Annotated in this window: 42 protein-coding genes and 1 pseudogene (1 of these 43 running past the window's edge); 23 read left to right on the forward strand and 20 right to left on the reverse strand. The window is 35.8% G+C overall.

Features of this window, described 5'->3' with window-relative positions:
- On the reverse strand, positions 1 to 737 hold the 5' portion of the coding sequence (locus tag SKM54_RS08530) for an NADP(H)-dependent aldo-keto reductase (protein ID WP_321095135.1). It extends 313 nt beyond the left edge of the window; the window shows 737 of its 1,050 coding nt (coding positions 1-737); the start codon lies at positions 735 to 737; its stop codon lies beyond the left edge, outside the window.
- Positions 738 to 912: 175 nt separating this feature from the next.
- Positions 913 to 1,614, reverse strand: coding sequence for a cAMP-activated global transcriptional regulator CRP (gene crp, locus SKM54_RS08535; protein ID WP_154772197.1), 702 nt, complete (start codon positions 1,612 to 1,614; stop codon positions 913 to 915).
- 145 nt (positions 1,615 to 1,759) lie between these two features.
- On the opposite strand from crp, the gene SKM54_RS08540 reads away from it, so the two are divergent.
- Together SKM54_RS08540 and clpB are read left to right on the forward strand one after the other, a co-directional pair.
- Entirely contained in the window at positions 1,760 to 2,182 is a 423-nt protein-coding gene (locus SKM54_RS08540; protein ID WP_321087085.1) for an OsmC family protein, read from the forward strand.
- Positions 2,183 to 2,491: 309 nt separating this feature from the next.
- Entirely contained in the window at positions 2,492 to 5,071 is a 2,580-nt protein-coding gene (clpB, locus tag SKM54_RS08545) for an ATP-dependent chaperone ClpB (RefSeq protein WP_321091117.1), read from the forward strand.
- Positions 5,072 to 5,201: 130 nt separating this feature from the next.
- Here the strand turns inward: clpB and rlmKL are convergent, their stop codons facing one another.
- Positions 5,202 to 7,415 (reverse strand): bifunctional 23S rRNA (guanine(2069)-N(7))-methyltransferase RlmK/23S rRNA (guanine(2445)-N(2))-methyltransferase RlmL, encoded by a 2,214-nt coding sequence (rlmKL, locus tag SKM54_RS08550; RefSeq protein WP_154772194.1) that lies wholly within the window; start codon positions 7,413 to 7,415, stop codon positions 5,202 to 5,204.
- A 251-nt stretch (positions 7,416 to 7,666) separates the two neighbouring features.
- Here rlmKL and SKM54_RS08555 point away from each other — a divergent pair, with 251 nt between their 5' ends.
- On the forward strand, positions 7,667 to 8,023 hold the full coding sequence (locus tag SKM54_RS08555) for a hypothetical protein (RefSeq protein ID WP_154772193.1): 357 nt from the start codon (positions 7,667 to 7,669) through the stop codon (positions 8,021 to 8,023).
- A gap of 159 nt (positions 8,024 to 8,182) precedes the next feature.
- Here the strand turns inward: SKM54_RS08555 and SKM54_RS08560 are convergent, their stop codons facing one another.
- Positions 8,183 to 9,487, reverse strand: coding sequence for a D-alanyl-D-alanine carboxypeptidase PBP6B (locus tag SKM54_RS08560; protein WP_321095137.1), 1,305 nt, complete (start codon positions 9,485 to 9,487; stop codon positions 8,183 to 8,185).
- A gap of 179 nt (positions 9,488 to 9,666) precedes the next feature.
- Here SKM54_RS08560 and SKM54_RS08565 point away from each other — a divergent pair, with 179 nt between their 5' ends.
- Both SKM54_RS08565 and SKM54_RS08570 read left to right on the forward strand, forming a co-directional pair.
- Entirely contained in the window at positions 9,667 to 11,370 is a 1,704-nt protein-coding gene (locus tag SKM54_RS08565) for a M61 family metallopeptidase (RefSeq protein WP_321095138.1), read from the forward strand.
- A 90-nt stretch (positions 11,371 to 11,460) separates the two neighbouring features.
- Complete coding sequence (locus SKM54_RS08570; protein ID WP_321095139.1) at positions 11,461 to 12,144, forward strand: hypothetical protein; 684 nt, start codon at positions 11,461 to 11,463, stop codon at positions 12,142 to 12,144.
- 50 nt (positions 12,145 to 12,194) lie between these two features.
- Here the strand turns inward: SKM54_RS08570 and SKM54_RS08575 are convergent, their stop codons facing one another.
- On the reverse strand, positions 12,195 to 12,986 hold the full coding sequence (locus SKM54_RS08575; protein ID WP_321087093.1) for an rRNA large subunit pseudouridine synthase E: 792 nt from the start codon (positions 12,984 to 12,986) through the stop codon (positions 12,195 to 12,197).
- A gap of 765 nt (positions 12,987 to 13,751) precedes the next feature.
- Here SKM54_RS08575 and SKM54_RS08580 point away from each other — a divergent pair.
- The 4 genes from SKM54_RS08580 to SKM54_RS08595 all read left to right on the forward strand — a co-directional run bounded on the left by SKM54_RS08580 (position 13,752) and on the right by SKM54_RS08595 (position 17,780).
- Positions 13,752 to 14,768, forward strand: coding sequence for an aspartate carbamoyltransferase catalytic subunit (locus tag SKM54_RS08580; protein WP_321095140.1), 1,017 nt, complete (start codon positions 13,752 to 13,754; stop codon positions 14,766 to 14,768).
- Positions 14,769 to 14,777: 9 nt separating this feature from the next.
- Positions 14,778 to 16,013 carry a dihydroorotase gene (locus SKM54_RS08585; protein ID WP_321095141.1) on the forward strand — a complete coding sequence of 412 codons (1,236 nt, stop codon included), beginning with the start codon at positions 14,778 to 14,780 and terminating at the stop codon, positions 16,011 to 16,013.
- 160 nt (positions 16,014 to 16,173) lie between these two features.
- Entirely contained in the window at positions 16,174 to 16,761 is a 588-nt protein-coding gene (locus SKM54_RS08590) for a hypothetical protein (RefSeq protein WP_321095142.1), read from the forward strand.
- A gap of 239 nt (positions 16,762 to 17,000) precedes the next feature.
- Positions 17,001 to 17,780 carry a Rossmann-like and DUF2520 domain-containing protein gene (locus SKM54_RS08595; RefSeq protein ID WP_154772185.1) on the forward strand — a complete coding sequence of 260 codons (780 nt, stop codon included), beginning with the start codon at positions 17,001 to 17,003 and terminating at the stop codon, positions 17,778 to 17,780.
- A 59-nt stretch (positions 17,781 to 17,839) separates the two neighbouring features.
- On the opposite strand, the gene trmB is transcribed toward SKM54_RS08595, so the two are convergent.
- Together trmB and SKM54_RS08605 are read right to left on the reverse strand one after the other, a co-directional pair.
- Positions 17,840 to 18,556 (reverse strand): tRNA (guanosine(46)-N7)-methyltransferase TrmB, encoded by a 717-nt coding sequence (trmB, locus tag SKM54_RS08600; protein ID WP_154772184.1) that lies wholly within the window; start codon positions 18,554 to 18,556, stop codon positions 17,840 to 17,842.
- 138 nt (positions 18,557 to 18,694) lie between these two features.
- Positions 18,695 to 20,134 carry a SulP family inorganic anion transporter gene (locus tag SKM54_RS08605; protein WP_321095143.1) on the reverse strand — a complete coding sequence of 480 codons (1,440 nt, stop codon included), beginning with the start codon at positions 20,132 to 20,134 and terminating at the stop codon, positions 18,695 to 18,697.
- A gap of 218 nt (positions 20,135 to 20,352) precedes the next feature.
- Between SKM54_RS08605 and SKM54_RS08610 the strand changes: the two genes are divergently transcribed.
- The gene (locus SKM54_RS08610; protein ID WP_311917634.1) at positions 20,353 to 20,964 is read left to right on the forward strand and encodes a glutathione binding-like protein; all 612 of its coding nucleotides are present in this window, start codon (positions 20,353 to 20,355) and stop codon (positions 20,962 to 20,964) included.
- A gap of 85 nt (positions 20,965 to 21,049) precedes the next feature.
- Here the strand turns inward: SKM54_RS08610 and SKM54_RS08615 are convergent, their stop codons facing one another.
- The 5 genes from SKM54_RS08615 to SKM54_RS08635 all read right to left on the reverse strand — a co-directional run bounded on the left by SKM54_RS08615 (position 21,050) and on the right by SKM54_RS08635 (position 23,781).
- Positions 21,050 to 21,835 (reverse strand): thiazole synthase, encoded by a 786-nt coding sequence (locus SKM54_RS08615; protein ID WP_321095144.1) that lies wholly within the window; start codon positions 21,833 to 21,835, stop codon positions 21,050 to 21,052.
- A 12-nt stretch (positions 21,836 to 21,847) separates the two neighbouring features.
- Positions 21,848 to 22,045 carry a sulfur carrier protein ThiS gene (thiS, locus tag SKM54_RS08620; RefSeq protein ID WP_171501214.1) on the reverse strand — a complete coding sequence of 66 codons (198 nt, stop codon included), beginning with the start codon at positions 22,043 to 22,045 and terminating at the stop codon, positions 21,848 to 21,850.
- Positions 22,046 to 22,066: 21 nt separating this feature from the next.
- A complete protein-coding gene (locus SKM54_RS08625) occupies positions 22,067 to 22,432 on the reverse strand; it encodes a DUF423 domain-containing protein (RefSeq protein ID WP_321087107.1) in 366 nt (121 codons plus the stop codon).
- A gap of 121 nt (positions 22,433 to 22,553) precedes the next feature.
- Positions 22,554 to 23,423: an RNA polymerase sigma factor RpoH gene (gene rpoH / locus SKM54_RS08630; protein WP_154772179.1), complete on the reverse strand. Its 870-nt coding sequence runs from the start codon at positions 23,421 to 23,423 to the stop codon at positions 22,554 to 22,556.
- 124 nt (positions 23,424 to 23,547) lie between these two features.
- Positions 23,548 to 23,781 (reverse strand): sulfurtransferase TusA family protein, encoded by a 234-nt coding sequence (locus SKM54_RS08635; RefSeq protein ID WP_154772178.1) that lies wholly within the window; start codon positions 23,779 to 23,781, stop codon positions 23,548 to 23,550.
- 380 nt (positions 23,782 to 24,161) lie between these two features.
- On the opposite strand from SKM54_RS08635, the gene SKM54_RS08640 reads away from it, so the two are divergent.
- Both SKM54_RS08640 and rhlB read left to right on the forward strand, forming a co-directional pair.
- Positions 24,162 to 24,377 (forward strand): cold-shock protein, encoded by a 216-nt coding sequence (locus SKM54_RS08640; RefSeq protein ID WP_004280099.1) that lies wholly within the window; start codon positions 24,162 to 24,164, stop codon positions 24,375 to 24,377.
- 98 nt (positions 24,378 to 24,475) lie between these two features.
- Positions 24,476 to 25,627 (forward strand): ATP-dependent RNA helicase RhlB, encoded by a 1,152-nt coding sequence (gene rhlB, locus SKM54_RS08645; protein WP_154772177.1) that lies wholly within the window; start codon positions 24,476 to 24,478, stop codon positions 25,625 to 25,627.
- 94 nt (positions 25,628 to 25,721) lie between these two features.
- Here the strand turns inward: rhlB and SKM54_RS08650 are convergent, their stop codons facing one another.
- On the reverse strand, positions 25,722 to 26,102 hold the full coding sequence (locus SKM54_RS08650) for a hypothetical protein (protein ID WP_321095145.1): 381 nt from the start codon (positions 26,100 to 26,102) through the stop codon (positions 25,722 to 25,724).
- Positions 26,103 to 26,323: 221 nt separating this feature from the next.
- On the opposite strand from SKM54_RS08650, the gene SKM54_RS08655 reads away from it, so the two are divergent.
- The 10 genes from SKM54_RS08655 to SKM54_RS08700 all read left to right on the forward strand — a co-directional run bounded on the left by SKM54_RS08655 (position 26,324) and on the right by SKM54_RS08700 (position 37,134).
- Positions 26,324 to 26,899 carry a nitroreductase family protein gene (locus SKM54_RS08655; protein WP_321089676.1) on the forward strand — a complete coding sequence of 192 codons (576 nt, stop codon included), beginning with the start codon at positions 26,324 to 26,326 and terminating at the stop codon, positions 26,897 to 26,899.
- 21 nt (positions 26,900 to 26,920) lie between these two features.
- Positions 26,921 to 27,991 carry an NAD(P)H-dependent glycerol-3-phosphate dehydrogenase gene (locus SKM54_RS08660; protein ID WP_321095146.1) on the forward strand — a complete coding sequence of 357 codons (1,071 nt, stop codon included), beginning with the start codon at positions 26,921 to 26,923 and terminating at the stop codon, positions 27,989 to 27,991.
- 76 nt (positions 27,992 to 28,067) lie between these two features.
- On the forward strand, positions 28,068 to 28,523 hold the full coding sequence (locus tag SKM54_RS08665; RefSeq protein WP_321089678.1) for a phosphoglycerate mutase family protein: 456 nt from the start codon (positions 28,068 to 28,070) through the stop codon (positions 28,521 to 28,523).
- Between the two features lie 235 nt (positions 28,524 to 28,758).
- The gene (locus SKM54_RS08670; protein WP_321095147.1) at positions 28,759 to 29,760 is read left to right on the forward strand and encodes a quinone-dependent dihydroorotate dehydrogenase; all 1,002 of its coding nucleotides are present in this window, start codon (positions 28,759 to 28,761) and stop codon (positions 29,758 to 29,760) included.
- Position 29,761: 1 nt separating this feature from the next.
- A complete protein-coding gene (locus tag SKM54_RS08675) occupies positions 29,762 to 30,346 on the forward strand; it encodes a CvpA family protein (protein ID WP_321089679.1) in 585 nt (194 codons plus the stop codon).
- Between the two features lie 24 nt (positions 30,347 to 30,370).
- Positions 30,371 to 31,909, forward strand: a complete 1,539-nt coding sequence (gene purF, locus SKM54_RS08680) for an amidophosphoribosyltransferase (RefSeq protein WP_321087120.1) — start codon at positions 30,371 to 30,373, stop codon at positions 31,907 to 31,909.
- A gap of 89 nt (positions 31,910 to 31,998) precedes the next feature.
- A complete protein-coding gene (locus tag SKM54_RS08685) occupies positions 31,999 to 33,888 on the forward strand; it encodes a M48 family metalloprotease (protein WP_321095149.1) in 1,890 nt (629 codons plus the stop codon).
- A gap of 89 nt (positions 33,889 to 33,977) precedes the next feature.
- Positions 33,978 to 34,622 carry a hypothetical protein gene (locus tag SKM54_RS08690; protein WP_321095150.1) on the forward strand — a complete coding sequence of 215 codons (645 nt, stop codon included), beginning with the start codon at positions 33,978 to 33,980 and terminating at the stop codon, positions 34,620 to 34,622.
- Between the two features lie 14 nt (positions 34,623 to 34,636).
- Complete coding sequence (locus SKM54_RS08695; RefSeq protein ID WP_321095152.1) at positions 34,637 to 35,614, forward strand: 2-hydroxyacid dehydrogenase; 978 nt, start codon at positions 34,637 to 34,639, stop codon at positions 35,612 to 35,614.
- Positions 35,615 to 35,688: 74 nt separating this feature from the next.
- Positions 35,689 to 37,134, forward strand: coding sequence for a M48 family metalloprotease (locus SKM54_RS08700; protein WP_407061302.1), 1,446 nt, complete (start codon positions 35,689 to 35,691; stop codon positions 37,132 to 37,134).
- Positions 37,135 to 37,250: 116 nt separating this feature from the next.
- Here SKM54_RS08700 and SKM54_RS08705 read toward each other — a convergent pair whose 3' ends face one another.
- Positions 37,251 to 37,697, reverse strand: coding sequence for a GatB/YqeY domain-containing protein (locus tag SKM54_RS08705; protein ID WP_321095153.1), 447 nt, complete (start codon positions 37,695 to 37,697; stop codon positions 37,251 to 37,253).
- Positions 37,698 to 37,730: 33 nt separating this feature from the next.
- Positions 37,731 to 37,946, reverse strand: a complete 216-nt coding sequence (gene rpsU, locus SKM54_RS08710; protein ID WP_001136722.1) for a 30S ribosomal protein S21 — start codon at positions 37,944 to 37,946, stop codon at positions 37,731 to 37,733.
- A gap of 146 nt (positions 37,947 to 38,092) precedes the next feature.
- On the opposite strand from rpsU, the gene tsaD reads away from it, so the two are divergent.
- Positions 38,093 to 39,109, forward strand: a complete 1,017-nt coding sequence (tsaD, locus tag SKM54_RS08715) for a tRNA (adenosine(37)-N6)-threonylcarbamoyltransferase complex transferase subunit TsaD (RefSeq protein WP_321095154.1) — start codon at positions 38,093 to 38,095, stop codon at positions 39,107 to 39,109.
- Positions 39,110 to 39,161: 52 nt separating this feature from the next.
- Here tsaD and SKM54_RS08720 read toward each other — a convergent pair whose 3' ends face one another.
- The 5 genes and pseudogenes from SKM54_RS08720 to SKM54_RS08740 form a co-directional block, all read right to left on the reverse strand.
- Positions 39,162 to 39,491 (reverse strand): hypothetical protein, encoded by a 330-nt coding sequence (locus SKM54_RS08720; RefSeq protein ID WP_321089683.1) that lies wholly within the window; start codon positions 39,489 to 39,491, stop codon positions 39,162 to 39,164.
- A 247-nt stretch (positions 39,492 to 39,738) separates the two neighbouring features.
- The gene (locus SKM54_RS08725; protein ID WP_154772162.1) at positions 39,739 to 40,056 is read right to left on the reverse strand and encodes a hypothetical protein; all 318 of its coding nucleotides are present in this window, start codon (positions 40,054 to 40,056) and stop codon (positions 39,739 to 39,741) included.
- A 166-nt stretch (positions 40,057 to 40,222) separates the two neighbouring features.
- Positions 40,223 to 42,844: a DNA mismatch repair protein MutS gene (gene mutS, locus SKM54_RS08730; protein WP_321095162.1), complete on the reverse strand. Its 2,622-nt coding sequence runs from the start codon at positions 42,842 to 42,844 to the stop codon at positions 40,223 to 40,225.
- A 90-nt stretch (positions 42,845 to 42,934) separates the two neighbouring features.
- The gene (locus tag SKM54_RS08735; protein WP_321095155.1) at positions 42,935 to 43,570 is read right to left on the reverse strand and encodes a GGDEF domain-containing protein; all 636 of its coding nucleotides are present in this window, start codon (positions 43,568 to 43,570) and stop codon (positions 42,935 to 42,937) included.
- 179 nt (positions 43,571 to 43,749) lie between these two features.
- Positions 43,750 to 44,693, reverse strand: a pseudogene (locus SKM54_RS08740) (IS5 family transposase).
- Between the last annotated feature and the right edge of the window lie 640 nt (positions 44,694 to 45,333).

The raw sequence follows: 45,333 nt of genomic DNA on the forward strand, positions 1-45,333 counted from the left end.
CCTGTTAAATAGCCAAATGCAAGTGGAGAGTAAGCAAGCAAGCCGATACCTTCATATTTTGCAATTTCAGACATACCAATTTCGTAAGTTCTATTTAATAAACTATAAGGGTTTTGCACACTTACAAATTTTTCCAAGCCTAGCTTTTCTGCTAAGTGTAAAAATTTCATTGTTCCCCAAGGTGTTTCATTCGATAAGCCAATGTAACGAATACGGCCTTTTTTAATTTCATCTTGTAATGCGAAAAGTGTTTCTTCTAATGCTGTTACTTCTTTGGTATTTTCAGCTTCTTCATTAGTATAGCCGAGTTTGCCAAAAAAGTTAGTTGGGCGTTCTGGCCAATGCAATTGATAAAGGTCAATATAATCTGTTTGAAGGCGCTTTAAGTTTCCATCTAATGCAGATGAAATATCTGATGCATTAAAGCGCGTTTCGCCATTACGAATATAACGTCCACCTTGTGAAGGACCTGCAATTTTAGAGGCAATAAAAAGCTTGTCTCGTCCACCATTTTGTTGAATCCAATTGCCAATAATTTGTTCTGTTGAACCTTGAGTTTCTGGCTTGGGTGGAACTGGGTACATTTCCGCAGTATCCCAAAAATATAGACCACGGTCTAAAGCATAATCAAGTTGTTGAAATGCTTCTGCTTGAGTATTTTGTTCACCAAAAGTCATGGTGCCTAAACAAATTTCAGGTAAAAGAATACCTGTATTAGCAAGTGGTCGAAATTGCATGTGAAATGGCTCTTAATAAACTTAGATATAGTTTTAAGCTTCTAGGTTAATAGACGCAAGTTATATATTGAAATCATTCATTGTAAAAAGTTTATGAAATATTGATCTGATAAAATTTAGATATAAAAAAAGCAAATCATATGATTTGCTTTTTTAACTTATTTAGATCTGATTCTTATTGTTCCGCATCTGCATAAGCATCTTCAACCGCTTCTAAAGAAGCATCGAAGATTAAAATTGCTTTGCCGTCAGTTTCGATCATGCCTTGTTCTTCTAATGTTTTAAGAACACGACCAACCATTTCACGTGAACAACCGACAATGCGACCAATTTCTTGACGTGTAATGCGGATTTGACGACCATTCGGTAAAATCATCGCCTCAGGCTGAGATGAAAGGTCAATCAAACAACGTGCAATACGACCAGACACATCAATAAATGCTAAGTCAGTTACTTTACGTGTAGTATTTTTTAAGCGACGAACTAATTGAGCAAATACTGCATAGCTTAAGTCAGGATATTGCTTGCTAAGTTCATGGAAGTTTTCGTAAGTCACTTCGGCAATTTCACAAACGTCACGTGTGCGAACTTCTGCAGTACGTTGTGGATTTGATTCGAATAGACCCATTTCCCCAAAAAAGTCCCCAGGATTCAAATACGCAACAACAATTTCACGGTCATCATCTTCACGAAGAATGATTGATACAGAACCTTTAAGAATTAAGTATAAAGATTTAGATTCTGACCCCGAGTCAATAATTGTTGTACGTTTAGGATAACGATTAATATATGCACGTTTTAGTAATGCTTTAACTGAGTCAGGCAATTGACCCGGTGAAAGGGCATCGGTGCTTAGTTGTGAAAAATTTGAAGTCATACTAACAGTTCCGAAAATGGATAAATATTAGATCGCACAAGATCTAGTATGAACGTGCTACACAAGAGCTGAAATTCCGTATCAACCCAAATTATGTTAGTGTACAGGTACACTGTAAATTTATAGCTTTTTTTAGGGACTTGCAATGCAAACAAGCGTTCATTGGTTAGAGAATGTTGCTTTCGAGGCAAAATCGGATAGCGGTCATACAATTTTAATGGATGGTTCACCTGAATATGGTGGTGAAAACCGAGGACCACGTCCCATGGAGCTTATATTAATGGGGCTTGGTGGTTGTGCTTCATTCGATATTGTGACTATTTTGAAGAAATCTCGCCAAGATGTGACCAATGTTGTATGTCAGTTAAAAGCAGATCGTGCAGATACAATCCCGGCTGTATTTACTAAAATTCACTTGCATTTTGTTGTGTCAGGTCGTGCAGTTAAAGAGAAGCAGGTCGCAAAAGCAGTTGAACTTTCGGCTGAAAAATACTGTTCGGCTAGCAAAATGTTATCAGATGGTGGCGTAATTATTAGTCATGATTTCGAGATTATTGAAGTTGAATAATTTAAATTGTAATTTTTTGTAAAGATTTTAAGAGATCGATTTTTAATCGGTCTTTTTTGTTTGAATAAAATCATTTAAATGAGCAAATAAATAGAAGAAAGTAACAAAATAAGTGAATATGATATTAATTTTTAGATTTAACCTTGAAATAAAGCAATAAAACACCCATATTATAACTGCAATATTTGTCTTTAATTTTAAATTAAATATTTGAAAAATATAAATAAAAACATTAAAAAAGATTTGAAATTTTCTAAAGTATCTCCATATAAGGTTTAAGTAAAAAATTTGTTGTGAGGTAAAACAAGAATGCGTTTTGAAAAATTTACAAATCGCCTGCAGCAATCTTTGTCAGATGCTCAATCTTTAGCAATGGGCAAAGATCATACATCTATAGATGGTATTCATATTTTAGCAATGTTATTGGAAGAAGCTTCTAACCTTAGTTTATTGCAACAAGCAGGTGCGAATCTTCCTGAATTGAAAAAGAAATTACAGCAGGCATTAACAGATGCACCAACTTTGTCAAACCCAACAGGTGATCTGCATTTAAGTCCAGATGCTGTGAAAATATTAAATTTAGCAGATAGTTATGCGCAAAAAGCAGGTGATGAGTTTGTTTCGACAGATTGGGTCATGCTTGCACTTGTAGAAGTGAGCTTAACTAAATCGTTATTAACAAGTGTTGGCGTAAATAAAGATAACTTACGCAGTGCAATTGAAAAAATTAGAGGGAATGACAAAGTGATGAGCAACAATCATGAAGATCAACGTGATTCACTCAGCAAGTACACAATCGATTTAACAGAGCGTGCCGCTGCAGGGAAATTAGATCCTGTAATTGGTCGTGATGATGAAATTCGTCGTACTGTTCAAGTATTGTCACGTCGTACCAAAAATAATCCTGTACTGATTGGTGAGCCGGGCGTAGGTAAAACAGCCATTGTTGAAGGTTTGGCACAACGTATTATTAACCGTGAAGTGCCAGAAAGCTTACAAGGTATGCGTGTTTTATCTTTAGATTTAGGTTCATTGCTTGCAGGTGCAAAATTCCGTGGTGAATTTGAAGAGCGACTAAAAGCAGTTTTAAATGATCTTGCGAAACAAGATGGTGAAGTGATTCTCTTTATTGATGAATTACACACGCTTGTAGGTGCAGGTAAGAGCGAAGGCGCAATGGATGCAGGAAACATGCTTAAACCTGCATTGGCACGTGGTGAGCTTCGCTGTGTAGGTGCAACAACGCTTGATGAATATCGTCAATATATTGAAAAAGATGCTGCACTTGAACGTCGTTTCCAAAAAGTTCAGGTTGATGAACCCTCTGTAGAAGATACTGTGGCGATTCTACGTGGCTTAAAAGAGCGTTATGAAGTTCATCATGGTGTGAAAATTTTAGACTCTGCAATTATTGCTGCTGCAAAAATGTCACATCGTTATATTACAGACCGTCAATTGCCTGATAAAGCCATCGACTTAATTGATGAAGCTGCGTCACGTATTAAAATGGAATTGGATTCAAAACCAGAGCCATTAGATAAGCTTGAACGTCGTTTAATTCAATTGAAACTTCAGCTTGAAGCTGTGAAAAAAGATGAAGATGCAGGCAGTAAAGCTGAAATTAATCATCTTGAAAAACAAATTGATGAAGTGCAAAAAGAGTATAGCGACTTAGAGGAAATTTGGATTGCTGAAAAACGTTTAGTTCAGGGCGATCAACAAACTCAAGCAGAGCTAGATCAAGCACGTATTGCATTGCAAAAAGCACAACGTGAAAATGATTTATCTGAAATGGCACGTATTCAATATGGTGTGATTCCTGAACTTGAAAAACGTTTAAGCGAAGAAGAGGCAAATGAAGATAAGCCTGAACCTAAACTTTTACGTAATAAAGTGACTGACAACGAAATTGCGGAAGTTGTAAGTGCGGCAACAGGTATTCCTGTCGCAAAAATGATGCAAGGTGAACGTGAAAAACTTCTTCAAATGGAAGATTTTTTACATAAACGTGTTGTTGGTCAAAGTGAAGCTGTGGTTGCTGTATCGAATGCGGTACGTCGTTCACGCGCAGGGTTATCTGATCCGAACCGTCCAAGTGGTTCATTCTTATTCCTTGGACCAACAGGTGTGGGTAAAACCGAATTAACCAAAGCACTTGCGAACTTCTTATTTGATAGTGACGATGCAATGATTCGTATCGACATGTCTGAATTTATGGAAAAGCACAGTGTAAGCCGTTTGGTGGGTGCGCCTCCGGGTTATGTGGGTTATGAAGAAGGTGGTGTATTAACTGAAGCTGTACGTCGTAAGCCATATAGCGTGGTGTTATTTGACGAAGTGGAAAAAGCACATCCAGATGTATTTAATATTTTACTTCAGGTACTTGATGATGGACGCTTAACAGACTCGCAAGGTCGTGTGGTGGACTTTAGAAATACTGTAATTGTAATGACATCAAACTTAGGTTCACAAGATGTGCGTGAATTGGGTGATGGTGCATCGGAAGATGAAGTACGTGCGGTAGTTATGGGTGCTGTGAATCAACACTTCCGTCCAGAGTTTATTAACCGTATTGATGAGTTAGTGATTTTCCATTCGTTGAAAAAATCACAAATTCGTGGCATTGCAGATATTCAGTTGGATCGTTTACGCAGTCGTCTGGCGGAACGTGATTTAAGCTTAACTGTAGATGACACTGCATTTGATTTATTGATTGATGCTGGATTTGATCCAATTTATGGTGCGCGTCCATTGAAACGTGCAATTCAACAGAAAATTGAAAATCCACTTGCTCAAAAAATCTTAGCAGCGGACTTTATTGCAGGTGACACTATTCTTGTTCATTCGAATGAAGGTCACTTAAGTTTTGAGAAATTGAAACTTAACTAATCTAAAGTTTGTTGATATCTTTTAAATAGTTACTAACCAAAAGTATGTTTATTCAATTAAATGTACTTTTATGAAAATAAAAAAACCGAGCCAAGGCTCGGTTTTTTTATTTAAAGCAAAAACTTAATGATTAATTCTGCTCGTTTTGTGGGTGAGAAATTTTCCACGCACGGTGAATTTTTGTATTACGTTTAAAGTCTGGACCAATGGTTTCATTTGAAATTTCTTGAACATCGTAGAATGCTAAGATTTCTTCATCCATTTCAAAACCGCGGTAGTTATTCGAGAAGTATAAAGTACCGTCAGTTGTTAAGCGGTTCATTGCACGTTTAAGTAATGACAAATGGTCACGTTGAACGTCAAAAGTACCGTAGAACTTTTTAGAGTTAGAGAAAGTAGGTGGGTCAATGAAGATTAATTCATATTGCTCATGACCTTCTTTCAACCATTCGAAACAGTCGCTTGCAAAGAATTGATGCTGTTCATCTGGATGATCTACAGTTAAACCATTTAGTACAAAGTTTTCTTTAGACCAGTTTAGGTATGTATTCGACAAATCGACACTTGTAGTGCTAGCAGCGCCACCTAAAGCAGCGTGTAAGCTTGCTGTAGATGTGTAGCTATACAAGTTTAAAACGTGTTTGCCTTTTGCTTCAGCAGCAATACGTAAGCGCATTTGACGATGATCGAGGAATAAACCTGTATCTAAATAGTCAGTTAAGTTCACTAAAATTTTAGCTTTGCCTTCTTGCACAATAAAGCGCTTAGATGCAGTACTTTGTTTTGTGTACTGAGTTTTACCTTCTTGGCGAGCACGCGTTTTAATGAAAATAGCGTCACGACCTAAACCAGTTACAGAGCGAATTGCAAGTAAAGCAAGATTGAAACGACGTTTTGCTTTTTCAGGATCAATTTGTTTTGGTGGTGCATATTCTTGAACGTGTAAACGATCGCCATATAAATCGACAGCAACATTAAAGTCAGGTAAATCTGCATCGTATAAACGTAAGCAGTAAATGCCTTCTTTTACAGCCCATTTTTTAAGGTTCTGCATGTTCTTTGTTAGGCGGTTTGCAAACTCCATTGCACCTTCAATTTCTTCAAATTGACGAGGTTGCCATTCTTCTAAGAAAGGCTTGCTTACAGGAGCAGGTTTTACAGTACCAAAACGAATGTAAATTGGTAATTTACCATTCATTAAACGCAGAATTTGCGGATCGTTGAATGCAAGAACGTCTGCTTGTTCAACTTGTGATGCAATAACGGCAGCAGATTGATTTGGGAAATGCTTTTGTAATAAAGCAGATAAACCTAAATACAATGCTTTATTAGATGCTTTTTCACCTAAACGCTCACCATAAGGAGGGTTAGTTACAACAAATGAAACTTTGCCTTCATTTTCGAAATTAGGCCAATCTGCAAGCGTACGTTCTTCAATTTGAATTTGATCTAAAATAGATTCAAAACCCGCAGCAATAATGTTTTGCTTTGTTGCTTTTACTGCTTCCCAGTCTGCATCAAATGCATAGAATTTTGGTAATTGTTTTTCAAGCGCAGCAGCATGACGTTCAGCAGCTTCAGCTTTAATTGACATCCAAAGTTCATGGTTATGACCATTCCAACCATTAAAGCCGAAACGACGCACTAAGCCAGGCGCACGATCAGTCAAAATGAATAATGATTCAATGATGAATGTTCCTGAACCACACATTGGGTCAAGAATGATGTCTGGATTTTTTTCTGCAAGTTTTGCTTTATGTAAAATTGCTGCTGCAAGGTTTTCTTTAATCGGGGCATCTGTCATAAAACGACGATAGCCACGTTTATGTAAAGAATCACCAGATAAATCTAGGCAATACGTATGCTCAGTTTTACCTGCAAGAATGAACATTGTAATTTCAGGTTGTTTTGTATCGATGCTTGGACGTTTGCCCACAGCTTCCATAAACGAGTCAACAACACCATCTTTTGCACGTAAAGTTGCAAATTGCGTATTTACCTTAATGTCACGTTCTACGTGTAAACGAATAGCAAAGGTACTTTGTGGTGCAAAAATAAGCGACCAATCGAAGCTAATTGCACCTTCATAAAGCTCTTCTGCAACATCACGAGCATCATGTGAAAATTCAATTTCATGTGTATGAATAGGCATAAGTACACGTGAAGCCAAACGTGACCACATGCAAACACGGTATGCGTTTTCTAAATTGCCTTGGAAAATTAATCGACCAGGTAGACGTTCAATATTTTGAATACCTAAACCTTCCATTTCTTCTTGGAGTAAGGTTTCAAGTCCATCTGCACAGGTAACCCAATATGTAGAAAGACGGGGTTTCGAATTCATGTAAATTTCCAAAAGCAAAAAAGCAATCTACTATTTTAACGTATTTTCATGCTTTTGGGCTGATCTACAGGTGAAGATATGTAGGAAAATTAGAGTCTAGTGATTTTTAAATGCATTTTTATTGTAAATAAACCTTATTTACACAGTTTAAAAAATAAATTTTATTAAAAATAGACATGAATTTATAAATTGGTATGCATTTTGCTTTTTATAAAATAAGAATTTTTATTAAAACTTTAAATGGGGGAAATATGAATAGGGAGATTTATAGCAATTTGGGGAACTCTGCTTTTTCGGTAGCAACTTTACTTTACACGCGCTTAAGAAGAGTGTCAGGACGGGTTGTTGATGTTGTTTATCTTTCAGAAAATGCAGATTATGCAAAGTATGTTATTACATTGGCTTTAGAAACTAAGGATGAAGATTTAATTAAACATGCAGAAAGCTTGAAGAAAATTTTAGGATTAGAAACTGAAAAACAAGAATTTAAATCACCTGTTCAAATATTAGAAGAATCGGCAGAAAAATTACAGGCATCTTATGAAGCGACTGAGGAGGAGGTTTATAAAGCGCAAGTGTCGCATCACTATATTGGAAGCTTACGTTAATAAAAGGGAATAGCATTGTTTTTATTGGGGAAATAATAAAAAAATAAAGCAATATAGATATAAGAATTGGTGTTTCAACACTATTAAGTTTAAAGCCACTCAAGTAACAGTAAACCGTTACTTGAGTTTTTTTTTATTTATGTCTTTAGGTTGAAATGCTTAACTTTGAAGTGGATAAATTTTTACTTTATCTGCATTGCTAGAAAATAAGCTAGAGAACCACATGATGATTTTTTGGAAGATATTTGCTTCTTCAACTTGAACATCTTGGTTTAAATGTAGCGTATTAATCAGCACGTTATTTTGATACACCTGAACCGTTGCAAGCTGCATTACTTTCGCAATAGGCGCAATAATTTCTTGTGCATTCACTTTAACATCGTAGTGCGTATTTGTTTGAGTAAGTGGTTCAATTTGCTGAATAGTGCCATTACCTGTATTTAACATGACACGGTTGTTTACTTTGTCATACGTTGCTAAATCAATTGCGTAAATTTGGTTGTATAAAGATGTCGTAACGTATTTAGGTTCTGTTGCGGTAACTTTAAATAATTTTAAAGTTGATTTAACAACAGGAATATCAGCAATGGTTTGTTTTTCTTTAATTGCGACTTCATTGCGTGTGTAGGTATAAGCCAAGTTTAATAATGTTTCTGCAATTTCAGCGCGCTTTTGAGCACTTTTTGCACCCATTACGACCACAATTAAACGTCTATTTGGTGCGTTTAAATCTGCAGTTGGGCGATGTGCTGTTAACGTTAAGTTATAACCTGCTGCTCGTGTAAAGCCAGTTTTTAAACCATCTACGCTTGGGTCTGTTTTTAAAGCCAAATTGGTTGCGTGGTGAAAGCGTTGGTTATAGCTAAAACTTGGCATAATAGAATAACGCAAATATTCAGGCGTTTGCTTTGTTACAGCTTGACCTAAAAGTGCCATATCGTATGCAGATGATAAATGATCATCCATCGTAATGCCCGCAGGGTTTGAAAAATGTGTTTCTTTCATTCCTAAAGCTTGTGCTTCTTTATTCATGCGCTGAACAAATGCAGGAACTGAACCTGAAATACGTTCTGCAAGCGTAACCGCAGCATCATTTGCAGACATTACAATTAAACCTGCAAGTAACTGATCTACAGAAATCGTTTCAGTTGGCTTGAGGTACATTTGAGATTCATCCCATTGCACCGTATTGACGACAGGTGTAGCAGTAATAATTTCATTTAAAGATAAGCGACCCGCTTCAATTTCTTTAAATGCAATATAAGCGACCATCATTTTAGTCATAGAGGCAGGTGCTCTTTGCACATGGCTGTTATGTTCTGCAATGACTTGACCCGACTGAGGGTCTAAAATTGTCCAAGCTTCGGCTTCCACACTTTGTGGAACAATGTTGAGTAACGCAGCTTGAGTTAAAGTTGAACACAATATGCTCAATATTGTGAGTACATAAATAACAGCTTTCAATGAAAATCCTTAGTCAAGTCGGGCCGTGACTGTTGTAGCGCAAAAGAGGGTAAATGCTATGCCTTTTTTTTAAAGCTGACTAGTCAAAAATGCAGACATTTAACACAGTTCAGCACTGTATTTAAAAAAAATGATAAGCTAGAACTAAGTTTTGTAAAATATATTTTGAATTGCCTATTATGCTGCATTATCAAATCGAATTTGACGATTATCGTCAACATCTTGTACACGTAACACTTCGCTTTTTGGCAGATCCTACACAAGTTCTGACTTTACCGACTTGGATTCCGGGCAGTTACTTAATTCGTGAGTTTTCTAAACACATCGAATCTGTAAAAGCATCAGATGAAGATGGTCGTCTGTTAAAAATTAGCAAATTTGAAAAGAACAAATGGCGTTTGTTTAATACAGATCATGAGCTGATTACTGTTGAATATGACGTATATGCTTATGATTTATCTGTACGTGGCGCATATGTAGATCAAAACCGTTTATACATTAACCCAGCTTGTGCTTGTATTGGCTTAGTTGGGCATGAAGATAAACCTGTTGAAGTTGAAGTGTTTTTACCGCCAGAGTTAAAGCATTTTCAATTGGCAACGGGCTTAAAATCTAAAAGCTTGGTGAAAGGTCGTTATACATTAAAAGCGAAAAACTATGCAGAACTGATAGATTCTCCATTTGAATTGGCAGATCAAACACGCTTTAGTTTTGAAGCAAATGGCATTGCACATGAATTTGTAGTTTCAGGTCAGCACAAAATGAATGCTGAACGTATGAAACAAGATATTGAAAAAATCTGTGCGACAGAGATTTCAATGTTTGGTTCTGCGCCATTTGAAGACTATACCTTTATGACAATGGCAACAGCCAATAGTTATGGCGGTTTAGAGCATCCGAACAGTACAAGCTTAATTAGCCCGCGTGATGATTTACCAAAAGCCAATGAGCCTATAGAACCATCTGAAAATTATCAACGCTTTTTAGGTTTGTGTAGCCATGAATATTTTCATTCTTGGTTGGTGAAGTTTATTCGACCTGAAAACTTTGTAAATTACGATTTAAACCGTGAAGGCTATACGTCTTTATTGTGGATTTTTGAAGGTTTCACATCTTATTACGACGATTTAATTTTGCTTCGTAGTGGTGTAATTAACCAAGATTCATACATTAAATTGTTAAAAGCACAAATTGATCGTTACTTACAAAACCCGGGTCGAGAAATTCAAACGGTTGCGGAAAGTAGTTTTGATGCTTGGGTGAAATTCTACCGTCAAGATGAAAACTCAAATAACGCAGGTACAAGCTATTACAACAAAGGTTGTTTGGTTGCGCTGTGCTTAGATTTAGGCTTGCGTTTACGTGGTTCTAGCTTAGATGCTTTAATGTGTAAGTTGTACGAAAATGCACAAAATGGCATTCAAGTACATGAAGGTACAATTTATGAATTGTGCAAAGAATTAACAGGTGATGATTGGTCTGAACAGATTAATCACTTGATTAATACCACAGATGAATTGCCTTTAGATCAGCTATTCCCTGAATTTGGTGTTTCTTATACTTTAAAAAATGACAAAACTTTGCCATTTGGTTTGAAACTTGCCGATAAGCCTGAAGGTGTTGTGGTTCAATCTGCACGTCGTGATGGAGTTGGGGCGAAAGCAGGTCTTTCTGCTCTAGATGTGATTATTGCAATTGATGGCGTAAAAGCATCTGTAAAATTACTTGAGCAATATGCGAAAGAGGAAGGTGTGTTTACTGTTTATGCTTTCCGCCGTGATGAGTTAATGCAGTTTGAAGTGAATGCTTCGGGTTCTGTTTTAGCTGAAGTTGAGCTTAAAGTTGAAGATGCTGTAAAAGCGGAAAAATGGCTTAAAGCTTAATTGCTTATAATGGAAAGATCATGTAAAACCCATACTTAGGTATGGGTTTTTTATTGCCTGAAATTTATTATTTATGAGTAGAAAAATAAAGTGAATGAGAGAAGTTCTAAGTTTGCGGTTTGGATGACAATTTTATGGCTAGGTGGAATATTTAGCTTTTATATACTGGGGCTATTTGAAAGACCAGAGTCCTTTAATGAGTTAGGAGATTTTTTAGCAGGTGTATTTGCACCTGTTGCTTTTCTTTGGTTAATTTATGGATATTTTCAAAATTCAGAAGCACTTCAAGCACAAATAAAAGAAATGAGCGATGGTGTGAAACAACAAGCACAGTTAGTTAATTTACAAAGAGAACAGTTGGAGAGTCAGAAAAAAGTTTTAAAACCATTTATATCAATAGATAACATTAAATTGAAATTATTAGAGTGTGATTCTCATGAAATTAGAGTTAATAATAGTTTCAATAATTTATTCGTTTTTGAAATAACATTTGAAGTTAAGAATGCGGATGTCCGTGCTATAGGGATATATAATTCAAATGATAAAGTTCTTTATGAGGTCGATTTTATAGGCAAAAATGAATTAAGAACAATGCCAGTAGTTTATAAAATGGATGAAATTGTTGTTAATAATGATAGGGTTCGTAATAGGATTATTATTAAATTTAAAGATTCATTTGAAAATGAGTATTGCGAGGAATATATCTTATGTGCTGAGATGGATAGTGATCATACATTATTTAATATACATTCACCTTATTGTTATAAAGCCTAAAACAAAACCCCTCAATTGAGGGGTTTTGTTTTATAGCAAATTTCTAAATCTTAACGACCGTTACGTCCGCGGCCACGTGGCGCTTTCGTATTTGGGCGTGTAGTACCATTGGTTCTACGCTTCGGCTTCTCGCTATCATCCATCTGCCAAATACGTTTAGTACCTGAAGTTTTCTTAACAGAACCATCTTTATTCTTACGAACCATTGGCTTACCGCCAGTACCACCCGGTTTTTTCACATAAGAACGTGAACGGTACGGCTCTTCCGCAGGAACATTTTGAAAGTCAGGGTATAAAAGCGGTTCAATCTCTTTCGTTTCACCCGGTTTCAATTGCATTTGAACTAAATCAATTTGACCAATTTTAGTACGAATTAAACGCAAAGTAGGGAAACCAACCGCAGAAGTCATACGACGAACTTGACGGTTACGACCTTCACAAATAGAAATTTCAACCCAAGATGTTGGCACAGACGCACGGAAACGAACAGGAGGATTACGCTCCCATAACCATTCAGGCTCTTCCACTTTTTCTGCTTTAGCAGGCAAAGTCATACCATCTTTAAGCTCTACACCTTTACGAAGTTGCTCAAGTGCTTCTTCAGTTACATCACCTTCAACCTGAACCAAGTAAGTCTTAAACTTCTTATTTTCAGGATTCGTGATGTATTGGTTTAAACCACCATGATCGGTTAAAAACACTAAACCTTCAGAGTCCATGTCCAAACGACCAGCAAGACGCAACGTTGGATCGTTAACGAAATCCGCCATAGTTTGGTGTTTTTCGTCGGCACGGAATTGAGAGAGAACGTCATAAGGTTTGTTTAGAATAACAATTTTCATTGTAACCTATTGATATAAAATAAAAGAATTTTTTGAGCTTTGGGAGTTACCCGTTTAAGAACCCAATTTAATAAAGGTAGGGTGTATTGAGGTGTAAAAAAGCCCACTAGATGTTGCCTACTATAGCAGATTCTTGCTTGTGCTCCTCTATTTTATTTTTATGTGAAATTAAGATTGATTTATAAAGTTAAATTTTTTGCTTTGTATTGTTTATTTAAGTTTTCTAAAAATAATCGTGTACAGCTAAAAGTCATTATTAACTTTTAATAACTATCCCTTTACTACGAAAGTAATACTCGGAAAAGGAATTGGGTCGAACCTGTACTTATGGACAAAAGAATAATAAGAAGTAAATAACATACATATTCAAAAAGACTATTTGTAGGATTGTTCAGAAAATAGCGATGAACTAGATATAAGGATACAACTAAAATAATTGAAATGATGGCAGACATTAGAAAATTAGCTTATTTATATATTTTTATTAAAACATATTTATGATTTATAAATTCCCTAAATATGACTTTTAAAAATGAAACTTTAACTAAAATACCAAGTTGTTGATATATGTAATACGATTTTAAATTCATCTTTAAAATTCGCAACTTAGCTTTTTGATAAAACTATCTAATTGAAATTATTATTGGATATTGAGTTTTTAATTGTAATTGTTAAATGTATTTTGATCATTCAATAGTGTATTTCACTGCAAAGTTGGATTGAATGTCTGTATAATATGTTGACTTAGCATATAAGGAATCCACCATGCATTTGGCGGCACTGCATACCCCGAGCCAGATTCAGCTCAACCAAAACGGAAACCTAAAGCACTTTTTGACCATTGAAGGTCTATCTAAAGAAACTCTCACAAAAATATTGGACACAGCACAGTCCTTTTTTAATGACCAAAATCAGCTAATTACCAACAATCTTTTAGAAGGTCGTACGGTAATGAACCTTTTCTTCGAAAACTCTACACGTACTCGTACAACTTTCGAAGCAGCTGCAAAGCGTCTTTCTGCAAATGTATTAAATATTGATATTGCTCGCTCAAGTACATCTAAAGGTGAAACGTTACGTGACACGCTTTGGAACTTAGAAGCGATGGCTGCAGATATTTTTGTGGTTCGTCACTCATCTTCGGGTGCAGCACATTTTATTGCTAAAGATGTATGTCCAAATATTGCCATTATTAATGCAGGTGATGGGCGTCACGCACATCCTACGCAAGCAATGTTAGACATGCTAACGATTCGCCGTGAAACTAAGAAAAAATTTGAAGATATTTCTATTGCCATTATTGGTGATATTAAACATTCACGTGTAGCACGTTCAGATGTTGCAGCATTGCAAACATTGGGCTGTAAAGATATTCGTGTCATTGCGCCAAATACATTGCTTCCATATGGTTTTGATGAATATGGCGAAGGTGTTCGCTTATTTAACAAAATGGAAGATGGTATTAAAGATTGCGACGTGATTATTACCTTACGTATTCAAAATGAACGTATCGATTCTCCTGCGTTGGCTTCACAATCTGAATTCTACAAAATGTACGGCTTGAATAAAGAACGTCTTGCTTTGGCAAAACCAGATTGCATCGTTATGCATCCAGGTCCTATGAACCGTGGTGTAGAAATTGACTCAAGCATTGCAGATGGTTCGCAATCTGTAATTTTGAATCAGGTAACAAACGGTATTGCAGTTCGTATGGCAGTACTTGCGTTATCTATGCAAGGTCAGTTGCAAGAAAAAGGTTTACTAGAAGCACTTGCGGTATAAGGGATAGTCATGAGTATTGTTAAAATTGAAAATGTACGTGTCTTAGACCCAATTGCTAAAACGGACAGCGTACAAACTGTATATGTTGAAAATGGCAAATTGGTTGCCGAAACAGCCAATGTTGCTGAAACCATTAGTGGTGAAGGCAAATGGTTAATGCCAACCATGGTAGATTTGTGCGCACGTTTACGTGAACCGGGTCAGCAACAACATGGTACGTTAAAATCTGAAGGTAAAGCGGCACGTGAAAATGGTATTTTGCACGTATTCACGCCACCAGATTCAAAACCAATTGTTCAAGATAATGGCGCACTTATTCACGGCTTAGTTGAAAAAGCGATGTTAGATGGTGGTATTTATCTACAAGTAATTGGTGCTCAAACCCAAGGCTTATTAGGTAAACAACCTGCAAACATGGCTGGTTTGAAAAAGGGCGGTTGTACTGCTGTTTCAAATGCCAATGCAAGTTTTGAAAATGATGATGTTGTACTTCGCACATTAGAATACGCAGCAGGTCTAGATATGACTGTTGTGTTCTATGCAGAAGAACCTCAAATTGCGAAAGATGGTTGTGTGCATGAAGGTTTTGTTGCATCGCGTCAAGGCTTGCCAACAATTCCTGCTTTAGCAGAAACCATTGCCATTGCAAAATACTTGCTAATGATTGAAGCAACAGGCGTAAGTGCTCACTTTGGCTTATTGTCATGTGGTGCCTCTGTTGAGCTCATTAAAATTGCGAAAGCCAAAGGTTTAAATATCACTTGTGATGTTGCAATGCATCAACTGCATTTAACAGATCAATTGATTGATGGTTTTAACTCACTTGCACACGTGCGTCCGCCACTTCGTTCTGAAAAAGACAAAGAGTTGCTTCGCCAAGGTGTGAAAGATGGTGTAATTGATGCGATTTGTACGCACCATGAACCATTAAGCAGTTCTGCGAAAATGGCACCATTTGCTGAAACATTATCTGGATTTACAGCGTTTGATACCTATATTCCATTTGGTATTCAACTGATTAAAGAAGGTTTGTTTGAACCTTTAGAATGGGTTGAAAAAGTGACTGTTGCACCTGCAAAAGTTGCCAATATGTATGATCGATGGGTGGCTGAATCTGGTTGGGTATTAATTGATCCTGAAGTTGAATGGACAATTACCAAAGATTCAATTATCTCTCAAGGTAAAAATACGCCATTAATTCAGCAAACTGTACGAGCGAAAGCACTTCGTACTTTTACAGCTTAGCTTTAATTGTGGTACTAAATTAAAGTGTAATGATAAAAAGTCAGCCTAGGCTGACTTTTTTGTTACATAAATATATTTAATAAGAAATTTAAAATGTTTTACATAGAATAAAAAATAACCTATAAGTAGTTGAACTGACATTTACATTCGTGGGGGCGAAATGTCTTTTAATATAATTTATTTATTACAACAACAAGTAACACCTATTGTTCTTGCTGAAGAAAAAGAAGATTTTTTATTTAAAAAACAGGCTTTAACTGATTTTTATCCTATTCTATTATCCGCAATAAATGCCAAACCAGAATTGTTCGAAAAATTACGTGATCAAGTCCAACCAGATATCACAGAGATTTTTGATAATAATTTAGAAACTACTCAGCAAGTTTTAAATTATATTAGTGGGGAAGCGTCTACAGAAGATGTAAATAGCATATTAAATGCATCGCTCGGACCTTCTTTAAACTTACTAGTAAGTGAAGCAGGCTCAAGTGATATACAAGTGATTGGGCATTTAATTAAAGGGCAAATGCCATTAGTACTCAATGCTTTACCTGCATGGTCGGATGATTTGCTAAAAATTTCGGGTATAAGAAATTCAGTAGAAGAAGTTCGTGAAGAATTAAAAAAGCCTGAAGAGTTGAGAGCTACACGTTCTGGTAAAAAGAAGAAACCATTTCCAATACAATATGTTGTAGTCTTTATTTTGGCTGTACTTTTATTTATGGTGGTGAAATCATTTTTAGAGTAGAACAATAATGGTTCGAAAATACAAATTCGAAAGTAGTGTTTGGGGTTACATTATAGATTAATAATTGCCAAGTTCTGAAACTATAGAAAAGGTAAAATGAGTTTATTTCATAATTTATAAAAAGTACAAATGAATTAATTTGTACATTGAATATTGTATTTATTTTAAAGATTAAAAAGGGCGTTGATTCGTCCTTTTTTTATTGGCATGCTGTAGAAAATAAACGTTGTGAATGAATCATGAGAATTAGTTTTATTGGTGCAGGGCGAGTTGCGTATCATTTGGCAAAAGCGCTAGGTTCACAGCATCAAGTTGTACAAATTTATAGTCGTACTTTTGAAAAAGCAGAATGGCTGTCACTGCAAGTTCAAGCACAAGCAATTTCTAATTTTGAAAATATAAATACTGATATTGATTTAATGATTATCGCCGTGAGTGATCAATCAATTAAAGGTGTAATTGAACAAATTAGCCCTTATTTAAAAGATGTTTGTATTGTGCATACATCGGGAAGTACACACTTAAATGTTTTGGCGAAAACTCACGATAAATGTGGTGTATTTTATCCGCTACAAACGTTTAGTTTGGAACGTGAAATAGACTGGGAAAATACACCTTTATTTATAGAAGCAGCGAATAAACAGGATTTAGAAAATTTAGTTTATTTAGCAAATAGCCTAAGCAATAAAGTGTATTCTTATAATTCAGAACAACGTTTAAGTTTACATTTGGCTGCTATTTTCGCTTGTAATTTTAGTAATTATTGTTATGACATGGCAAAGCAAATTGTCGATGCAAAACACGTGGATTTCAGTTTGTTATATCCTTTAATTCAAGAAACGGCGAATAAAGCTTTAGCGAATAATCCGAAAGATATGCAAACAGGTCCTGCAATGCGCGGTGATGAAAATATCATTCAGATGCATCAAGAAATGTTAAAACAAGAAAAGAGAGAAGATTTACAAGAAGTGTATGCTTTACTCAGTCAGCAAATTATACAAAGACATACCAAATTATAGATAAAAGAAAAGGGCTCTTATAGAGCCCTTAAATCTTAATGCTTAGATATTAGTAAATATTACTTAATTTTTTTGAAAAGGAAGTCATTAATTTTATGACCTTCTTCTAAACCACGACGTTCAAATTTAGTTTGTGGACGCCAATCTGGACGAGGATAGCTATTGCCTTTACCTGCCATATTTTCAAGATTTGGACGATTATCTAAAACATCTAACATCCATTCAGCGTATGGTTCCCAGTCTGTTGCAGCGTGGAACGTACCGCCCATTTCTAACTTTTGTTCAACCAATGGCATACGGTCATGAGAAACGAAACGACGTTTGAAATGACGTTTTTTCTGCCAAGGATCAGGGAAGTATAATTGAATTGCATTAATGCTGTTATCTGGCATTTCACGTAATACTTGAATTGCATCTGCATCAAGTAAGCGTAAGTTAGTTAAACCTGCCATACCTGCTTCATATACGCATTGCGCGATACCAGGTACGTGTACTTCAATACCTACAAAGTTACGTTCAGGGTTGGCTTTTGCCATAAGTACCAATGAACGTCCCATACCAAAACCAATTTCTACAGTTAAAGGGTGTTCAGGATGTTCAAAGTGTTGGCGTAAATCACCAACTGGATATTCCAAAATTAGGTGAGCGTATTGTTCAAGCGCAGTACGTTGAGAAGTATTTAGCGGAGAAGAACGGCGCATGAAAGTTACAATTTCACGGTGCTCATTCAGGTTTTCCAGCTCTACAACTTGCTGGTCTAATTGATCGTTCGACATAATTTTGGCAATGTTAAAAACTACGAATGCGGTATTTTAAGTGCTGAGCTTCACAAGTCAAACTTTTATATGGCTTTATCTAAAAATTGAACAAAAAATACAAGAAAAGCGCTCAATAAGCGCTTTTCTTGTTTGAAATTAATTATATTTGTCTAGAAGTGTGCTACTCGCTTCGTTTAAGTTAATAATCTTCACTTCAATATTTTTATCATTAAACTTTTTCACCACGCTATTGAACATATTTACAGATGTCACATCCCAAATATGTGCATGAGTTAAATCTAGCTCTACAGACTGAACGTTTTCGTTAAAGTCGAAAAACTGTAAAAATTTATCTGAACTGCTAAAGAAGATTTGCCCAAAAACAATGTATTTACGCTCATTGTTGATTAGTACAGATTCAACTTTCACTGAGCTTTCTAATTTATTAATAATGAATAGTGCAGAAAGTAAAACCCCAACACATACGCCAATGGCTAAGTTATGCGTTGCAAGTACGACAATAATCACTGAAATCATAACCACATTAAATGAAATAGGGTGATTTCTAAATTGTTTTATCGAATGCCATTGGAATGTCGTAAATGACACCATAATCATAATGGCAACAAGTGCAGCCATTGGAATATAAGCAAGCCAATCTTTAAAAAACACGACTAAACACAGTAAGAATAGGCCCGCAATAAGTGTAGATAAGCGTGTACGTGCACCAGAGCTTACATTAATAATCGATTGTCCAATCATGGCGCAACCTGCCATACCGCCCATAAATCCGCTAACAATATTAGCAAAGCCTTGTCCGCGACATTCTTTATGTTTGTCACTTTGCGTTTGAGTCACTTCATCGACTACAGTTGTAGTCATCATAGTTTCAAGTAAACCAACTGTAGCAAGCGTAATAGAATAGGGAAGAATGATGCTGAGTGTTTCAAAATTGAGTGGAATTTGAGGAATGAGGAAAATAGGTAATGTATCTGGGAATGTACCTAAATCACTTACTGTTCGCATATCTACACCTAAAAATAGGGCTAAACAGCTTAAAACAATAATACAAATAAGGGGTGATGGAATGCTTTTGCCAACTTTAGGAATATAGGGGAATAGGTAGATGGTTGCCAAACCTAAACCTACAAACATAAATGCTGTACTGTCCATTTTGCTTATTTCAGGAAGTTGTGCGGCAAAAATTAAAATTGCCAAGGCATTTAAGAAGCCATACACCACAGACTGCGAAACAAAACGCATGAGTTTGGCTACTTTAAAATATCCTGCAATTACTTGAATAATGCCTGTAAGTACGGTTGCAGCAAGTAAGTATTGCAAACCGTGTTCTTTTACAAGCGTAATCATCAGCAGGGCAAGTGCGCCTGTTGCTGCGGAAATCATGGCAGGCCGCCCGCCAAAAAATGCAATAGAAACCGCAATACAAAAAGATGCATATAAACCCACTTGAGGGTCTACACCTGCAATCGCAGAAAATGCAATTGATTCAGGAATTAAAGCTAAACCAACCACCAAACCTGCTAAAACATCGGTTCGTATATTAGAAAACCACTCATCTTTTTTTAAGCTAATCACGTGCAATATTCAATAAATTCGAAAGTTGCATATGTTAAAGCAACGTTATTTAAAAAAGTATGAATATTCAGTTTGAATAATTTATGTAATTGAACAATATTGAAGATGTAATTGTGACTTTAATAGTTACGATTTAATAAAAATAAGTAGGTTTCTTTACTTGAAAGTTTGACCGAAGCAATTTAAAACAGAGTATAGATAAATAACAAGGATCAAGTATGAAGCTATATTATTCGCCGGGTGCATGTTCACTTGCATCACATATTATATTAAATGAAATAAATGTAGATTTTGATTTAGAACGCGTTGATACAAAAACACATATCACAGAAAAAGGCACAGATTATTACACCATTAACCCTAAAGGTTATGTGCCTGCATTGGAAATTAACCCAGGTTTAATTTTAACTGAAAATGTCGCAATTCTTCCTTTTTTAGCACAACATGATCCTAAGCAAGATTTAATTCCACCATCGGGTTTAGGGCGTGCAAAAGTTTTAGAGTGGTTGGGCTATTTAAACTCAGAATTACACGATGCTTATGCTGTGTTTTTTGGTGCGCCATTAACTGATGATGCAAAGCAAAAAGCGTATGCAGAAATTGATCGATTATTGAAATATATCGATAGCACAATTGAAAAATCGGACAATGAATATTTGGTGGATGATAACTTTGGTCCAGCAGATGCTTACTTATTTGTACTTACAAATTGGTCTAATTTAATTCATCACGATTTAACACCGTATAAAAATGTTGTTGCGCTTCGTAATAAAGTAGCTGCACGTCAATCTGTACAAATTGCAATGCGAGATGAAGGCTTAATTCCTTAAGTTATATTGAATAAAAAAGGACTCATGTAGAGTCCTTTTTTATTGGAGATTCAGATAAATATTCAAATGAATAATCTATGTGGATTTATTTAAAAAAGTAACCTGTTTCAGGTGAGCTTGCATTTGCCATGCGTTTGCGTGGCATACGACCCGCTAAGAAAGCTTCACGACCTGCTTCAATCGCTTTCTTCATTGCTGAAGCCATTAAAATAGGGTTTTGAGCAGCAGCAATAGCGGTATTCATTAATACACCGTCGCAACCAAGTTCCATTGCAATAGCAGCATCACTTGCTGTACCAACACCAGCATCTACAAGTACAGGAACTTTTGCATTTTCTTTAATAATAGAAATGGTATGTGGGTTTAAAATACCTAAACCAGAACCAATTAAACTACCAAGAGGCATAATCGCCACACAGCCCATGCTTTCAAGTTCTTGAGCAACAATAGGATCATCCGATGTGTACACCATAATTTCAAAGCCATCGTCAATTAAAGTACGCGCAGCTTTTAATGTTTCGGTAATATTCGGATATAACGTTTTTTCATCACCTAAAACTTCAAGTTTTACTAAGTTGTGACCATCTAACAATTCACGAGCAAGCATGCACGTACGTACAGCACTATTTGCATCGAAACAACCTGCCGTATTTGGAAGAATTGTGTATTTTTCAGGAGGTACAACAGAAAGTAAATTTGGCTGATCAGGATGTTGACCAATATTCACGCGTCGAATTGCAACAGTGACAATTTCTGCACCACTTGCTTGAATCGCAAGATCTGTTTCATTTAAATCTATATATTTACCTGTCCCTACAAGCAGGCGAGATTGAAATGTACGTGAACCAATTATAAGGGGGGTATCTTCCATGGGAACTCCAAATTAACCGCCACCGACGGCATGTATAACTTCTATTCGATCATTTTCATGAATCATCGTTTGCTGTAATTTGCTTTTAGCAATGATCATTTCATTGTGTTCAACAGCAAAGCGTTTGCCTTCTAATGCAAGTTCCTGAATAAGTTCTAATAAGTTGGAACATGTTGTATTTTGAAGTTCGCCATTTAAATAAATTTGCACGTTTTTATCCCTAAATTGTCATCATTTCGCGTATTTAAATGCATTCCATGCAAGGACTAGCCATCCTGCAATCATGAGTGCACCACCAATAGGTGTAATTGCACCCAAACCACGTGGTAATCCTAAAGCCATGATATATAAAGAACCGCAGAAAAATAAAATGCCAATTTGTATCAGTAGGAAACTAATTTTAATAGGTATTTGTGGAACAACTTTCGCAATAATTGAAAGTACCAATAAACCTAAAGCATGATAGAAGAAGTAGTCGGTTGCTGTTTGCCACCATCCTAATTGAGCTTCTGTTGCATATGCTTTTAAACCATGTGCACCAAATGCACCTAACATAACTGCAATTGCTAAATTTAATGCAGATATCGCAAGCCACATAAGCCATTCTCCTATACAAAATTTGCGCTTAACCTTAGCATATTTTCATTATTTGATTAAATGAAATAGAACGATAAAGCATTAAAAAAGGGCACTAGGCCCTTTTAAAAATAATGAAAAATTAGTTCGAAGACATCGCAACTTTAATTTTTTCCATCGCATTTTTTTCTAACTGACGAATACGTTCTGCCGAAACATTATATTCAGCAGCAAGTTCATGTAGGGTAGACTTATCATCATCTAACCAACGACGTTGCAAGATGTTGCGTGAGCGATCATCAAGTTGATCCATTGCATCGTGAAGGGCATTTGTACTTTGCTCTTCATAATCTTCATTTTCAACAAGTTTTGCAGGATCGTAACGGTTATCTTCTAAATATAGTGCAGGTGCTACATAGGTAGATCCTTCATCGTCATCATCGCCAGATGCTTCAAATGCAGCATCATAAGCAGTTAAACGACCTTCCATTTCTAGCACTTGTTCTGCGGTAACGTTTAAGTCCTTTGCAATAGACTGTGCTTCTTCAAGTGTGAGTTTTTTAGAAGATTTTTTTAAGCTACGTAAGTTAAAGAATAATTTACGCTGTGCTTTTGTGGTCGCAATTTTAACAATACGCCAGTTACGAATAACATATTCATGAATTTCGGCTTTAATCCAATGCACGGCAAATGAAACCAAACGTACGCCCATCGTTGGGTCAAAACGTTTTACTGCTTTCATTAAACCTAAGTTACCTTCTTGAATTAAATCGCCTTGAGGTAAACCGTAACCTGCATAACTGCGGGCAATATGAACCACGAAACGTAAGTGAGACATCACTAACATTTTTGCGGCGTCTAAATCTTGATCGTAGAAATAACGATCAGCCAATTCTTTTTCTTGTTCGGCAGTTAAAATTGGAATTTGGTTGACAGTACTAATATAAGCCCCAAGGTTTGAACCTGGTGCTGATAATGACAGGGGCATCAACTGATTGCGGCTGTCACTCATAGGAACTCCTTTAGGATGTGTCGATGAATTATCAATGACATTCATATTAATGTGAATATCCAACTAAATTAAGTGGAAATGGTGAAGAAATGTAATTTTTTATGCCAAAGGATTAAAAAATGAATTATTGAGCAATTATATAATGAAATTCATGATTTGAAATACTTTTAGCTTCACATTTCAATTTGTTGAGTTCGCAATATCTCAGCACATCTTGTTGGCTATGTGGGTCAGATGACTTCAGTAAGAATTGCTGACCTGACGCATTTTTGAGTGCTTTTTTTAGCATTAATAGGGGCATAGGGCAAGGTTTGCCCATTGCATCTATAATATCTAGAGTTTGTTTTACGTCTTGCATTCAATTTAAAACCGTTTAAAAACAGGTCAATTATACTAAAAATTGGCAGAAAAAAGCGAAAATGTGAATTTTTATTTATTCTGAATAAGATTAGATATTTAAATTAACTATCGAAAAATAAATATGATTAAATCTGAATAAGATATGTGAAAAAACTCTATTATTTGTAATAAACCCATGATAAGCTCAAAGTGAATTAGGTGTTACGGTAACTATAAAGTTATTGGACAATCTAGTTAGAAATGGATGTAACCGGATTTTGTTAATAGTTTTACAGAATGATTATAAGTTTGGAAATAAAAAAAATGTTTTTAAGCTTTGTTTGTCTGCTGCTTGCAACACCGGGTGGTCCTTCAATTAAGTCTATGAGGATTAACTAAATGACAGCTGCTCGCGAACAAGGCGTAGTTAAGTGGTTTAACGACACTAAAGGTTTTGGTTTCATTCAACGCAATGGCGGTGATGACGTATTCGTTCATTTCCGTGCTATTCAAGGCGACGGCCACCGTTCGCTTCGTGACGGCCAACGCGTAGAATTCAGTGTTGTTAAAGGCCAAAAAGGCTTCCAAGCTGAAGAAGTTCAGCCGTTAGACTAATAGAAAAATTAGACTAATGAAAACGCTCCAATGTTTATTGGAGCGTTTTTTGTTTATAATGTATAAAATTTATTATTTATGAGTTAGAGCACATTAATATGTCAGCTGGTTTTGAAACCTTAAATTTACATCCAAATTTGAAAAAAGCAATTGATGCGTTAGGCTTCACTAAAATGACATCAATTCAAGAAAAGGTTTTAAAATTTACTTTGGCGGGACACGATGCAATTGGTCGCGCGCAAACAGGTACAGGTAAAACTGCGGCCTTTCTTGTTAGTGTAATTAATGACTTATTAAATAACCCGATTAAAGAACAGCGTTTCCGTGGTGAAACTCGTGCACTTATTTTAGCGCCTACGCGTGAGTTGGCATTGCAAATTGAAAGCGATGCAAAAGAACTTACTAAGTTTACAGATCTACATTTAGTTACTTTGTTGGGTGGTGTAGATTTTGATAAGCAAAAAGCTGAACTGAGCAAAAATTTTGTCGATATTATTGTAGCAACGCCAGGTCGTTTAATTGACTTTGTGGAGCAAAAAGAAGTTTGGTTAGATCAAATTGAATTTTTAGTGATTGACGAAGCAGACCGTTTGCTGGATATGGGTTTTATTCCTTCAGTAAAACGTATTGTTCGCTATTCACCTCGTAAAGAACAGCGTCAAACATTAATGTTCTCTGCAACATTTAGCTACGATGTTTTAAATCTTGCACAACAATGGCTATTTGAACCAGTTACTGTTGAAATTGAACCTGAAAAGAAAACCAATGCAGACGTAGAACAACGTGTGTATATGGTTGCTAAAACTGACAAATACAAATTGTTAGAAGAAATTTTACGTGATGAACCTATTGAAAAGGTGATGATTTTTGCGAATCGCCGTGATCAAGTGCGTAAGCTATACGATCATCTTAAACGTGATGGTTATAAAGTTGTGATGTTGTCGGGTGAAATTGCACAAGACAAGCGTTTGAAAATGTTAGATCAATTTAAAAATGGTCAACACAATATTATGATTGCAACTGACGTTGCGGGTCGTGGTATTCATGTAGATGGCGTGTCTCATGTTGTGAATTTCACTTTGCCTGAACAGTCGGATGATTATGTTCACCGTATTGGTCGTACAGGTCGTGCGGGTACGCGTGGTGTGAGTATCAGTTTCTTATCTGAAGATGATGCGTTCTACTTACCAGAAATTGAAAAAGCGATTGGACAAAAATTACCACTTACGCGTTTAGATGGTTATTGCTAATTGCAACAGTTTTTAGAAAATGAAATCTAATGATTAAAAATAAATAAAAAACCGCTCAATTGAGCGGTTTTTTATTGCGTATTTCATTTGAAAATTATTTGGCTTGGCATTGAAATGTTAGAACTGTTTGATAGTCATCAACTTTTGAAATATCTGCACTTTTACCTGCAATAGTACCCAGAATTCCTGCGGCAGCTTGAATCATTTTTCCTGTTTGTTCATCTACAACGCCTTTGAGTGCACCGTTATAAGTGGTTTTTTCATCTAAAACGATAGCAATTGATTTACCACACGTTTTATTTGCAGCAAGCACAGCATTGTTTTTAGCAATGACTTCGGATTTTCCTAAGCCTGTAACTTCGTATTGGTTATTTGGTTTTTGAATAGCAATTGTATTATTAACAGGATTGGAGCTACATGCACCAAGTAGTAAAGCGCTGGCAAGTGTAGAACCTAAAATTAGAGTCTTATTCATTTGTTTATTCTCCTGATATATTAAATATATTGGAACATAGCTTTATGCTGAAATAATTAAGAGTTTGTATGAGATTAGCAGTCTTATATAAGAAAAATGTGATAAATCACATGCATTGGAAAAAATCATGATTTTATCCTATGAAATTACATAACACATTTGTCTTGAATGCCTGAGTTTATGCTAATCTTAATAAAATTTTTAAGTAGATTATGAAGTCAATGGCGGATACAGCGGTCGATATCATTCATCAAAATATTCATCAACGTCAGTCTATTGGTCACTTGGTTGAGCCAGCACCCAATTCAGAACAATTAGAAAAAGCTTTTCTTGCTGCACTTACAGCACCAGATCATCACCGTTTAAAGCCAACACGTTTTGTGGTGATTCCAGAAGATCAGCGTGAAGCATTTGGCGAGTTGCTTTCTCAAGCTTTGGCAGATACTGGGCAAACTGAAATTGCACAATTAGAACGTGTGAAAAATCATCCATATCGTGCGCCATTATTGGTTTTGGCGTTAACACAATTTGTTGATCATCCTAAAGTTCCTTATTTTGAGCAAACCTTAAGTACGGGTGCAGCAATTCAAAACTTTTTATTGTCATTACAATCGCAAGGTTTTTCTACCATGTGGCGTAGTGGTGCTGTGGTTGAATCGAATCATTTTAAACAAGCACTAAAATTAGGTGGAAATGATTTAATTTCAGGCATTATTTATATTGGAACAGCGGTAAAAGCGATTCCATCGCGCGGTGAAATTCATACAAATGAGTTTGTAAGTTTTTGGAATAAGTAATTTAGATTTTGGAAAATTAAAATGAGTGAATTGGATTTTGCAAGTTTTTTGAATAATGAAACTGAAGTAAAAAACAAAGGCTTACGCGTAACTGTTTTAGGTGGTGGTAGTTTTGGTACAGCTATGGCAAATACAGCTGTACGTAATGGTTGCGACACCATGATTTGGATTCGTGATGAAGCAACAGCTAAAGAAATAAATGAAACGCATATTAATAAGCGTTATTTGCCGGATTTCACCTTAGAAAAAGAGTTGAAAGCTGTATCGGATATTGAAGTTGCTGTTCGTGACCGCGATATTATTTTGGTTGCTATTCCAAGCCATTCATTCCGTGAAGTTTTACGTCAAATCCAACCTTATATTTCATCGCAAGCTGTAGTTTCTTTAACAAAAGGTATTGAGGCAGATACCTTTAGTTTTATGAGCGATATTATCCAAGAAGAACTACCTGAAGTTCCTTTTGGTGTGCTTTCTGGACCAAACTTAGCCAAAGAAATTGTAGCAGGTCAGCCTGCGGGTACTGTAATTGCTAGTGATTCAGAGCTTGTACGTAATGCGGTTCAACATGCTTTGCATAGTGCGCTTTTCCGTGTGTTCGCAAGTGATGATGTAAATGGCGTTGAATTAGGTGGTGCACTTAAAAATATTTATGCCGTTGCAATGGGGATGGCTGCTGCATTTGGTGTTGGTGAAAACACCAAAAGTATGATTTTAACGCGTGCTTTGGCAGAAATGAGCCGATTTGCAGTTGAACTTGGTGCAAATCCATTAACCTTCTTGGGATTGTCGGGTGTTGGTGATCTATTTGCGACGTGTAATAGTCCACTGAGCCGTAATTACCAAGTGGGATATTCTTTAGGTAAGGGGAAAACGCTAGAGCAAGCAACAACTGAGCTTGGTCAAACTGCGGAAGGTATTAATACGATTATTCAAGTACGCATGCGTTCTGAAGCATTGGGTGTGTATATGCCAATTACGTGTGCCTTGTATGAAATTATTTTCAAAGGTGCGCCTGTTAATTCCATCGCATTTTCTATGATGAAAAATGGTCATCGAAGTGATGTTGAGTTTATTTTACCGCATCAACAATAAAAAATAGAAAGATGGCAGTTTCATTAAATTGCCATCTTTGAATCGTTATACTTTAAGAAAATAAATAGGCAGTATTATGCAACTTACTCTTGTTCGTCACGGTGAAGCAGCTCCAGCAATTATGGGGAATGACAATAAAAGACCTTTAACAGCGCGTGGTCATAATCAAGCCAAAGAAACGGCTGATTTTTTAAAAGACGTGATTAAGCCTGAAGTATTTGTGGTAAGTCCTTTATTGCGTGCACAGGAAACACTTGCACATTTACAAGCATATTTTAAAGATGTGCCTGTTGTTATTTGCAATACCATTAAGCCTGAAGATGATGCAAAAGTTGCGGTAGAGTGGTTGTCTCAATTACCGTATGAGTCGATTGCTGTGGTTTGTCATATGAATGTGGTTGCACATATTTCTTCTATTTTAACTTCAGAATCATTTCATCCATATCAATTGGCAGAAGCACGAATTTACGATCAATTGGTGATTGCAGATGGATTATCTACCTTAAATAAGGCGTTTATTCCAAGTAGTTAAGTATTCAATTTGGCTTGTTATTTGTGTTTGTAAATTTATTGTTAATAACTAGATTTATTACACAAATAACACAATTAAACTTAAGTGCTGAATAATTTTAGTTTATTACGCCAATTAGTTTAAATTAACAACAACAGGGTATTAAACGGTAAAAATAAAACACTGCAAAGCATGGTGTTTTCTACGCCCTATGCCTATAATATGTCGACTTAAAAAGCAGTAGACTTTTACCGATATGTTGTATTCTCTTGCTCGCCCTTTGTTGTTTTCTTTAGCACCAGAGCGTGCACATGAGCTGACACTATCTTTATTGAAATCAACCCACAAAATGGGCTTGATGCGACAAAATGTTCCTGCAAAACCTGTAACTTGCATGGGAATTCAATTTCCAAACCCTGTAGGTTTAGCAGCAGGTCTAGATAAAAACGGTGCCTATATTGATGCATTAGCAGATTTAGGTTTTGGTTTTATTGAAATTGGCACAATTACACCACGTCCACAAACTGGCAATCCGCACCCTCGTTTATTCCGCTTACCAAAAGCAAAAGCCATTATTAACCGTATGGGTTTTAATAATGATGGTGTAGATAAACTTATTGAAAATGTGAAAGTATCAAAGTTCAAAGGAATTTTGGGTATTAATATTGGTAAAAATGCCGATACACCTGTAGAAAATGCTGTAGATGATTATCTTATTTGCTTAGAGAAAGTTTATAACTACGCATCTTATATTACGGTGAATATTTCATCTCCAAATACAAAGAACCTACGTAGTTTACAAAGTGGCGATGCTTTAACAGAGTTATTATCTACACTGAAAAAGCGTCAACTAGAATTAGCTGAAGAAAACTCTCACTATGTACCTTTGGTTCTTAAAGTCGCACCAGATCTTGAAGCAGAAGATATTCAATTCATTTCAAAACAACTGATTGAATTTAAAATTGATGGTTTGATTGTGACAAATACAACATTGTCACGTGAAGGCGTTGAAGGTTTACCATTTGCTGAAGAAGCGGGTGGTTTATCGGGTGCGCCTGTTTTTGAAAAAAGTACAGCATGTTTGGCTGCATTTTCAAAAGAATTGAATGGTGAAGTTCCATTAATTGGTGTTGGTGGAATTTTGTCTGGTGAGCAAGCTGTTGCTAAGCGTGAAGCTGGTGCAAGTCTTGTTCAGGTGTATAGTGGTTTAATCTATACAGGCCCAGACTTAGTTAAAGATTGTATTAACGCGCTTTAATATGAATACGATAGATATCTTTATATTGATCATTTTGCTCATTGGAGGGCTAAACGGTTTGCGACAAGGATTTATTAAAGCCTTTGCGAACTTGGTTGGATGGATTTTTGCATTAATTGTTGCTGCAAAATACTCATCTAGCTTAGCACCACTAATGTCCGCATTGAGCTCAGATCCTGTTGTTCAAAAGATATCTGCATTCGCTTTCATTGTTTTGGTTATTATTGTATCAACATGGATTGTGACCTACCTTTTAAATGGAATTTTAAAATCACTTAAACTTGGCCCTTTAAATAGATTGGCAGGTGGTGCTTTTGGAACGTTAAAAGGCTTGTTGGTTGTACTTATCACTATGCAAGGAATTGGACCTTGGGTGGAAAGTTCACCACATTGGAAGCAGTCTAAATTTATACAAAACTTGCTGCCATATGCGCCTTGGGCATCTGAATTGTCTAAAGAAGCTGCAAATGAAGCGTTAAAGCACATGAAGTCTGAAGATGCTCCGACATCTTCAGATTCAGCACCTGAAAACTCACATAAAAACAGTGAGAAATCGGGTGATTCAACGAATAATCCTTTTTATTAATCCTAGCTTGTCTGCGAGGTTGTTATGTGTGGAGTTGTTGGTATAGCTGGTAAGTCACCTGTTAACCAAATGTTGTTTGATGCTTTGACGATGTTGCAACATCGTGGACAAGACGCAGCAGGAATAGTGACATGTCACGATGGACGTTTATTCCTTCGTAAAGACAATGGTATGGTGCGTGATGTATTCCATACTCGTCATATGCGTGCCTTAAAAGGTAACTACGGTATTGGTCATGTGCGTTATCCAACTGCGGGTTCTTCAAGCAGTGCAGAAGCGCAACCGTTTTATGTGAACTCACCATACGGTATTACTTTGGCGCATAATGGTAACTTGACCAATGCTAAAGAAATTCATGATGATTTATTCAAAACTGACTTACGTCATATGAATACAGATTCAGATTCAGAAGTATTATTAAACGTATTTGCACATGAATTGCAAAAACGTGGCAAGTTAAACCCAACTGCCGATGATATTTTCCATGTTGTGACTCGTGTGCATGAGCGTTGCAAAGGTGGTTATGCAGTTGTTGCAATGATTACAGATCATGGCATTGTTGGTTTCCGTGACCCAAATGGTATTCGTCCATTAATTTTAGGTTCGCGTGATACTGTTGATGGTAAAGAATATATCTTAGCTTCAGAATCTGTTGCATTAACTGCATTAGGTTTTAAAGTTGAGCGTGATGTTCTACCTGGCGAAGCTATCTTAATTAATAACGAAGGTCAGTTATTCACGAAGCAATGTTCTGAAAATCCAGAATATCGTCCATGTATTTTTGAATATGTTTATTTTGCACGTCCAGATGCAACGATTGATGGTATTTCAGTTTATAAAGCTCGTTTGAAAATGGGTGAAAAGCTTGCGCAAAAAATTTCGCGTGAGTGGGGCGAAGAACACGATATTGATGTTGTGATTCCAATTCCAGATACTTCACGTACTTCGGCATTAGAGCTTGCAAACTTCTTGGGCGTAAAATTCCGTGAAGGCTTCATGAAAAACCGTTATATCGGTCGTACTTTCATTATGCCTGGTCAGCAGCAACGCGAAAAATCTGTACGCCAAAAGCTAAACCCTGTAGAACTTGAGTTCCAAAACAAGAATGTTTTACTTGTAGATGACTCAATTGTACGTGGTACAACGTGTAATGAAATTATTCAAATGGCACGTGATTCAGGCGCGAAAAAAGTATTCTTTGCTTCTGCTGCACCAATGGTGAAATATCCAAACGTGTACGGTATTGATATGCCGGTGAAATCTGAACTTATTGCATCTGAACGTAGCGTTGAAGAAATTCGTGAAATTATTGGTGCAGATCGTTTAATTTTCCAAGATTTGGAAGATTTAAAAGATGCAGTAAGAACGACCAAAGTTCCTGAAGTTAAAGATTTTGACTGTTCTGTATTTGATGGTGTTTATGTTGCTGGTGGAATTGACGAGCAATACTTAGATAACCTTCAAAAGCAACGCAGTGAATCTGCAAAAGCTAAAAAAGATCCTTACATCGACGTAAATGTTGATGCTGCTTCTGTAGATTTAACAGGTCTGCAAGAAGGATAAATATTTTTCTTAGATTTAGAAAAGCGGGAAATTCCCGCTTTTTTAATTTATGATGTAGCTATACACTAAAAATATTGGGAAAATTTACATTGAATGATGTAAGTTGTTATTTTATAAAAAATAAAAATATGGTTTTAGCGACATTTATTTGGGCTATTGCTGTTATTTTAACACTCAGCATTTTAAATATTTTGCTTGGTGTTTTAGTGCATTATTTCGATGAAAGCCAAGCCATCTTATGGAATGATTTTAGCCTTAGTTTTGCAATTTTGATTTTATCTATTATGGGTATTTCAATTGCAATTGAGTGCTATGTATTTCGTTCTGGCGGTCATTCATTAGCTAGAAAGCTTAAAGCAAGATCATTAAATTTTTTAGAAAGCACGCCAGAAGAACATGCAGCACTTACTATTGTCGCTAAATTATCAGAAAAATTTAATATAGAAACACCTGCTGTTTATGTTCTGGCAGATGAAGTTGGTGTGAATGCATTAACTGCAGGGTTTTACCCCAAAGATATTGTGATTATTTTAACTTGGGGTGCACTGCAAAATTTAGATCGGCAAGAGTTATATGGTTTATTGAGCCATGAATTTAACCGAATTTTGTCGGGTGAAACGGCTGAAAATACCAAAATTAAGATTTTATACAGTAGTCTAACGTCATTTGGTCAACTAGGAAGTAAATTGGCTAAACGTGGATTTAATCGTAATTACATGCAAGATCCGCATAAACTTTCAACAGCTTTTATTGCGCTTGGTGGTGTAATTTGGCTATTTGGTAGTTTGGGTGTGTTAATTAATCGCTTGGTTAAATATATAACTTTAAGTGGGCGCACGTTTGAAAATGATTTAAGTACAAAAGAATTAATAAAAAATAATGCGAATATTCAAATTTTATTACGTATTTATGTTCATCATGCAGGTTCACAAATTCATAGTGAATTTTCTGAATCTATTTCACATATGTGTTTTGCGAACTCATTAAGCCCCCAAAGTTGGATGAATATTCACCCAAGTATTGAAGCGCGAATATTTGAATTAGATTCAACTTTGGTAAAAGACTTGCAACTTGAAAATTTAAAAAAGATACGCTATTTGCCTTGGTTTAGTTTGTTTAGACCACTCGAAGAATTTAGTAGTGAGTATTCAATGCCATGGCAATCACCACAGCCATTGCCACTATTGCGTTTATCACCGATTAGTTTTGCTTTAAAAGATGCAATTAAGCCACTTAATCCAGAAGTACGTGCAAACATGGAACGTCCAGAGCTTATTCAGCGAGCCTTGCAAACAGCAACTGGTTCTCGGGAAGTTATGGTTGCTATTTTAATGATTCGTCAGTATAGAGAGTTTATACCGGCGGAGGCTGAAGTTAGTCGTGCAATTGTGGATGCACTTCTTAATGAAGATGGTCGTACACACGTGGCAATTTTCCATGAGGCATGTGGAAATATTGGCAGTATGCCTGCAAGTGTTGCACGTCAATTTTTAACAAAGCTTGCTAAAATTATTCAAGAAGATGGTGAAATAGGTCTGTTGGATGCACTGCTTTTAGAGCGTGTTAAATATGAAGTGAATTTATTGCCACTGCATATTCCAACTTCTTTAGAAGAAGTAAAAATGCATATAGTGCGTTTGATTGATGCACTATTACACGTTCAGCAAATTAATAGTGAAAGTCAGTTAGAGGTAAGAGAGCGAATCCTAAATCGAATATTAAGCCCTGAAGAAGCTATTTTGTACGAAGATATTTCCGATGAGCCGATAGATTTAGCAGAAATTTTGCAAGATATGTCTGGTTTGTTATTGCGTGAGCGTTTAAATATTCTAAGCATTGCTGAAGTTTGCTTGTGGAATGATCGAATTATCACACAAGATGAGTTAGATGTTTTAGAGCTTTTATATTGGCGATTGGGTTTTGAGAGTGATGAAATTGTTAAACTTATGCATAAGAAAAATAGTTTGATTATTATTTAACATAGTGATTTAAATATAAGAGAATATTAAACGTATTCTCGTTAGAATAGACATAGTAGTTTAATAGATAATTGAGTGTAGATAATTTGATGATTGGGCATTCACGTGAAGTATTAGCAAATTTAGGAATCGATATTTGGGTTTCTAAAGGAGCAATGTGCCAACAATTACCTCAATCTACAATTTGGCGAGATCAAAATACGCCTGAAGTAATGTTGGATATCACATCACATGTTGAAATATCTACAACAGATGAACTTCTCAATGATCCAATCTTGTCATTTGAAGCAGAACAGTCAAAACAAGTTCAAGGGAAGCTTGAACAAAAAGAAGAACCCATTGAGGCAGTCGAACAAGAACTACGTCCAAGTGTTATTTTACAGCCATTTAATATTCAGGCTTTGGTGTTGTCACACCTTGTTATTCTTATGGAAGGTACGAATATTACTTCAGATCAGCAATTGTTGTGGTCGAATATTCAACGTGCTGTTCAAGCGGAATTTACTGAATTGAATTGGCCTTTTGCATTGCCTGAATTACAAGATGGTTATGGTGTGGAAAGCTTTATTCAAGGCTTTTTAGATGTTATTTCCACAGAAAAAACCGTGTTGGTTTTAGGGCAAGTTCCTCATTACACAAAATCAAATATAATGCATTTGGCAAGTTTACAAGAAATGTTAGATGAGCCATTCTTGAAAAAGAGATTATGGAAATTTATACAAAATAAAGTCTAAATATTGGAAAGGGAATGAAGAAAAAAGTTGTTGTATTTAGCCAAATAGATTTAGAAATATTAGAAAAACTTCAAGAAAAATATCAAGTCAGCATCATTAACCCTAAAAATGGGGATGTGAATGCACAGATTTTAAAAGAAGTAAAAGATGCCGATGGTTTAATCGGCGCAGGTCGCTTACTTAACGAAAGTAACTTATCTTCTGCAACTCAGCTAAAAATTATTTCTAGTGTAAGTGTTGGTTATGATAATTACGATCTAAATTATTTGAATCAGCAGAAAATTCTACTTTGTAATACGCCACACGTACTTACAGAAAGCACAGCAGACTTAGCATTTACTTTGCTTATGAGTGTGGCTAGAAAAGTTCCATCACTCGATGCTTGGGTGAAAAATGGTGAATGGAAACGTACTGTTGGGGTGGGGCAATTTGGTTTGGATGTGCATGGAAAGACACTTGGAATTATAGGGTTAGGGCATATCGGTGCAGCAATTGCACGACGTGGTTTTTATGGCTTTAATATGAATATTTTATATCATAATAGAAAACCAAAATTAGAAGTTGCTCAATCTTTAAATGCAGAATATTGCGAACTTAATGATTTACTTAAACGTGCAGATTTTATAGTTGTAGCTGTAGATTTAAATGCAGAATCTAAAGCTTTAATAAGTGAAAAAGAATTTGATTTAATGCAGAAACATGCGGGCATTATCAATATTTCCCGTGGTTCTGTTATTAATGAAACCGCCTTAATAGAAGCATTAAAAAATAAAAGAATATTCGCAGCAGGTTTAGATGTTTATGAAACCGAGCCATTGCAAAGTTCTGAGTTATTTAACTTAGATAATGTGGTTACTTTGCCGCATATTGGGTCTGCAACAACAAGCACACGTAAAAAAATGGCAGAGCTTGCTTACCAAAATTTAGTCGATGTTTTGGAAGGGAAGCAACCACAATATATTGTGAATAAAGAAATTTCTGCAATCGAATAACAGATCTTTGCATTAATCTTCATATTTGAGTGCTATATTTTATAAGTTGAGTATCTTAGGGATTGAGTTTAATTTTGAAAAAAATTATTTTTGCGGTTGGGCTTGGATTAAGTTCGGCAATTACATGTGCCCATGATGATTCATTTTCATTCAATCAAAAAACTCAATTTACTGTTCCTGAAATTGGCAGTGGTGTTGGTCTGTTAGATCAACAAAATGAAAAATTTATTGGCGAAAAAGTATATCGAGAAGTTCATCGTCAAATGCCAATTTTGAATAATCCGTGGCTAGAAGATCAATTATTTTCAACATTTTCACAAATTTTAAGCCAAACTCAACTTTCGAAACCTGTTGGTCTTGTTGTTATTAACGATAGTCAAATTAATGCTTTTGCTGTACCTGGTGGTTTGTTTGCTTTAAATACAGGACTAATTACTTCAGCAAGAACAATGGATGAAGTAGTAGGGGTTATGTCACATGAAATTGCACATGTAACACAACGTCATTACAGTCGGTCACAAGAAGCATTTAAAGGGCAAGGTTTATTGGCTTTGGCAGGTATTTTGGTTGGCGCTTTGGTTGCAACGCAGTCGGATTCAAATGCTGGTGCTGCTGTGATGCTAGGCTCGCAAGCAGCGTTAATAGACAAACAACTTTCGTATAGCCGTAACCAAGAGCGTGAGGCTGACCGTATTGGCATGCAATATATGTATGCGGCAGGTTATAACCCTGAAGGTATGGCAGACTTTTTTGAGGTGATGAACCGTGCTACGGCACGTGTGAGTTATTTACCAGATTTTTGGTTTACGCACCCGCTCACAACTGAGCGAATGAGTGAAGCGCGTTTACGTGCAAGACAACTTCCTAAAGTACGCCAAAAACTAGATCAAACAGATTTTGAAATACTAAAACAATATACTGCGGTTTTATCGAATCAGCGTACAGAGCAACAGCTTAAAAATATGGCTGCTCGCAATACTTTGCCTAGCCAAATTGCATTGGCAGCTTATTATTTAAATTCAGGGGAATATAACTCCGCTCAAAATGCGTTAAATGCGGCTAAACAACATAATACGCCACATAATCTTTTAACTTTAATTCAGACAGATATTTATTTAGCCCAAAATAAAATTGATTTGGCTTTAAGTGAAATTCAGTCAATTGCTAAAGTCACGCCTGAAAATAGAGCCTTAAATTTTAAACTTGCAGAAGTGTTTATTCGAAAAAATATGCAAGCTGAAGCGCAAGCGACTGTTCAAAGATTTATTCGAAAAAATCCGATTGATTCTAATGCATGGTTGCTTATGCAGCAGTCTGCAAATGCAGATAAAGCCAATCCTCTACGTACAGTTAACGTATTGCGATACAGGGCGGAAGTACAGTATTGGTCAGGCTTGGAAGATAATGCGATTAAATCACTTTTGCATGCACAACGTTTATCTAAAGATAATTTAGCTATGTCAGATACAATTAAAAAGCGTTTAACGGAAATGCAGAAAGAAAGACAATATAAGCTTTAACAGGTGATTTTATTTGGGTTTTTGATAGAACTAGACGAACTTTATTTTTATAATTTTGACGTTATGAACTGACTTTTTATAAAGACAGTTCAACGTAATTTTATTGATTTAAGATATTAAGCCAGTTTCGCTTTAATTTTGCTAGAAACTAGAGAAGGATCGGCGCGCCCGGCTATGAGCGGACGCAGAGAGTTCATCACCTTACCCATATCTTTCATGCTAGTAGCTTCTTGCGCAATGATCGTTTGCGCAATGATAGAATCAAGCTCTTCCTCAGTCATAGCTTCTGGTAGAAATTGAGATAAAACCTCAAGTTCGGCTTGCTCTTTACTAGCTAAATCATCTCGATTAGCACCTAGAAAGGCTTTAATCGATTCTTTACGTTGTTTTATTTGCTTTTCAATAACCGCAAGAACTTGAGCGTCGTCAAGCTCTTTACGATCATCGACTTCGATTTGCTTAATTGCTGCCTGTAGACTACGTATTACCGTTAACTTACTCATTTCTTTGGCACGCATTGTTGCTTTTAAAACTTCAGTTATTTGGCTTTTTAATGTAGTCATTTATATTTCCAGTCAGTCAATCACAAATTAATCTTAGTAAAGGCGAGTAGTACGTACTGATTCACGCGCCAATTTCTTTTGGTAGCGTTTAACAGCAGCAGCTTTTTTGCGCTTACGTTCTTGAGTTGGTTTCTCGTAGAATTCGCGTTTACGAACGTCAGCTAAAACACCAGCTTTTTCGCATGAACGTTTGAAGCGACGGATAGCTACGTCTACTGGTTCGCCTTCTTTCAATTTAACTTGTGGCATGAAGAATCCTCATTAAGTTATGGATAAGATCTAGACCGAATTGTCTTGGATCACAAGTGAAGTGCAGTATTTTACTCATTTACATCTCATACCACAAGTCTATAATAGGCTTCGCATTTGATTTGATATAATTTATAGGCAATTTAATGATCGTTTTGGGCTTAGAAACTTCTTGTGATGAAACAGGACTTGCTTTGTATGACAGCGAGTTAGGGTTGCGAGGGCAGGTACTTTATAGCCAAATTAAATTGCATGCCGAATATGGCGGTGTAGTACCAGAGCTTGCATCTCGTGATCATGTTAGAAAGTTAATTCCATTAATTAATCAATTACTTGAAGAAAGTAACGTGAAAAAATCTGAAATTGATGCGATTGCTTATACACGTGGTCCGGGCTTAATGGGCGCATTAATGACAGGTGCTTTATTTGGCAGAACGTTAGCATTTGCTTTAAATAAACCTGCGATTGGTGTTCATCATATGGAAGGTCATATGCTTGCACCATTATTATCGGAAACTCCACCGGAATTTCCGTTTGTCGCTTTATTGGTCTCTGGCGGTCATACACAACTTATGGCTGCGTACGGAATTGGGCAATATGAATTGCTTGGTGAGTCAATTGATGATGCAGCAGGTGAGGCATTTGATAAAGTGGCTAAAATGTTGAAATTACCCTATCCGGGTGGACCAAATATTTCTCGGTTGGCAGAAAAAGGCAATAAAGATGCCTTTGAATTCCCACGTCCAATGTTACATCAAGGTCTTACTTTTTCATTTAGCGGTTTAAAAACTGCGGTTTCAGTGCAGCTTAAAAAGTTAGATGGCGAAAAGCGTGATGAAGATATTGCAGCAAGTTTCCAAGAAGCTTTAGTCGATACATTGGTCAAAAAATCTGTAAAAGCCTTAAAGCAAACAGGTTTAAAACGTTTGGTTATTGCAGGTGGTGTAAGTGCAAATAAACGTTTACGTGAACGTTTGGAAGCAGATTTAGATAAAATTCGTGCATCTGTTTATTATGCAGAACCAGCTTTATGTACAGATAATGGTGCAATGATTGCATTTGCAGGTTATCAACGTTTAAAAGCGGGTCAGCAAGATGGATTATCTGTAACAACAACGCCACGTTGGCCAATGACGGAATTAACAAACCCAAATGAAGTTTAATATTTAAATAAAAAAAGAGGCTTTAGAGCCTCTTTTTTATTTATAAAAGTGATTATTTCTTAAAATGTTTTAAAGCTAAATGTAAGCCTATTCCAACTTGCATCAGTACAAAACTTAATCCTAAAAACTTCCATAAATTTGTCGGAACTTGTTTTACAACATCTAAAAATAATGCCATAAATGCAACAAGAATAAGCGCTAAGACCGTTGAATGAATATATTTGTTGGGCAATGCTTTTTGCGCAATAAAAAAACCAATAACAACAAAACCAAAAAAGAAAGTGGGTTCAATAAGTACGGATAATTGATCTTTTGTGAGGAATTGGCTTCCAACCATGGTTAATATGACCATGCAAACAACTAAGCCAAACAAGGCGCTCATTCCAAATGCAAAAAATCTAAAATTCATAAAAGGAGAGTATGCATAAAAATAATGCGCTTACTTTAAGGAAAAATACCAAGATAAGCAAAAAAATTATAAGAATATTCTCATTATTATGTTTGTAAAATAACGCTCTACATTAGACCATTTTCATCAAATTTTTATGTAAATTCATCTAGAAGAAAACGAATGAGTTTAAAAAGTGATGATATTGATCTAATGTAATTACGTTTAAAGGGCAATAAGCTTATTTAGCTTCGTTAACGCCTACAAGAAATTGGCTACAGTTTGATTCTGGAGATGCAGCTTCAACTTGTTCTTTGGTTAAGGCAAATTTTGATGCTACAGAGGCATAATTTTTATTCATTTCTTGACCAGCCAAATGGCCAAGCTCTTTCACTTGATCGGTTGTAAGTAATTTATGGTTTACAGCTTCATTAACTATTGTACAGGCTGTTGTTGTGGCTACATAGCGTGCAGTAAGTTGTGAATATGCAATATAACCAGCAATTGAACCTAGTGCTAAACCAATAATAAATATTAAAGCGATTTGACCTTTTTTCATTATAAGAAACCTATTATTTATGAATAAAATAAAAGCTGTACTGTAGCTGAATATAAAGTGATCTAGTTTGTACTTTTATTTATAGCTTTGTGGTGTTTATGTACAAAAAATAAAGACCTATAACTGTGATTACAGGTCTTTAAATATTAAGTCGATAAGTAAAAAATTAGAGTTTTTCTTTTAAAGCATAAAGTTGTTCAAGTGCTTGTCGTGGCGTTAAGTTATCTACATCAATAGAATGAAGATATTCTAAAGCAGGAGATTTCTTCTCAATTTCAATAACACGCTCAATAACTTCCACTTCTGGCTCAATTGCAAATAAGTCATTTTGCACAGAAAATGCCACCGTTTTTTGCTGTTGTTTCTCTAAAATTTTTAAACGGTTTTGTGCATCTTTAATTACATTTGCAGGAATACCTGCAAGTTTTGCAACCTGTAAACCGTGACTTTGACTCGCAGGACCTTGCTGAACTTTATGTAATAAAATTAAATTGCCATTTAATTCTTTTGCTGTTACATGATAGTTATCTATACCTGTTTCTTTACTTAGCTCTGTTAATTCAAAATAGTGAGTTGCAAACAAACATAAGCATTTAATACGTTTTGTTAAATCTAAAACACACGCCCAAGCAAGCGATAAACCATCGTAAGTGCTTGTACCACGTCCAACCTCATCCATTAAAACTAAAGATTGATTGGTTGCGTGATGCAAAATTTGTGATGTTTCAGTCATTTCTACCATAAACGTAGATTTGCCTGTAGATAAATCATCGGCTGAGCCAATTCGTGTAAATACACGATCAATTGGTCCTAAAATTGAAGCTTGAGCAGGAACATAACTACCGCAATAGGCAAGTAAAGCAATAAGCGCTGTTTGGCGCATAAAGGTCGATTTACCACCCATGTTTGGCCCTGTAATAATCGCCATACGATGATTAAAATCTAGGGTTGTGTCATTAGGAGTGAATGCAGATTTACTTAATTCTTCAACAACAGGATGACGACCTGCAACTATTTTAAGACCAATTTCAGGGCTAAATTCAGGGCGATTCCAACTGCGTAAACGTGCTTGATGTGCAAAATTAGCAAGCATATCAATTTGTGCAATTGCTGCACTCATCATTTGTAAATTGCCAATATCTGCACGAAGTTCATCTAGTAGCATTTCAAAAAGCATTTTTTCACGTGCAAGCGCGCGCGATTCACTTGAAAGTACTTTATCTTCAAAAGATTTTAATTCTGGAGTAATGTAGCGCTCAGCATTTTTGAGCGTTTGACGACGAATATAATGATCGGGAGCTTGCTCGGCTTGGGCACGTGTAAGCTCGATGTAATAACCACTCACACGGTTATAGCCAATTTTTAAAGTTGAAATTCCTGTGTTTTCACGTTCTTGGATTTCTAAATCAATTAAGAATTGACCTGCGTGATCACGAATTTTACGTAGTTCATCAAGCTCACTGTCGAAACCTTCGGCAATCACATTACCGTCACGTAATAAAACAGGTGGATTTTCTACAATTGCAGACATCAAACGTGCATGCAGACCATGAAAATCACCCAATTCATCGTTTAATTGTTGAATGAGTTTAGATTGTTGAGCCGATATAATGGGTTTAATTGCGTGACGTAAAAATGGAATTTGCGCACAAGTTTGACGCAATTGAACTAAATCTCGTGGGCGTGCGCTACCTAAAGCAATACGGCTTAGCACACGTTCAATATCCCCAATTTCTTTTAAAACTAAACGAACAGGTTCTTCGTGGTAGCCTTTTAAAAGCACAGTTGTTGCATCTAAGCGATCATCTAAAATTGCTGTATCACGTAAGGGTTGCATCAGGGTACGGCTAAGTAAGCGTCCACCCATTGCAGTTTTACAATCGTTAATCAGTTGAAATAAAGATGTACCATGTTCAAAAAGTGGTTCAATAAGTTCTAAATTACGACGTGTTACAGGATCTAAGGCAATAAAGTCACTGCTTTGTTCCAGCTGAATTGAGCGAATATGTGGTAAGGCTGTTTTTTGTGTTTCTTTTGCATAATGAATGAGTGCTGCGGCAGCTGCTTTTGCCAAAGGTAAATGATCGATACCAAAACCTGAAAGCGTAGATACGCCAAGCTGATCGCATAATGTCTTTTGTGCATTATTTAAATTGAAATCGACATTTGGACGCTTGGTAATTGGGCAATCTAAAAGTCGTTTAATATCTTCCACAATATTTGGGTCGATAATATTCTCATCAATCACAATTTCACTTGGCATTAAACGTGAAAGTTCAATGCTTAATTGTTCTGTTTTATATTCTTGCTGTTGAACTTTAAAAATACCTGCACTTAGGTCAAGTAGGGCTATACCAATTTGATTTTGCTGAATGCAAATAGAGACTAAGTTTGAGGATTGATGTGCAGTAAGAAGAGCATCATCTGTGAGCGTTCCAGGCGTAATAATACGTACAACACCACGTTCAACAGGGCCTTTTCCTGTTACTTCACCAAGTTGTTCGCAAATTACAACAGTTTCGCCTTTCTTTACTAAGCGCGCTAAATAACCTTCCGCTGCATGATAAGGAACACCTGCCATCGGAATTGGGTCACCATTGGCTTTTCCACGATGGGTAAGTGTAATACCTAATAATTTGACTGCTTTTTTTGCATCATCAAAAAATAATTCGTAAAAATCGCCCATGCGATAAAACATCAATGAATGAGGATGCTGCATTTTTATTTTTAAGTATTGCTGCATCATCGGTGTATGGTTAGAAAGATCAGTCATTGAAAAGTTCGTCATCACATTAATTAAGTCATTTATACATTCGATTTTAGCAGTCTTTTGGCGAAAAACTACCTATTGACTTGGCTTATTCTGTTATAAAAATAATCAAATGATTACATTATTAGATTGTGAAATTTGATAACGATTTCGTCCTGATTTTTTAGCGCCATATAATTTTTTGTCGGCTTCTTCAATAAAATCACGTAATAGATCATTTGGATTAGGAATCGTTGTAACCACACCTAAACTCACCGTTATATTCGTGCAAATAGGACTATCTGGGTGTTTTATTTTAAGATTTTTAATGCTGTATAAAATTAAATTTGCAATTTCTTCTACTTTTTCTCTACTTGTTTGCGGAAATACCAATAGAAACTCTTCTCCACCATAACGAGCTGCAATTTCAGAATGATTTTTCGTTATGCTTTTGAGTGCAACAGCAATCGCTTGTAGGCAACTATCACGAGAAATATGTCCTAAGCTATCATTGTAATTTTTGAAGTAGTCTATATCTAGCATAATGATAGATATCGGTTTTTTCTGTTTAATTGCTAGAATCCATTCAGCTTCTAAAACTCGATTTAAATAGCGTCTATTGGCTAATCCAGTGAGTGGGTCGAGCAGTGATAATTCTTCAAGTAACTGTGCTTGATCAGATATTTCTTTTTGCGTGGTTTCAATAATACAGTTCTGAAGATAGTTTTCACGATGTTGTCGATCTATGACGTAACATAAAGACATGCCGAAAAAGCTACTAAAAATGTATGTATGTATTAAATAAGTCCAATCAATATATAAATTATAATAATTTGAAAAAAGGATACCTACTAAACCGCCTAACCAACCTGCAATAATCGCTGTATAGAAGGGCTTTGTTGCACAAAGATGTAAAAATTAAGATTGCCCATATCTACTCAAATTTAAGGCATAACTTGGGTATGTGGTTGACCTAACTCGGTAAATTTATTTAACACGGCTACACGTGCATGGATCTCATTGACTTGGCTATTAAAGTTCCTTGCACTGAGTTTATCGCTTAATAATTTGATGCAATGCATTTTGGTTTCCACCAAGCTTTGATGATGATAATCAGACCACTTTTTCTAAAGTATTCTTCTTGAGAAGCACGGCTTCGCAAGATTGACTGTTTTTTAATAATTCATTCCTCTCTAAAGATCTCAATTTCTGATCTTTCCATGGTTTTGCATTTTTCCTTGGCGGGATAACCGCATGTGCATCTCGATCTAAAATGACTTGTCTGCAGTGCTTTGTGCCATAAGCCCCAGCTGTATAGACCGAATCAATTTGTTCATCTAAGGGAATTTGTGAAAGCAAATCTCTGAGTACTTGCGAATCGCTAACATTATTTGTCGTGAGCTGTACTGCATGTATCTGAAGGGTTTCAGCATAGATAGCAATATGAAGCTTAGGTCATTGATGATGATATTCAGGTCCATATTTTTTTACGTTTTCATCACCTTCACCTAGAAACTTCAAGCCAGCAGAGTCTTCGAGTAGATGCAGCCCATCCTACTTTTTGGTAGCTAATGGCAATATTAATCTGATTTTGTCGTCTGCAAGGTGTGTAATAATCGATGCCGTTCAACTTAAACAACTGAGGTGAAAAGGCTTTGTACAAAGCCTATAACTATGTGTAAAGAAAGGCGAAATAGGGATTTGGTCATCAAACAGCATTGAATTACTGTATTAGAATAAGTTTGATTTCTTCAATACTTAGCTTTTGATTGTGCATACCACTGAGTCTTTGGATCAAGCCAAATGGAAATATTAGTTCGGTTAATTCGGGCTCAATTATAGGAAGGCCAATTGCTTATACGATAGGTTCTGGGCTTGGTTTATTCATTTTGAAATTATATGGCTGAATAAACCTTCTAGGCTAGGTGAGTGCAACAAAGCTATTTTTAGATCATCAATTATTTTTAAAACTTTATTATTTTTTTATTCATTGAATCAAAAAGTTGTTAATACGGTTAACTATCTATAACGAATATTAATACGCAATTAATATTTATGTTCAATTTTGGGCAGAAAGTCACTTTTATTTAAAAAATATTAATTAATACTTAAGTGTTAATTAATAAAATTATGTTACTTTTCACATTGTTTTTGTGTGTTTTTATGCTAAATTTAGGCTAATAAATATACATTAATTCATGTTTGATATTTTGGGGGGCTTAGTAATTAAGCGAATATGCACTTGATATTAGAGTAATAAGATTTTTAGGTGAACTATTTTAAATTATATTTATTGAGAAAATGTGGGGAAAAGTTGAACGATATTTTAAGTAATAAATACATGACAGTATTTATGTAAATATCTAATTATATAAACTTTTATTATTTTTTTAATATGGCTCAAAAGTATGGGGTGAGTAGGTATTTTGAAATAGTTGAATAAAAAATGAGTGTATTTGTAAATTCAAAATATAAGAGAAGTATATGATTTTTAAGTTTTTTAAGAAATGCTTTACAGCAAAATGGCG

The sequence above is a fragment of the Acinetobacter faecalis genome (assembly GCF_034187745.1).
Taxonomy (GTDB): Bacteria; Pseudomonadota; Gammaproteobacteria; order Pseudomonadales; family Moraxellaceae; genus Acinetobacter; species Acinetobacter faecalis.

Bases quoted from the DNA above. Each gene is read 5' to 3' on its own strand.
- SKM54_RS08540 (WP_321087085.1), top strand. From the start codon at position 1,760: ATGCAAACAAGCGTTCATTGGTTAGAGAATGTTGCTTTCGAGGCAAAA.
- SKM54_RS08585 (WP_321095141.1), top strand. From the start codon at position 14,778: ATGAGTATTGTTAAAATTGAAAATGTACGTGTCTTAGACCCAATTGCT.
- SKM54_RS08595 (WP_154772185.1), top strand. From the start codon at position 17,001: ATGAGAATTAGTTTTATTGGTGCAGGGCGAGTTGCGTATCATTTGGCA.
- SKM54_RS08555 (WP_154772193.1), top strand. From the start codon at position 7,667: ATGAATAGGGAGATTTATAGCAATTTGGGGAACTCTGCTTTTTCGGTA.
- crp (WP_154772197.1), bottom strand. From the start codon at position 1,614: ATGACTTCAAATTTTTCACAACTAAGCACCGATGCCCTTTCACCGGGT.
- SKM54_RS08675 (WP_321089679.1), top strand. From the start codon at position 29,762: ATGAATACGATAGATATCTTTATATTGATCATTTTGCTCATTGGAGGG.
- rpoH (WP_154772179.1), bottom strand. From the start codon at position 23,423: ATGAGTGACAGCCGCAATCAGTTGATGCCCCTGTCATTATCAGCACCA.
- SKM54_RS08720 (WP_321089683.1), bottom strand. From the start codon at position 39,491: ATGAGCGCCTTGTTTGGCTTAGTTGTTTGCATGGTCATATTAACCATG.
- SKM54_RS08590 (WP_321095142.1), top strand. From the start codon at position 16,174: ATGTCTTTTAATATAATTTATTTATTACAACAACAAGTAACACCTATT.
- SKM54_RS08625 (WP_321087107.1), bottom strand. From the start codon at position 22,432: ATGTGGCTTGCGATATCTGCATTAAATTTAGCAATTGCAGTTATGTTA.
- SKM54_RS08575 (WP_321087093.1), bottom strand. From the start codon at position 12,986: ATGAAAATTGTTATTCTAAACAAACCTTATGACGTTCTCTCTCAATTC.
- SKM54_RS08650 (WP_321095145.1), bottom strand. From the start codon at position 26,102: ATGAATAAGACTCTAATTTTAGGTTCTACACTTGCCAGCGCTTTACTA.
- clpB (WP_321091117.1), top strand. From the start codon at position 2,492: ATGCGTTTTGAAAAATTTACAAATCGCCTGCAGCAATCTTTGTCAGAT.
- SKM54_RS08665 (WP_321089678.1), top strand. From the start codon at position 28,068: ATGCAACTTACTCTTGTTCGTCACGGTGAAGCAGCTCCAGCAATTATG.
- SKM54_RS08735 (WP_321095155.1), bottom strand. From the start codon at position 43,570: ATGTCTTTATGTTACGTCATAGATCGACAACATCGTGAAAACTATCTT.
- tsaD (WP_321095154.1), top strand. From the start codon at position 38,093: ATGATCGTTTTGGGCTTAGAAACTTCTTGTGATGAAACAGGACTTGCT.
- SKM54_RS08670 (WP_321095147.1), top strand. From the start codon at position 28,759: ATGTTGTATTCTCTTGCTCGCCCTTTGTTGTTTTCTTTAGCACCAGAG.
- SKM54_RS08705 (WP_321095153.1), bottom strand. From the start codon at position 37,697: ATGACTACATTAAAAAGCCAAATAACTGAAGTTTTAAAAGCAACAATG.
- SKM54_RS08580 (WP_321095140.1), top strand. From the start codon at position 13,752: ATGCATTTGGCGGCACTGCATACCCCGAGCCAGATTCAGCTCAACCAA.
- mutS (WP_321095162.1), bottom strand. From the start codon at position 42,844: ATGACGAACTTTTCAATGACTGATCTTTCTAACCATACACCGATGATG.
- SKM54_RS08660 (WP_321095146.1), top strand. From the start codon at position 26,921: ATGAGTGAATTGGATTTTGCAAGTTTTTTGAATAATGAAACTGAAGTA.
- purF (WP_321087120.1), top strand. From the start codon at position 30,371: ATGTGTGGAGTTGTTGGTATAGCTGGTAAGTCACCTGTTAACCAAATG.
- SKM54_RS08725 (WP_154772162.1), bottom strand. From the start codon at position 40,056: ATGAAAAAAGGTCAAATCGCTTTAATATTTATTATTGGTTTAGCACTA.
- SKM54_RS08565 (WP_321095138.1), top strand. From the start codon at position 9,667: ATGCTGCATTATCAAATCGAATTTGACGATTATCGTCAACATCTTGTA.
- SKM54_RS08615 (WP_321095144.1), bottom strand. From the start codon at position 21,835: ATGGAAGATACCCCCCTTATAATTGGTTCACGTACATTTCAATCTCGC.
- SKM54_RS08640 (WP_004280099.1), top strand. From the start codon at position 24,162: ATGACAGCTGCTCGCGAACAAGGCGTAGTTAAGTGGTTTAACGACACT.
- trmB (WP_154772184.1), bottom strand. From the start codon at position 18,556: ATGTCGAACGATCAATTAGACCAGCAAGTTGTAGAGCTGGAAAACCTG.
- SKM54_RS08610 (WP_311917634.1), top strand. From the start codon at position 20,353: ATGAAGCTATATTATTCGCCGGGTGCATGTTCACTTGCATCACATATT.
- SKM54_RS08655 (WP_321089676.1), top strand. From the start codon at position 26,324: ATGGCGGATACAGCGGTCGATATCATTCATCAAAATATTCATCAACGT.
- SKM54_RS08695 (WP_321095152.1), top strand. From the start codon at position 34,637: ATGAAGAAAAAAGTTGTTGTATTTAGCCAAATAGATTTAGAAATATTA.
- SKM54_RS08635 (WP_154772178.1), bottom strand. From the start codon at position 23,781: ATGCAAGACGTAAAACAAACTCTAGATATTATAGATGCAATGGGCAAA.
- SKM54_RS08690 (WP_321095150.1), top strand. From the start codon at position 33,978: ATGATTGGGCATTCACGTGAAGTATTAGCAAATTTAGGAATCGATATT.
- rpsU (WP_001136722.1), bottom strand. From the start codon at position 37,946: ATGCCACAAGTTAAATTGAAAGAAGGCGAACCAGTAGACGTAGCTATC.
- rhlB (WP_154772177.1), top strand. From the start codon at position 24,476: ATGTCAGCTGGTTTTGAAACCTTAAATTTACATCCAAATTTGAAAAAA.
- rlmKL (WP_154772194.1), bottom strand. From the start codon at position 7,415: ATGAATTCGAAACCCCGTCTTTCTACATATTGGGTTACCTGTGCAGAT.